Below are 42698 nucleotides of genomic sequence, written 5' to 3'. Positions count from 1 at the left end.
GTTAAAAAATCATCTCATAAAAGATATAATAAAAATATATTATAATTTCAAAGGAGAAAACATGAATGTTTTAGTTTACCTAGGATCAAAGTTAGGAAATAAAGAAATTTTTAAGGATGCTGCTATTGAAGTTGCTGATTGGATTTCAAATAAAGGATATGGTCTTGTGTATGGTGGAAATGAAAATGGATTGATGGGCATTTTGGCGAGTAGGGTATTATCTAATGAATGTAAAGTTATTGGGGTTATGCCAAAATTTCTGAAGGAAATTGAGATGGTTAAAACTGATTTATCAGAATTTATTGAAACAGATACAATGCAGGAAAGAAAAGATCTTATGAGAGAATTATCAGATGTTTGCATTGCTATTCCCGGTGGACCAGGAACCATGGAAGAAATTACAGAAGCATATTCATTGCATTTGGTAGGACAAAACTCTAATGCATGCATTTTATTTAATAAAAATGGGTATTATAATGATTTAAAAAATATGTATGACAATATGGTTGTAAATGGATTTTTAACTAAAGAAGATAGAAGTAAATTACTATTTTCTGAAGATTTTAATGAAATAGATAGATTTATAAAAAAGGTATTAAATAATGATTAGATTAGCGAAAATAGATGATTTTAATAGTATTTTAGATGTGTATAAAATTGCTAGAACTTTGATGAAAGAAACAGGAAATCCAAATCAATGGGGAGATAATAGACCTACAGAAGAAGCTGTTTTGGAAGATATAAAGGCTTCAAAAATGTATGTTATAGAAGAAAATACTGAAATTTTAGGAGTGTTTTCGTTGCAAGATGTTGACTATGACTATGTAAATATTGATGGTAAATGGTTAAATGATGAAAAATACATTGTTATTCATAAAGTGGCTTCATCCGGCAATAAAAAAGGAATATTTTCAGAAATTATTAACTATGTTTATAGTAAAACGAAGAATATAAGAATTGATACGCATGAAGATAATAAAGTAATGCAAAAATTATTAGTTGATAATGGTTTTACATATTGTGGTGTGGTTTTTATAGAGGGAAAATTAAAAAGAAGAGCATATCATTTGGTAATAAAAAAATAATAGCTTTTATATTTATTTATTACAAACTAAAAAATATACAAAAAGTGACCGTAATCACATTTAAAATGCAAAATTTGTGACCGTTATCACAAATGTTCGTTAATAATATACTTATTGGAAAAACTGTAAAATATGAGTTATAATAATAAATGAAGCAATATGCTATAAAAAATTGAAGGGAGATTTTAATGGGTAAATATTCAGATAAGCTAACTAAAGAACAAAAATTAGAAATGCTTAAATTAATGGAAGTTTGTAGACATTTTGATTTACAATTATCAAAATTGTTCGCAAGAGGTTTAGTTGCTGGTATGACACATTATTCAGTAGGGGAAGAAGCTGCTAATGTTGGTGGAATCTATGCAATGAGAAAAGAAGACTTAATGTATTCAAATCACAGAGGTCACGGTCAAACTATAACAAAAGGTATCGACATTAACAGAATGATGGCTGAAATCTTGGGAAGAGAACCAGGATATTGTAAAGGTCGTGGTGGTTCAATGCACGTGTTTAACTTAGAAGTAAATAACATGGGATGTAATGGTATTGTAGGTGGTGGACACGGTATAAGTATCGGAGCTGCATTTGTACAAAAACAAAAGAAAACAGGTAATGTAGTTGTTTCATGTATGGGTGATGGAGCAACAAATGAAGGTTCATTCCACGAAACATTAAACATGGCTTCAATTTGGGATTTACCAGTTGTTTACTATGTAATAAATAATAAATATGGTATTTCAATGGATATTCATGATGCTATGAATGTTGAGCATATTACAGATAGAGCTTCAGCTTATGGTGTGAAAGCAATTCACGTTGAAGATGGTAATGATGTTTTAGCGGTTTATGATGCTATGAATGAAGCTATTGAACATGCAAGATCAGGTAAAGGACCAGTTTTGATGGAAGTTGAAACATATAGATGGTTTGGTCATTCAGCAAGTGATGCTGGGGCATATAGATCAAGAGAAGAAATAAATTCATGGAAAGAAAGAGATCCAATCGAAGCTTATAGAAAAGTTTTATTAGATACAAAAGTAGCTAATATAGATGAATTAGATAAAATTAGAGATGAAGCAATTAAAGAAGTTGATGAAGCAGTAGCATTTGCTAAAAATGCACCATTCCCTCAAGAAAATGTTGCTTTTGAAGATAATTTAGCAGAATAGTAATAGAGATTATAGATTTATATTAAGCAGAGAAAAGGAGAAAAATATGGGCGAAAAGAAAGTGATGCAATTTCGTGAAGCAATAAAACATGCTATGGTAGACGAAATGCGTTTAAATGAAGATGTATTTTTAATTGGTGAAGATGTAGGTATTTTTGGTGGTGACTTTGGTACAACAGTAGGAATGATTGAAGAATTTGGACCACAAAGAGTTATTGATACACCAATTTCAGAAGCTGCAATCAGTGGATTAGCTACAGGAGCTGCTTCAGTAGGTATGAGACCAATCGTTGATATGACATTTATGGATTTTATCACAATTGCTATGGATTCAATTGTTAACCAAGCTGCACCTATGAGATATATGTTAGGTGGAGAAGTACAAGTTCCGGTTGTATTTAGATGTGCTAATGGTGCAGGTACAGGTGCTTCATCACAACACAGCAAAACATTAGAATCATGGTTTACACATATTCCTGGATTAAAAGTTGTTGCTCCATCAAATCCAAATGACGCATATGGATTATTAAGAGCGGCGATTAGAGATAATAACCCAGTTATTTACTTAGAACCAAAATCACACTTTGGTATGAAGGGTGAAGTTGATGCAAGTGATGATAATATTGCAGAAATAGGAAAAGGTAAAATTGTTAGAGAAGGTAAAGATGTAACAATTGTATCTTGGGGTAAAGCATTTGTATTATGTGAAAAGGCTGTTGAAGAATTAGCTAAAGAAGGTGTTGATGTAGAATTAGTAGATATTATGACATTAATTCCTTTAGATGAAAAAATTATTTTTGATTCTGTAAAGAAAACAGGAAAATTAGTTGTTGTACATGATTCATTCAAAACAAGTGGTTTTGGTGGAGAAATTGTTGCAAGAGTAGTTGAAAGTGAAGCATTTGATTTCTTAGATGCTCCAATTAAACGTGTTGCAAGTGCAGATACACATGTTCCATCAGCTCCAAACTTAGAAAAAGCAGTTCAACCAAGTGTTGAAAAAGTTAAAGAGGCAGTATTACAAGTTGTAAATAATAAATAAAAGGAGAAGCTATGTCAGATAAAAAATTTAGAGCTACTCCAGCCGCAAGAAAATATGCTAAAGAACACGGTATTGACTTGTCACAAGTTAAAGGTACTGGAGCAAAAGGTCGTGTACATTTAGACGATGTAATAGAATTTAAACTACATGGAAGAATTAAGATTTCTCCATTAGCATTAAAGATTGCAGAAGTTGAAGGCCTAAATGTTCAAGTAATTACAGGTACAGGACCAAAAGGTAAGATCATGAAGGAAGATGTTTTATCACTTCTTCATGGTGAAGATAAGAAAGAAGAAAAAGCTGTAGCATCAAAACCAGAAGCAAAACCAGTTGAAAAAGAAGAAAATCCAGATTATGAAGTAGTTAAGATTTCTCCAGTTAAGAAGGTTGTTGGTAAGAGAATGAGAGAATCTGTAGATATTTCACCAACATATATGGTAAGTGTTTCTGTTGATATGACAAACTTATTAGCATTTAGAAAACAAACAGTGGATATGGTTGTTGATAGAGTTGGACAAAAACCTTCCGTTACAGACTATATTTCATTAGCTACAGTCAAAACATTGCAAAAACATCCATATGTAAATTCATCAGTTAGTGAAGATGGACAAAATATTTTATTACACAAACATGTAAGCTTAGCTATAGCTGTGGGTACAGATGAAGGTCTTTACGTACCAGTTATAAAAAATGCTGATGAAATGAGTTTTACAGAATTAGTTGTTGAAAGTAAGAGAGTAATTAAAGCTACATTAGACAAAAAATTAAAACCAGCAGAAATGCAAGGTTCAACATTTACAATATCTAACTTAGGTATGTATGGTGTTGATAACTTTACATCAATAATTAATCAACCAAATACAGCTATTTTGAGTGTTAGTGCAACAATTCAAAAACCGGTTGTGATAAATGGTGAAATTGTAATTAGACCTATGATGAATGTATCCTTAAATGCGGACCATAGAGTAATCGATGGTTTGGAAGGTGCTAAATTCATGCAAACATTGAAGAATAATTTAGAAAATCCAGTTGGATTATTAATTTAATTAGGAGGATAAAATATGGCATATGAAGTTATCATGCCCAAAGCCGGCTCAGAAATGGAAGAGGGCGAAATCGTACAATGGCTTAAAAATGAAGGTGATAAAGTAGAAGTTGGAGAACCTTTATTAGAAATCGTTACAGATAAAGTAAATATGGAAGTAGAAGCAGAAGATGCTGGTACATTATTAAAAATATTACACAAAGCAGGAGAGGTAGTACCTGTTGTAACTACAATTGCTTGGATTGGTGAACCAGGGGAAGAAATTCCAGTAGCTGGTGGATCAGCACCTGCAGCAGATTCAGCTCAAGTTGAAGAAGTAGTAGAAAAAACAAAAGAAGATGTTATGCCTGCATCAGTAGCGAAAGCAACAGAAGAAGTAGCACCTAAGAGAGAAAGAAAAGGTGAATATGATGTTGTTGTTATTGGTGGTGGTCCTGCTGGTTATGTAGCTGCTATTAAAGCTGCACAATTAGGTGGTAAAGTTGCCGTTGTTGAAAATAGCGTAGTTGGTGGTACTTGCTTAAACAGAGGATGTATCCCAACAAAAGCATACTTACACAATGCAGAAATTATTCATAGCATTAAAGAAGCTGAAAGTAGAGGTATTAAGTTAGTTAACGATGCATTCTCAGTAGATATGGCTAAAACTGTTGCTGTTAAGAATGGTGTTGTTAAAAAACTTACAGGTGGTATTGCTGGATTATTCAAATCATACGGAATCAAGTTATTCAATGGTTTAGGAACAATTACTAAAGATAAGAAAGTTTTAGTGAATGGTGGTGAACACGTAATTGACGCTGATAAGATTATTATGGCTGGTGGTTCAAACGTAAGAATGTTAAACTTACCAGGCTTAGACAGCAAGAGAGTATTAACATCTGATACTATCTTGGATTTAGAAGAATTACCAAACAGATTAGTTGTTGTTGGTGGTGGTGTAATAGGGGCTGAAATTGGACAAGCATTTGCATCATTTGGATCAAAAGTTACAATAGTTCAAGGTTCAGACAGAATCTTAAACGTTTTAGATAAAGATTTATCTGATGTTGTTGCAAAGAGATTCCAAAAAGATGGAATTGAAATCATCACAGGAGCAAGATTTGCTGGTGTTGAAGAAAAAGGAAATGAAATTAAAGTTAAATTAGAAGGAAAAGATGATATCGTAGCTGATTACTTACTATTGTCAGTAGGTCGTGTACCTAACTTAAGTGGTTTAGGTGAAATCGAACTAAAACAAGAAAGAGGAAGATTAGTAGTTAACGAATATATGGAAACATCTGATCCAGATATCTATGCACCAGGGGACGTAAATGGTGAATTGATGTTAGCTCATGCTGCATTTAAGATGGGTGAAAGAGCTGCTGAAAACGCAATGGGACACCGTAAGAAAGTAAGCTTGAAGTCAATTCCTTCAGCAGTATATACATTCCCAGAAGTTGCAACAGTTGGTTTAACAGAAGAAGATGCTAAGAAGAAATATGATATTAAAGTAGGTAAATTCTCATTTGCGGGTAATGGTAGAGCATTAGGTGCAAACAAAGCTGAAGGATTTATCAAAGTAATCATGGATACAAAATACCATGAAATTTTAGGTGTACACATTGTAGGACCAAGTGCAGCAGAAATTATTAACGAAGCTGTAACAATCATCGAAACAGAAATGACTGTAGATGATGTATTGGAAGCAATGCATGGACACCCAACATATTCAGAAGCTTTATATGAAGCATTTGCTGATTGTTTAGATATTAGTATCCATTTACCAAAAAAGAAAAAGTAATTTTAATGTGGAAGAAGTGAAAAAGAATGATATATTTAGAAGCAAAAGGTAATGATCCAGCATATAATACAGCATTAGAGTTATTTGCATTTAATGAACTTGCAAAAAAAGATAATGTGTTTATGTTATGGATAAACCAACCATGTATTGTTGTTGGTAAAAATCAAAATACTAGAGAAGAAATTGATCAACATTATTGTGATGAACATGATATAAAGATTGTTAGAAGAATTAGTGGTGGTGGAGCTGTCTACCACGACTATAACAATCTAAATTATACAATTATATCAAATGAAGATAATGAAGCAGATTTTAACTTTAAGTCATTGAGCCAACCTGTTATTGATACTCTTGCAGAAATGGGAGTGAAAGCTGAATTTACAGGAAGAAATGATTTGCAAATAGGAGATCAAAAATTCTGTGGTAATGCTCAATACATTAAAGGGAAAAGAATAATGCATCATGGATGTATTATGTTCGATGTAGACTTATCAGTTCTTACAAAGGCTTTAACAGTTTCAAAAGATAAGTATGAGTCAAAAGGTAAGAAATCAGTAAGAGCTAGAGTTACAAATATTAAGCCACATTTGGAAGATCAAACTTTAACAGTTAAAGATTTTATGAATACTTTGAGAAACTTTATGGATAAGAAGTATCATATGGAAGAATATATTTTATCTGAAGAAGATGAAAAGAAAGTTTTAGCTATTAAATCTGAAAAAAATGATTCATGGGATTGGGTTTATGGAAAAAATCCTGAATTTACAGTTCAAAGAAAGAGAAAGTTACCTACTGGTAAGGTAGAAGCTAATATTAATGTAATTAATAATGTTATAGAAAATGTTAAATTCTATGGAGACTTCTTTGGGGTTAAAGATGTTGCAGAATTAGCTCAAAAATTAAAAGGAATTAAATACGACAGAGAATCAGTTGAAAAAGTTATAAATAGTGTAAACATTAAAGAATACTTTATGGGAGTAACTAATGAAGAAGCTATTGATGTTTTAGTTGACTAATATATTAAATTGTTAAGATTTAAGGGTTCTTTGTTAAATACCTATAGGGAACAAGTAGTGTTGGTAAAGAATTAAAGTAACATATTGAGAGAATTAGAGAGTAAAATTTCTAATTCTCTTTTTAATTTCTTATTTACTTTACCTCTTTATTTTCAAAATTATAATATGTATTTTATTTTGTTATATCATTATAACTTCATATTAAAAGTATTATTATTACACATATTTTTAAAATCACCATTTTTATTATAAATTACAAATGATATTAAATACTTATTTTTAGCCTTCTTCCTTATATAAAATTTATAAAAAATCCATTATATTAACTATAATTTTAAAAATATTAAAATGCTAGTTAACGTTTACAAAATTTTTACACAACTATAATAGCAAAAATTAAGAAAAAATAAAATTTTATTTCAAATTTGTTATTTTTCTAATCTATTAATCTAAATATTTTAATAGTTCTCTTATTAAATAAAGCGACCCACACCATAATATCAAATCGTCTTCGCTTGCCAAAGACTTAGTGTATTGAAATGCTTCAAAATTATTTGATATAACTTTTATATTAATTTCATACTCTTTTATGATTTCATTTAATTCTGTTTCAGAATAATTTCTGCCCGGATAATCCACTGTTGTAACGATAAGTTCATCTGATATTTTTGATAAAGCTGATAAAGCATAAGATATATCTTTATCTTTTAACATACTAAATCCTACTATAAGTCTATTAAATTTTAAGCATTTAATTGTATCTATCAAACTAATGATTGATTCTTTATTATGTGCTCCATCAAATATAATTTTAGGATTTTTAGATACTACTTCCAAGCGTCCGGTATTTCTAGCTAAATATATCCCATCATATATATCTTTTTCTGAAATCTCATAATTATTTTTCAGATAATCTATAACCGTTAATGCTAATGCCGCATTGTATACCTGATGTTTGCCAATAAGACACGACTTCATATTTTTATAAGTTCTAAAATTAAACACATTCTCAACTTCAGATATTTTAAGTATATCAATTTCAGAAATTGAGAATGTATTAAACTCACAATTTAATTTAATGGCTTTTTGTTCAAAAATTTTGTGTACAGTATCAATTTGAGGATACATAAACACAGGACAATTATTTTTTATTATACCTGCTTTATTTTCTGCTATATCTTCTATTGTATTACCTAAAACATTTTGATGATCTTTTGAAATTGTCACAATAACTGATGCAATAGGCTTTTTTATTATATTAGTTGAATCAAGTTTTCCTCCAAGCCCAACTTCAACTACTGCAAAATCAACGTTTTGATCATAAAAATATTTATACATAATAGATGTTATAATTTCAAAATATGTTATAAACTTTCCATTTTTTTCCATAGCATCGATGATTAAGATTAGTTTATTTATATATTCTATAAATAACTTTTCAGACATTTGAACCCCATTTATTTTAAATGAATCTGTTATATCATTCATATATGGGGAAGTAAATAAACCACATTTATATTTTCTAGATAATACTGATGCTATAAAATTGGATGTAGACCCTTTTCCATTTGTTCCTGCTATATGTATTACTTTAATTTTATCTTGAGGATTATCTAATTTATCTAACAAATATTTTATATTGTCCAAGTTAAATTTCCCTTTTGATCCTCCTTTTAAATACAACCAATCTAAGCAACTATTTATATCATAAAATTTTTGCATTGTTCCCCCTTGTAATTTTAAATTGATTTTATATAATTTATTATATCAGAATTTTTAAAATATTTACGGAACACATATTTTAATTTGACTAATATTATATAAGGAGTATTTATATGAAATCAAAATTTAATCTACAATCTTTAATTATGGCAACTTTACTTACGGCTATATCAATTATTTTAACAAGATTTTTATCTTTTTATTTAACACCAAATATGAGAATAGGCATAGGTTCCCTTCCTATAATTTTTAGCGGTGCAGTATTAGGTCCTTTTTTAGGTGCCTTAACAGGTGTAGCAGCGGATTTAATAGGTATAATGATTAACCCGGGAGGTGTTCCTCATCTAGGATTTACATTATCATCAACACTTACAGGATTAATTCCGGGAATTATATTTTTTATAATATTCAATAAAAATAATGAAAATCAAAATTTAAAAATATTATTAACTAATCTGTTTATTTTTGGATTTATAAATCTTATTCTTAACAGTATATGGTTAAGTCAATTAAGCAGTTTAAGTATTTGGTTTTTAATTATATCACGTCTGCCAAAAATTCTTATAGAATCAGTATTTACAGGAATACTATTAAAATTATTACTAAACAAAAAAGTTACACTACTTTTAAATCAATAAATCTTGTTAGATAATAATAGATATGTGACAAAAAATAAAAAATAGGAAGCTATTTGGTAATATAAGTTTAAGCAAAAAAATAAATTATCAGAAAGAAAGGCTTCCTATGAAAACTAGTATAATAGAAGAAATTAGATTTAATCCAAATAGTGAAAATTTAATACTAAAGTGAATCAATATCATAAAAATTGTAGTTAATCCAAAAATTCTATGATATTTTATGATAGGTTTTAATATTTTTGGAAATATTTTATTCAATATTTTATTATTTTTTATTTGTTCTCTATAATTTTTGTTTATAAATTTTAGAATATAGTTTAATAATGCCAAACCATAAAATAATAATATTAGAAGACCAAATAATCCTCCTAGTTTATCCAGATTCCCCTTCTTAAAACTATACAAATACATATCCTTTTATTTTAAAATAAAAAATGTGGAGAAAATTCCACAAATTTTTAAACTAATATATTTTCAATTTTTTCATAATCTTTTATCAAGATTTTTCCTCTTGAAACAAGACTCAAAATACCTTCTTCTTCAAATTGATTTAATTTTCTACTCATAGTTTCTCTTGATACCCCTGCTAAAGAACCTAATTCTTCTTGTGTAATATTGTATTTTATTAAAATACCTTTATCAGTTTCTTTTCCGTAAAGATTTACTAGAGTTTTTAATAATTTTGCAACTCTTACATCTGTACTTATTACAGAAAGTCTATCAATTAAATCTTCAGCTTTTCTTATTCTTTCATATGATTGTTCTAATACTTTGGTTATAAATTCTATATTATGTTTTAAAACGTTATTAACATCATAAGAAGATATGGTCAAAACTGTAGTTTTATTTAATGCATAAGCAGTATATTCATATCGATCGCCCGATAAAATATTATGTCCCCCTACAAAATCTCCTGGTTCGTAAATATACAAAATTTGCTCTTTTCCATCAGACATTATTTTTGATATTTTCATTTCACCATCTAAAATGATGTACATTTTGTCCGCTGGATCAAAAGATCTAAATATAGTTTCACCTTTGCTATATTCTATGATATAGAAATCTGATTTAATACGTAAAAATTCCTCTTCTGACAATGAGTCTAGAAGAGGAATTTTTTTATAATTTAATTTTCCTTGTGTAAATAATTCTTTTAAATATTTCATAAATTCCTCTTAAGAATATATTACCATATTATTTAGAAATTTTTCCAAGTTTTTGTCTTGTAGCTTTTCTACCCATAAGAATTATTTTTTTTGCAATCTCTGCATCTTGATTACTTAAAGCAGGAACTCCATCTAATGGATACTTAAATCCCAACTCTTTATACTTATCAACACCCATTGTGTGATAAGGAAGTACGTCAATTGCAGTTATATTGTCGTAATTACCAAGTAATTCACCTGTTTGATATAAAAATTCTTTATTGAATGTAATTCTAGGAACGATAACGTGTCTTATCCAAATATTCATACCATGATCATCCATAAATTTTAAGAATTTAATTATATTCTCATTTGAATGTCCTGTCAACACCTTATGTTGTCTAGGGTTTACATGTTTAATGTCTAACATTACTATGTCGGTAACTTCCATTAATTTTTCAAATTTTTTTATTAATTCAGGATCATTATCTCTAAAAGTAACTCCGCATGTATCTAGACAAGTATGAATGTTTCTAGCATGACAAGCTTCGAAAAGGTCTAGTACAAAATCCATTTGTACTAGAGATTCTCCACCTGATAATGTTATACCACCATCTTTTAAAAATGGGCGATAACTTTCATAATCATCTAAAACTTCTTTTACAGTCATTTCTTTACCGCCAAATGAAGCCCATGTATCTGGATTGTGGCAGTAAAGACATCTCATTGGACATCCTTGTAAAAATAATACATATCTGACACCTGGACCATCCACCGTACCGAAAGTTTCTTTAGAGTGTATATATCCAATGGTATCTAGATTCATATTATAGTCCTCTGTGGAATGTTCTTGCGATTACGTCGTCTTGTTGTTCTTTTGTTAATTTTGTAAAGTTTACAGCATATCCTGAAACTCTAACTGTTAATTGTGGATATTTTTCTGGGTGAGCTTGTGCATCTAATAATGTTTCTTTATTAAATACATTAACGTTTAAGTGGTGTCCACCTTTTTCTACATATCCGTCTAACATTGATACTAAGTTATCTATTTGTGTTTTGTTTGCCATGATTTTTTCTCCTTTTATTTTTTATTTTTATATTAATATAAACTATTTAATTAATTATTTTCCTTCTTCAGGATTAATATTTTTTAATGTAGGAATGCTACATGCGTTACCTACACAAGTATCAGTTACTCTTTCTAAATCTAAACTTTCTAAATCGATATCTACATCTAATTCATCTAAGTCTATTTCTCCAGCGAATACCTTGTTGTCTTTACCTAAAGCACCTGGGATGATTGAGAATGTGTTACTAATACCATCTTGAGCATCTTTATATGGAATTTTTGCAACTGATGATAATGAAGCTAGAGCACCTGATGTATCTCTTCCGTGCATTGGGTTAGCACCTGGAGCAAATGGTTGTCCTAATCTTCTACCGTCAGGTGTGTTACCTGTTTTCTTACCATATACAACGTTTGATGTAATTGTTAAGATTGATGTTGTAGGTATACCATTTCTGTATGTTGGATGTTTTCTTACTTTTGCCATGAATGATTGTACAGCGTAAACAGCCATTTCATCTGCTCTGTCATCGTTGTTACCATATTTAGGGAAGTCACCTTCTACTTCATAGTCAACTACGATTCCTTCTTCGTTTCTTATTGTTTTAACTTTTGCATATTTAATAGCTGATAATGAGTCTGCAACTACTGATAATCCAGCAATACCTGTTGCGAAATATCTCTTAACATCTCTATCATGTAGAGCCATTTGTACACTTTCATAAGCGTATTTATCGTGCATGTAGTGGATTACGTTTAATGTATTTACATAAACACCAGCTAACCATTCCATCATATCTTCAAATCTTTCTTTAACTTCGTCAAATTCTAGATATTCTGATGTTATTGGTCTGAATTTTGGTCCAATTTGTTTTAATAATTTTTCGTCAACACCGCCGTTAATAGCATATAATAGACATTTTGCTAAGTTTGCTCTAGCACCAAAGAATTGCATTTCTTTACCAACTCTCATTGATGATACACAACATGCGATAGCATAGTCATCACCGTGAGTTTGTCTCATGATATCATCATTTTCGTATTGGATTGATGATGTATCGATTGACATTTTAGCACAGAATTTCTTGAAGTTTTCTGGTAAATGTACTGACCATAATACTGTCAAGTTTGGTTCTGGTGATGTACCTAAGTTTGCTAATGTGTGTAGGTATCTGAATGAGTTCTTTGTTACTAATGATCTTCCATCTAAACCAACACCAGCTAATGATTCTGTTACCCATGTTGGGTCTCCTGAGAATAAGTCGTTATATTCAGGTGTTCTTGCGAATTTAACCATTCTTAATTTCATGATGAAGTGGTCAATCATTTCTTGAGCTTCTTCTTCTGTAATTATACCTTCTCTTAAATCATGTTCAATATAGATATCTAGGAATGTTGATGTTCTACCTAAGCTCATTGCAGCTCCGTTTTGTTGTTTGATTGCTGCTAAGTAACCAAAGTATAACCATTGGATAGCTTCTTTAGCATTTTGTGCTGGTTGAGAGATATCGTATCCATAGATTTGACCTAATTCTTTTAGTTCTTTTAATGATGCAACTTGATCTCTTAATTCTTCTCTTAATCTAATGTTGTATTCTGACATGATTGGAGAAACTGAATCGATTTGTTGTAATTTATCTTCGATTAATCTATCAATACCATATAGAGCAACTCTTCTGTAGTCACCAATAATTCTACCTCTACCATATGCATCTGGTAAACCTGTTACAACACCAGATTTTCTTATTGCTCTCATTTCTGGAGTATAAACATCAAATACCCCTTGGTTATGTGTTTTTCTATATTCTGTGAAAATTTTATGTACTTCAGGATCTGGAGTATAACCATATGATTCACATGATGATTCACTTACTCTTATTCCACCAAATGGTTGGAATGATCTTTTTAATGGTTTATCTGTTTGGAAACCTACAATTGTTTCTAATTCTTTGTTTAGGTATCCTGGTCCATGAGATGTTATTGTTGATACGATACTTGTATCCATATCTAAAACACCACCATTTTCTCTTTCTTGTTTGAATAAGTCCATTACTTGAGCCCATAATTTATTTGTAGCTTCTGTTGGACCAGCTAAGAATGTATCATCACCCTTATATTCTGTGTAGTTTTTTTGGATGAAATCTCTAACGTCTATTTCTTTTTTCCATTTTTCACCCAAAAATTTATCCCAAATTGTCATGCAATTCCTCCTTGTTATTTATTTATCTATATTATAACATTTAATTACTTATAAAAATGTGATCCACATCACAATAGCTGTATTTTTATAAAATTAAAAGCTATTTATTAAATAATTTTAATGTTTGTCTTAATTATATATCAAAAATATCAAAATGTGTAATTTAATCATATTTTTAAAATGATAATTTGTAAAATAAAAAACTTTACATTAAAGGTAAAAGATGGTAAAATCTATATAAGAAATTTTAAGTTTATTTTTTTTATTACAAAAGTCAAAGAAGGACAAAATGGGATTAACAACACAAATAGAAAAATTTTTACTTGATATGATGAGAGATACAGAGAAAGAATTTATAGAAATAGGAAGAAATGAATTAGCAGAAAGATTTAATTGTGCTCCATCTCAAATAAATTACGTACTTACAACTCGTTTTACTCCATATAAGGGATATTATGTTGAGAGTAGAAGAGGAGGAAGAGGGTATATAAAAATCATCAAGTTAGAAATGACAGAAGAACAATTGATAAATAAGATATTAAATGGAACTATTGAAAAGACAATAACCTTAGATAAGGTTATGCATATTGTTAAAGGTCTTGTTCAAGAGGAAGTTTTAACAATAAAAGAGGCTTTAATTATTCAGCATAGTTTGGATGATAATGCACTTAGACATATAGATACAAATGATAGAAGTTTAGTAAGAGCAAGTATATTTAAAAATATTTTACTTGCTTTAGTGAGAGATTAGGAGGTAATTATGCAATGTTTTAATTGTGGAAATGATGCTGATATGGAAGTTTTTATGATGATTAATGGAAAAATGAAAAAAATAAGCATATGTAATGATTGTTACCAAGAACAATTAAAAAATATGGTGGATTCATTGAGTGATGAAAATGGAGAAATTGATCCAGAAGAAATTCAAAAGAAAATGTTTAAGTTTTTCAAGGATAATAAAGATGAATTTGAAAAATTTATAAGTGAAGCTATAAATGATGAAAACTTTGATATGAATAATTTGAATCCGGAAAATTTTGATGTAACAGAGATGAATTTTGAAAATTCAGGAATAGATTTTTCAAGATTTAATGGAGATTTTAACGATATTTTCAAAGGTTTATCGGAAAATTCACAAACGTATTTTAGAAATACTAAAAAAAGAGAAAAAGATGATTTTTATAATGAAATAAATAGAAAAGCTAAAGAAAATATTAATGTAAAGGATGATTTAAAGCAAGCTAGAGAAATTAGAATGTTAAAACATGCTGTTGAAAAGAAAAAAGAAGAGTTGAATTTACATTTGCAAAAAGAGGATTATTTAGCAGCTGCTACATCTAGAGATGAAATGCGAGAAATCAATAAAAAAATAATGATAATTAGACAATTACAAAAAGAGGTTAATAAATAATGAATTTTAGAGAATTAATGCAAAAACTTGCTGATGAAGCTTCAGCTTTGAAATCTAAATACATTGGTACAGAACATGCACTTTTAGCTGTTATGAAAACTGGTGGATTAGAATCAAAAGCTTTGAGTACAGCAGGCGCGGATTATATTTTATTAAAAGAATATTTGAAAAATAGAATAAATAGGGAAGAATCAAGTAAAATTATAGGTACTACACAAGAGCTTAAAGATATAATGGATGATGTATTATTACAAAAAAAGAGAAGTAATAAAGACAATACACTTGAAGAATTATTACTAATAAATCTATTAGTTTCTGATACTTTGGCAAAAGAAATGTTAGTTGATACAAATGTAAATCCGCAACAAGTTTATATGATTTTGGATTATTATATAGGTAATAAAGCTCAATCTTCTCAATTGACACAAACTCCAAATTTAGCCAAGTATGGACAAGATTTAGTTGAAAAAGCTTTAACTAAAATAGATGGGGTTATAGGAAGAGATAAGGAAATTAATAGAATTATCCAAGTTCTCACAAGACGTACTAAAAATAATCCTATACTTATTGGTGAAGCAGGGGTTGGTAAGACAGCGATAGTTGAAGGATTGGCTAAGAAGATTGCTCTAAATGATGTGCCAGATATTATGAAAGGTATGAGAATTATATCGTTAGATATGGCTCAAATGGTTGCTGGTACAAAATATCGTGGAGATTTTGAAAAAAGAATTTCAGATACATTAAAAGAGGTTATGTCTTTAGAAAATGTAATAATATTTATTGATGAAATACACACTATAGTAGGAGCTGGTTCTTCAGAAGGATCACTTGATGCATCAAATATTATGAAGCCGTATTTAACTAAAGGAGAATTAAAAATAATCGGAGCTACAACTGTTGATGAATATAGAATGTTCATTGAAAAAGAAGCTGCTCTTGAAAGAAGATTGCAACCTATACAAATAGAAGAACCATCAGTAGAAGAGACAGTTGAAATTATAAAAGGTATCAAGAAATATTATGAAAAATTTCATAGAATTAAAATTACTGATGAAGTAATTGAAGAAGCGGTAAAGTTATCAGATAGATATTTAGTTGATAGATTTTTACCTGATAAAGCTATAGATGTTATTGATGAAGCATCTTCTAATCTAAAAGTTGATTCATTTAAGATTCCTGAAGAACTAAAAAAATTACAAGATGAATATGCTGAATTAAATAAACAAAAAGAAGAAGCTGTAAATATACAAAATTATGAAAAAGCAGCCTTTATTAGAGATAAGATAAATGAAGTTGAATTGAAAATTATGGAATTTAATCAAAAAGAAGAAGAGTCTGATGAAATACAATACACATCAGAAATCACTGTAGAGAAAATTCGTTCAATAATTTCAGAATGGGCTAAAGTACCTGTAACAAAACTTACAAAAGAAGAAAATGAAAGATATAGAGATCTTGATAAAAATCTAAAAGGTACGGTGATTGGACAAGATGATGCAATAGAAAAAGTTTCAAAGGCTATAAAGAGAGCGAGAGTTGGATTAAAAGATAAAAATAGTCCTATAGGCACGTTTATATTTGTTGGACCAACAGGGGTTGGGAAGACTTATCTAGCAAAACAGTTAGCTGAAGAAATATTTGAAAATGAAAATAGTTTAATAAGAATAGATATGAGTGAATATATGGAAAAACATGCAGTTTCTAAATTAATAGGATCGCCTCCAGGATATGTTGGATACGATGAAGGGGGACAACTCACAGAAAAAGTTAGAACAAATCCATATTCTGTTATATTATTTGATGAAATTGAAAAAGCTCATCCTGATATTTTTAATATTCTATTACAAATTCTTGATGAAGGTAGATTATCTGATTCTCAAGGAAGAGAGGTAGATTTTACAAATACAATAATAATCATGACTTCAAATGCGGGAGCGTCTCAACTTTCTAAGAGAAATACAATTGGGTTTGAGTCTGAAGAAACAAAATCTAAAAGAGATTATGAGCATACAAAAGAAATAGTTAATAATGCATTGAAAAATCTATTCAAGCCGGAATTCTTAAATAGAATTGATGATATTATTGTATTTAACAGATTAAATAAAGAAAACATTAAAGAAATAGTTAAATTGAAATTAGATGATTTAATTGATAGAATTTCTGAAATGGGATATGAAGCAAAATACACTGATAAAGTAGTTGAAAAAATTGCTGAAGTAGGATTTGATGATGTTTATGGTGCTAGACCGTTAGATAGAGCGATTAAAACAGAAATTGAAGATTTAATTGCTGAAAGAATATTAGAATCTGGTATTTCCAAAGATAAGAAAATCTCAATTATCTTAAGAAATGAAAAAATTTCAATTAATGAAATAGGTAAATAATATGAAGTTAAAAACAGTTTTTAAATGTACAAACTGTGGTGAAGAGCAAATAGCTTGGACTGGCAAATGTCCAAGCTGTGGTGCTTGGGACAGTTTAGTAGAAGAAGTAGTAGAAAAAAAGTCAAAGTCACAGAGTTTAGCGTCAAAAACAGTCTATAAAAAATCTAATAGATTAAAGTCAATAAAAGTCGATGTTTCAGAGAGATTTCTAACTAATATTAATGAATTTGATAGGACCATTGGGGGAGGTATAGTTAAGGATAGCGTGTCTATTTTAACGGCCAAACCTGGAGCTGGTAAATCAACATTATTACTTGAAATCGCTAAAAATTTGGCATTAGATGATCATAAAATTTTATACATATCTGGAGAGGAATCAGAATCTCAAATTAAAAATAGAGCTCTCAGAATAATGGAAGAAATTCCAGATGATATATTTATAATTTCAACAAACTCAATGGATATAGCACTTCATGAAATAGAAGAGGTTGACCCCGATGTAATATTTTTAGATTCTATTCAAACTTTAGGATTAGAACAATATACACAACGTCCAGGAACTCCAACTCAGACAATAGAATGTGCTAATGAATTAGTAAATATTTGTAAAAATGCTGAAAAACCTAGAGCAGCAATAATGATAGGTCATATGACGAAGTCAGGAGAAATGGCTGGTTTGATGACTTTAGAGCATTTAGTTGATACTGTTTTGATTTTAGAATCAGAATCAGATTCACAATTGAGAGTTTTAAGAACGACTAAAAATCGTTTTGGATATACTGGAGAAATTGGTCTTTTTAATATGGACGAAGAAGGTTTAAAAGAGGTGGAAAATCCTTCAGAATATTTTATAACTCCAAGAAAACATCCGGCTGAAGGTTCAGCTATATCTGTTATAAAAGAGGGTTCAAGGATTATAACTGTTGAGGTTGAATCGTTGGTATCTCATTCATTCACACCATATCCAATAAGAATAGGTGATAGTTTAAGAAAAGATCAACTTAATACTTTAATTTCAATTCTTGAACAAAGATCAGGTATTAATTTATATGATAAAAATGTAATATTAAAAACAACTGGTGGTTTAAAATTGTCAGAACAGTCAGTTAATTTAGCGATAATTATTAGTATAGTATCATCATTAAAAAATAAAGGAATTGATAATTCTACTGTATTTATTGCAGAAGTAGGATTGACTGGAGAATTAAAGAGAGTTCCAGAAATTGAAAAGAGGCTTTTAGAATTGGATCGACTAGGATTTAAAAAGGCTTATATTTCTAAGAGTAAGGTAGATAAAAGTAAATTTAAGACTTTAGAAGTTGTTGAATGTGATACTATAAATGATGTTATAATGGAAGTTTTTTAGAAGTATATTTGATTAATTTTTGTATTTTATTCTATTCAAATAGTAAAATATAAATATTATAAGATTAAGGATGTTTAAATGGCTAGAGAAAAAGAATTTAAAAGTTTAGATGAGCAAGTAGATATTCAAATAAATGACAGAAAATTAAAATTTAGTAATAGAGATAATTTAAAAAGAGATTTACTTACTAAAAATTACTTCAATTTTATAAATGGCTTTGAAGATATATTTTTATCGAAATCTAATTTAAGAAAAATATACAAAAGAGCATCATATTCCGACTTTAAGAGATTATATAAACTAGACAGGATGGTATCTGTTTATTTATTTGAAGAAATTACTAAAATAGAAACACAAATTAAAACTGCAATTTCTTATTATTTTAGTCAAAAGTATTGCTCATCGGGTCTTAATAGTAATTTGAATTATTTAGATAAAAATAACTATTATGGAGCCAATTCTAGTGGAGCTTCCATAGATGATATAAAAATGTTTAATAGACATATGTTGTTTTCGTCAAAAAAAGGAACACACGCAACAATAAAAAATATAAAATTTACTGGTAACATTTCATGTTCTACCAATATAAATTATGCTTCAGATTATGTTTTAACAGGTGTTTTTTATGGTGTATTCAAGGGGTTGTCCAGAAATCAATATACTGGTAGTATTTCGATAAGTTCATCTAGAATTCTATCTTTTTCTTTAGGTAATTATACAAATGCAACACTTCCTACTATTTAATTTATATAATGATTTTAATTTTAATAAATTGAATAGTTGTATAAAGACATACTTGATAAAAAATAAGATAAGATTTAAAAATGAAATTAATAAAAATTTATCTAAGTGTATAAAATTATAAAATTTGACATTTATAATTTTTTAAGGCAATCTATATATAGATAGAGAAAGTGCCACGACGGCGTCTAAGTTTTGTAGATAAAATATCTATAGGGTTTAGAGAAGTTACAAAAAAACAGGGGAAACCCTGTTTTTTTGTTTTTATTTTGCAATAACTCAAAGATTTAAAACCACTATTTCCTTTTATGTAAAGCTGTAGCAATAAAACATGAAAATGGTATAACTAGTACAAGTCCAATACTTCCAGCAAATATTCTTATAAATTCAGTTATGAATATGTCCATATTGTAGAAAAATGGCATATTTGAATTATATGAAAAAATTAGTATTGAAAGTGGAAGAGCTGAGGCAAAGTATGCCAGGACAAGAGTGTTAGACATTGTACCAATTATGTCTTTACCAACATTCATACCTGATTTGAATAAGTTCCAGAATTTCATTTCAGGATTTGCTTTACTTATTTCTTCTATAGAAGATGCTGTACTCATAGCTACATCCATTATTGCACCTAATGCACCAATAATCATACTTGAATATAAAACTTTTTCTGCTGAAATAGGGATAGGTAAAAATTGCATCATTACTGCGTTTTCATTGGATAGACCAGTTATATGTGAATTTGGTCCGAATATACTTGCAATTAAAAATGAAATAAATATTCCAAATATAGTTGCCAGTATAGCAGCAAGAGTCTTTTTAGCGAATTTTCCTATAATTAAAAGAGTTATTATAGTATTAATTATTGATGTAATAATTGTAGATAAAATAGGAGGATATCCTAAGGTTATTAAATAAATTAGAATTAAAATCATCGCTATGGATACAAACATAGTTATTAATGATTTTATTCCGGATTTTTGCGCAATTAAAATGACAATAATTATAAAAAGAGCTAAAAGATAATATGCCCAAGTCATTCTATAATGATCATAAATTACAAATTCCGATGATCCTTCATTTTGAAATATTATTACAGTTTGTCCTTCTTTATATTCTATTTGAAATTGTGTATTTTTAAGAATTATTTTATTTATCTCAATGTCCTTTCCAGACAATTCACCATCTAAAATAACTAGATTATATTTTTCAAATTTATCTTTTCCGTTATCATATTTTTTAATATTATTAATTTTAGCTTTATAAAATTTTGAAATATTTTTTTGTATACCATTTGCTTGTATTTGTTGATTATTTTGAATTTCATTATTTGCTGCAAGTGATGTATTATTAAATAAAATTAAGATTAAAATTAGAATAATGTAAATTTGCTTTTTCATGTTCACCTCATTTTTTTATTTTTATTATATAAAAAAATTGTTTTTGTTGACAAGCGCAAAATGGTTTGATATGATATTAAAAATATTAAATGTTTTGAAGAGAAGAGTAGTTATATTGTAAGCTAAAGCGAGTCTTGTATGGTGTGAGGAGATAGTGTAATTTATAATGAAAAGAGACTCTGAACTAATATGTTGATATGTAGGCATATTCGGGTAGCCCGTTACAGCAAAGAGTAATGATAGTTACTTGATGAGATTTATTTTGTGAGAAATAAGTGAAAATGGGTGGTACCACGAATGTTAACCGAGCTTCGTCCTATTAAGGATATGCTCGTTTTTTTATTTTAAATTTGGGAGGAAAAGATGAAAAAGATACTAATTAATATTTTAGTTGCATTCCTACTTTTTGTGAATGTGGCTAATGTATTTGCACAGGAAGAAAAGAAGGATACACTTACAGTTGCGACAAATGCGACATTCCCACCTTATGAATTTATTAAGGATGGAAAAATTGTCGGGATTGATATTGAAATAGCTAATAAATTGGCGAGAAAGCTTAATTTGAAGTTAAATGTGGTAGATATGGAGTTTAATACAATAATTTCTTCAATTGAGAGTGGCAAGGCTGATATTGGTATGGCAGGAATGACGGTGACGGAGGAAAGGTTGAAATCAATAAACTTTTCTATGCCTTATGCAAAAAGCACGCAAATTGTTTTGATTAACTCAAATTCAAAATTTGTCAAGATTGAGGAATTGAAAGGTAAAAAGATTGGTACTCAACTTGGAACTACAGGAGATATTTATTCAAAAGATGATTTTGGTGAAAAAAATGTGCAGTCATTTGATAAGATTTCAGATGCGATTTTAGCTATGAAGAATGGTAAAATTGACGCAATCATGATAGATCAGCAAACCGGAGAAAATTATTTGTCAAATGATAGTGCTTTGAAGAAAATAGAATCCCCATATGTTGAAGAAGAATACGCTATTGCCATTGGAAAAAATAACAAAGAGCTATTGAATAAAATTAATATTGCTATTAGAGAAATGCAAAATGATGGAACAATTAAGGAAATTGTAAATAAATATATTGTTACAAAAGATGAAAAAGTTCAATCATTTTCTTTAATAAATAAAATAAAGGAAACACTTTTTGAAGATGGAATGTGGAAGTATTTGGCAACAGGACTGAAAATAACGCTTATAGTTACATTCTTTTCATTGATATTAGGGGTGACATTGGGATTATTAATTTCCATAATTAAGCTATATCATGCAGAATTAAATCCACAATTTAATTCATTAAGAGGAATTTTGTTAATAGTATTAAATAGAATTGTTTCAATATTTGTTTCACTAATTAGAGGAACGCCAACAATGATACAACTTTTGATTATGTTTAATATCATTCTTTCATCAGTTAAAAATTTGGAGATTGTTGCAATTCTTACATTTGGAATAAATTCTTCCGCTTATGTTGCTGAGATTTTTAGAGGAGCATTTAAATCGGTTAAAAAAGGGGAAATAGAGGCGGCAAGAGCTTTGGGGATGAGCTTTTCTCAAACGTTTAGAAAGATAATATTACCGCAATCTTTAGTTTTAAGTTTGCCGGTATTAGGAAATGAATGCATAACTTTATTAAAAGAAACATCTATTGCGGGAGCAATAGGTTTGTTAGAACTTACAAGAGGTGCAAATATAATAATAAGTAACAAGTTTACAGCATATATTCCATATTTTACTACAGCATTAATTTATTATTTAATGGTTAAAATATTGGAAATTACATTTAAGAAATTAGAAGGGAAGTTTAATTATGTTAGAGATTAAAAATATAAGTAAGACCTTTAATACAAAGGTGCTTGATAATGTTAGTTTAGAAATTAATAAAGGAGAAATTGTTGTTATAATTGGGCCATCAGGTTCTGGAAAGTCTACAATACTTAGAACTATGAATCTTTTAGAAACTCCAGATGAAGGACAAATTTTCTTAGATGGAATTGAGATTAACAAATCTACTAATATTAATAAATTTAGAGAAAAAGTAGGAATGGTTTTTCAAAACTTCAATCTTTTCTCACATTTAACAATACTTAAAAATTTAACTTTAGCGCCAGTCACATCTAAAACATTGACTGAAAAAGAAGCTACATCAAAAGCTATGGAATTGCTTGGAAAAATTGGATTGTCTGATAAAAAAGATGCATATCCAAGTGAATTGTCAGGTGGACAAAAGCAGAGAATCGCAATCATTCGTACTTTAATGATGAATCCGGAACTTGTATTATTTGATGAGCCAACATCAGCTTTAGACCCGCAAAGAGTTGGAGAAGTTTTAGGACTGATGGAGACTTTAGCAAAAGAAGGGATGACAATGGTAGTTGTAACTCATGAAATGGGATTTGCGAAAAAAGTTGCTAATAGAATTATTTTTGTAGAGAATGGAAAAATAATAGAAGATACCAAAAATGTAAAGACTTTTTTTGAAAAATCAGAAAATGAAAGGGTTAAAGAATTTTTAGAAAAAATTTTATGATTATTTGTATAATGTAAAAACAAACACCAATTATTAAATTTTATTAATAATTGGTGTTTGTTTTTAGGTTAAATATACAAAAAAAAGATACAAATTATGATATTATTAACTAGTTATAAAAATTATATAGTAATAAATAAGTATTAATCTGGACTTGAAAAGTTTAATATATACAAAAAAAGGAGAAAAAACGAAAAAATAACAAAGAAAATTTTGTCAGTTGTTTTAGCATTCTTAATGATGTTAAATGTACTGACCGGATTGATTCCTCATAGAGTTGTTAAAGCTCAAAACGATAACAATGATAAGGTGTATGTTAGTATATCAAAAATAGATGAAAACAGTTATTTACTATCAGGTACTAAATTAAAGGTAACTGATAGTCAAAATAAAGAAACTATAATTGAGGAATGGAAAAGTACGGAGGAACCAAATATAGTTGATTGTAAATATAAAGAATTTTCATTGACACCTGGTAAATATAAATTTGTCAAAACATTAGAAAATAATAGTATATATACAAAAGCAAAAGATATATCATTTTCAATATTGTCATCAGGAAAGCTTGAAATGGATAAAGACAATTATTCAAGATCTAAATATGATCAAGATTCAAAGACAATTACTATGGTGAATGAATATTTAGAACATGATGTAAAATTCTCAAAACAAGATATAGTTGGAAAAGAACTAGAAGGTGTAACAATAGAACTATGGAGAAATGGAGAAAAGATCGATTCATGGACAAGTGGTAAAACAGCAAAAGAATTAAGCTTAAGAGCTGGCACTTATACAATGATAGAAAAATCAGCACCAAAAGGATATAAAGTATCAACATCAATAACATTTACAGTAACAGAAGATATGAAGATTGAAGATGTTAAAGTACGAGGACAAAATAAAGTTGATGCTGAAGGAAAACTTGTTGTAATGATAGATGAATTTATCGAAGAAACGAAAGGTGAAACAAGAAGATAAACTGAAAAAGAAACCGAAGGTGAAACAAGAAGATAAATTGAAAAAGAAACCGAAGGTGAAACAAGAAGAGAAACTAAGCAAGAAACAAAGAACGAAAATAATGAAAATCCAGAAAAAGGTGATGCAGGGGTTGCTTTATTTGTAGGAATATTATTAATTTCTGATTTAGCACTTTTTGTTTCGAGAAAAAAAGAAGAAGTTAAATAATAATTTAATATAAATTTTTTATCAGTCAGGTTTAAAATCTGACTGATTTTTTTATAATAAGATTCTCAATATAGAAATAAAATTAAAGAATCTAAGAATTACCTTCAAGAAATCAATAAAAAGTATTGACATATTTATTGTATCTCTGTATTATATAATTAATACGGAGATAAGGGGGGGTATATGAAATTTGAAAAAGATAGACCTATATATACTCAATTGGTGGACGATATAGAGTCTAGAATTATTAATGGAGAATTTAAATCTGGTGAAAAACTTCCATCAATAAGAGAATATGCTGAAAATAAGGTTGTAAATCCTAATACTGCCCAAAAAGCATATTCTGAGTTAGAAAGAAGCGAATATATTTTTAGTAAAAGAGGAGTAGGGTATTTTGTCAATGAGGATGCTGATAAAATTAGTAAATTAAAATGTGAATACTTAAATTTACAGATTGATGCATTTATTAATAAAATGTCAAATCTTTCATTTTCAAAAGAAGAAATAATTGAGAAGATAAAGGAGAAGTTATGATAAAATTTTCGAATGTTTCAAAAAAATATAAAGGTGGAACTTTAGGGTTAGATGGGCTTGACTTAGAGATTCAAAATGGTAAAGTTATCGGTATTTTAGGGCCAAATGGTTCTGGAAAAACTACATTCCTAAAATTATTAAATGGATATTTGAAACCAACAAATGGAGAAATTACAATTTTTAATGAAAACATAGGGCCAAAGACTAAATCAATGGTTTCTTATTTACCAGATATGCCTTTTATACCTGATGATTATACAATTTTGGAAGCTAAAAGTTTATGGAAGAATTTCTTTGATGATTTTAATGAAAATAAATTTGATGAACTTATAGAGTTTATGAAATTGGATCAAAATGCCAGAATTTCTGAATTATCTAAAGGAATGAATGAAAAATTTCATTTGACCTTGATATTATCTAGAGAGGCTAAGATTTATGTTATAGACGAACCAATATCTGGAGTAGATTTAGTATCTAGAGATGTGATTTTAAATGCAATATTAAAAAATGTAGAAAAAGATAGAATATTAGTAATTACAACTCATTTAGTTGATGAAATGGAATCATTGTTTGATGATGTTGTATTTTTATCAAAAGGAAAGAAGATTTTAGAAGGAAATGCGGAACAATTAAGAGAAGAAAAAGGTAAGACTATAGCGGAGATTTTTAAGGATATTTATGGAGTTTTGGTTTATTAGGAGGATTCTATGGGAAAATTATTAAAATATGAATTTAGAAATAGTAGAAAAAAAGTTTTTCAACAAATTGGAATTATTTTATTGGTATCACTTTTGTTACAAGTGATAATTAGTGGAGTTGTTAGATATGCAATGTCTAATTTACATACTAGTGGACCATTAGGATTTATTGCAACTATTTCAGGATTAATCGTATTTGCTGGGATAATTTTAATTATTGTTACTGGATTTTTGTATTATATAACTTTAGCAAATATATTAAAAAAAGATATTTATTATGGACAAGGATATATTACATTTTCAATACCTAAATCAGGATATCAAATTATAGGAGCTAAAATTTTAGTGTCATTATTTTGGTTGATGATTTTACCAATAATTACAATAGCGTTTAATACTTTATTGGCATATATAGTATGGGTTTTGATACCAGGAGTTGTGAATGTTAATGATTTTTGGAATCAAGTAAGTGGATTTATAACATCTCCAAAATTTTATGAATTTTTAAGAGAAATATCTATAAAAGATATTATATATATATCATTTGTTTGGATTATAAGTGGTATATTCACAATACTTTTAATGTATTCATCAGTAATAATTGATTATAGAATTGGTAGAAGAAAGCAAGATTCATCTATGTGGATATTGTATTACATTATATTATCTATTATATATGGTTTTGTATTGTCCATGATTTTTTCACCAATATCCTTTACAAATTCATATACTTCATCAACAATTTCGTTAGATTCCACAATAAATCCTAATTTATATTGGATGAGATATATTAATTTAGGAATAAATTTTGTTTCATCTATATTATTGTATATATTTGTATCACACAATTTTGAAAATAAAATTGAAAAATAATTTTTTTAAGAGAGCTGTTGCAAAATAACTAAAAATGTTATTTTGTAATAGCTTTTACTTTTTAATTGAAATTTCAATAATTTGATATAATATATTTTTAATCTACTTTCTAAAAATATCCAAATTATTTGGTTTTTGGGTACAAAAAACTAAGGTAGCTAATTTTTATTTTTTTTACTGTGCTACTTTTTCTTCAACTGATATATATCTTGTAGGATTAAAATCTTTATTTAAAATTTTATATGTTAATGTATTTAAATTCATTGCTATAGCCATTAAATTTATTTCACTTAAAATGTTTTTAAGACCTTTATGTTTGAATCTACTATATTTTAATCCTTCTTTTAATTTTGAAAATGCTCCTTTAGCTTGAACTGAACGATTAACTCTTTCGTTAATTCCTTCATTTGAAGTTATATTTTCTAATGATTTTAATCTATATTTTTCAAAAATTTCAGTAAACCATATTGATTTAGTTTTTGTACCATTTAAATTCCAATCAAAACATTTATATACTTTAGAAATTGAAATATATCCACTTTTTTTAACTTTTTTTCTATCTTTTATCCTTAGAAAAATTTTCCCTCCCTCAGTTTTATATTGATCTAAATCTTTATCATAAATTAAATTTTCTCTAAATTCTTGTTTCTTCTTATATTTTCTTGTTTTTGATATCTTATAATTACTAGGTTTTATGAATGCTCTTAATTTTTTTTCATCTAAAAACACATAATTTTCTTCACTTTCATAACCAGCATCACATACAATTTTATCCATTTTATTTTTATATATTGGATAAAGTTTATTTATTAAAAGAGGTAATGTATACATATCAGAAGGATGGTGAGAACCATAAATTCCTAAAATGAAGTTTCCACTTGTTGCAAATTGTATATTATATGCTGGTTTTAATTGTCCATTTAACATATGATCATCTTTCATTCTCATAAAAGTTGCATCATTATCGGTTTTTGAATAACTATTTCTTTCTCCCATAATTTCCAAATGCTTATTGTATTCTAAAAATTTAGTTAGATACTGATTAATTAATTCAAATTTTTTTGTGTATCTGTTTTTCTTTTTCCTTTTCCATGTACAATTACTATATTTTCTGATTCAATTTTTTTTTGAAAGTTTTTTATTCTCATTTTCTAAAAACTTAATTAAAGAGTTTTCTTCGATAGTTTCATCAAGATTGAAATATTTAATTACTTTTTTTATTAACTTATCCTTAAATTTAATAACCGCCTTTTTCCATACAAAAGTGTATTTATTAGCATTTGCTTCAATTTTTGTTTCGTCAATGTAAATACTAGAAGCATCTAAAAGGTTATTATCAATTAAAAACTTATTATTTTTTTCTAATATTTTTTCTACAAAAGGTTCTAATTTTTGTCTAAATCTATTGATAGTAGAATGATCCGGAGATTTTTGTCCTTGAAGTAAATACAAAATTTGAAGATCATATTTACACATTTTCTCTATTTCTCTTGATGATTTAATGCCTTCTGAATAACAATAGATTAAAATCTGAAACATTGAAATTGGGTCTATTACTGGTTTTCTCCCTTTTTGAGAGTAAGCATTTTTTATTAAATCTAAGTTTAATTCCTTTACTAAATTTTGCAAAACCATTAATTTAGCTTCATTTTCAACCACAACATCAGTATTAAAATCCATTTTAACTTGAATTTGTCCATGATTTAAATTAAAATTTAAGCATGGTATATTATTTTTACTTTTCATATTAATATTATACCAAAAACAAGCCCTAGATGTTGAAATCTAGGGCTTGTTTTATGTTTTTATTAAATTTTTGTAATTTAAAGGCTATTTTTTATTTTGCAACAGTCTCTTTTTTATTTATATTTCCAATTCATATTTATGTTTTATTAATAAGAATTGCTATTATTATCTTGATTTTTCATTTCTTTTTATGATTTTCACTTTTAGAATGGTATAAATGTTATTACTCAATCCATTCCATTGTAAGTTTAGTTCTTTTGAATGGTATAAAATCCCTTATTAAAATCTATTCTTTTTTTATTAATGTTAAATTGAATGGTATAAATCTTATTTTCTTATCAATTCCTTTTTCTATTATTTAGTTTGGAATGGTAATTTTATCTATTTTTAATCCATTCTTTTTTTTACTATTAAATTGAATGGTATATCTAAAATTACAATGTAAAAAGACTATTACAAAATAACAATTTTAATTATTTTGCAACAGCCCCTTTTTATTTAAAAAAATAAAAAAAGAGAAAAAAAGAAAAAAAGCTTATGAAAACGTATTACAATATTAATATAATCCTATTTTAGGAGGACTTATATGATTTTATTTATATTAGGATTAATCATTTTAGGTTTAGGTGGATATTTATATGGGAAATATTGTGAAAAAGTTTTAGGTCCTGATGACAGGAAAACTCCAGCTGTTAATGAAGCTGATGGGGTTGATTATATTGGAATGAAAAAATGAACTTGTTGAATTGTTAAATATTGCAGGTACAAGGCCAGTATTAGGACCAATTCATTGACCTATTGCTTTTATTACAATTCAACTTGGATGTGTATTAGCTGGAGCAGTAATTATAATTTTACCTATAACAAATGGAGATACAGCATTTAGATCATTGAGACTTATGATTGCAGAGCAATTTTCAATTAATCAAAAAGCACTAATTAAGAGAATAATGTTATCTATAGCAATTTTTATACCTGCTATAGCGATTTTAATTTTTGCTAAATCTGATAAAAATGGATTTAACTTTTTATGGAGATAATTTGGATTTATGAATCAATTTACTGCTATATTTGCATTGTTATTAATATCAGTTTATCTAAAAATGAAAGGTAAAAAATATTTAATAGCGTTGATACCTGGAGCATTTTATACATTTATTGTATCATAATATATATTACATGCGGATTTAGGATTTTCTTTAGATTCTAGATTTGGATTTACAGGATATCAAATATCTTATCCAGTAGCATTTGTATTTGTATTATTCTTTATTTGGTTTGTAAAACATGTTGTTAAAAGTAAGAAAGATGAAATATCAAAATTAGATAAATGATTATATTTATAGTTTAGGATAATTATGTATTATCTTCAACTGTTTTTTATGTTATAATCTATATATTAAAGATATGGAGGGAAAATTGAAAAAATTATTAATTTTATTTTTTTGTTTAATTTTTATTGTAGGATGTTCAAAAAAAGTTGAAAATAAAGAAACAAAAAATGAAACAAACTCAGAAGTGAAAAAAGGAGAATCTAAAATGTTGAATCAAGTAGAAGGATATAAAGAAGGAAACATTAAGGCTAAAATTGTAACAAATATGGGAGAAATGGAGTTGATTTTATTCCCTAAAGTAGCACCTAAAGCTGTAGAAAACTTTGTAAAACATGCTAAAGATGGATATTATGAAGGAATAATTTTCCATAGAGTTATCGAAGGATTTATGATACAAGGTGGAGATCCTACAGGAACAGGTAGAGGTGGAGAAAGCATTTGGAAAAAATCTTTTGAAGATGAATTTGATGTAAATTACAGAAACTTCTATGGGGCCTTATCAATGGCGAATGCCGGTCCAAATACAAACGGTTCTCAATTTTTTATAGTAACAGCTAAAAATAATATAAATGATAATTTAGTCGGACAAATGAAAAAATTGGGAGAAAAGGGAGGTTTCCCAGATTCTGTAATTGATGCTTATAAAAATTTGGGAGGGACACCTCATTTAGATGGTAGACATACAGTTTTTGGTCATGTAGTAAAAGGAATGGATGTTGCAGAAAAAATTTCTAAGGTTGAAAGAGATGCAGCAGATAAACCTGTTAAAGATGTTGTTATAGAAAAAATAACTATTGAAGAATAGTATTAATATAAGCTATTGAATTTGTAAAAAAGATCTATAGCTTATATTTTTAAATAAAAAACGAACAAATGTTTGATTTTTAAACTGGAATGTTGTAAAATAAACTTGGAGATAAAAAATGAAGCAAAAAGTTTATATAGCGATAGATTTAAAATCATTTTATGCATCGGTTGAGTGTGTAGAGAGAGGATTGGATCCATTAAATACAAATTTAGTTGTTGCAGATGCATCTAAAACAGAAAAAACAATATGTTTAGCTGTTACACCTTCATTAAAAAAATTGGGATTATCGGGAAGATCTAGATTATTTGAAGTAGTTCAAAAAGTAAAATATGCTAATAGATTAAGAAGAAAAAGTATAAATTGGCAAAATTTTATTGGAAAATCTGTAGATGATAGAGAATTAATTAATAATCCATATCTTAGTATAGATTACATAGCAGCTCCACCAAGAATGGCATATTATATAGAATACAGTACTAAAATATTTGATATATATTTGAAATACATTGCTAAAGAGGATATTCATGTATATTCAATAGATGAAGTTTTTTTGGATGTAACCAATTATTTAAGATATTCAAAAAAGACACCTAGAGAATTTGCAAAAATGATAATATTAGATATATTAAATTCAACAGGAATAACTGCAACAGCTGGGATAGGCAGTAATTTGTATCTTGCAAAAGTTGCTATGGATATAAGAGCAAAGCATATAAATGCGGATAAAGATGGCGTTAGAATTGCTGAACTTGATGAATATTCATATAGAAAATATATGTGGAATCATAAACCTATAACTGATTTTTGGAGAGTGGGTGTAGGTTATGCAAATAGATTGAAAAATATTGGTTTGTTTACGATGGGTGATATAGCAAAATGTTCTTTAGGATCAGATAATGAATATCACAATATAAAATTATTATTTGATACATTTGGAATAAATGCTGAAATATTAGTAGATCATGCTTGGGGATATGAACCTGTAACTATAAAAGATATAAAATCTTATAAACCAGAGCATAGGAGCATATCTATGGGACAGGTAATGACTAGACCATATACTTATAATGAAAGTTTAATTATCATAAAAGAGATGATGGATTTGATTTCGATAAATTTAATAGAAAAAAATTTTACAACTAATCATCTTACTATTAATATAGAATATGATATAGAAAATATAGAAAAAGGATATGAAGGAAATATCTCTATAGATAGATATGGGAGAAAAAAACCGTCTTATTGTAGATTTTCAGTTAAATTAGGTAAATATACTCGATCGACAAGACTAATGATTGAAAAAGTGTTGGAAGTATATAAAGAAAAAGTGAACAAGAGACTTACGATTAGAAAATTTAATATTTCAGCAGACGATTTAAAATCTTTTGATGATGTTAAAAATAATGAAGATATTCAGATTAGTTTCTTATCAGGAAATAGTTTTGAATTTCAAGCTAAAAGGATAGATATTGAGAAAGATTTAATGCTAAAAGAAGAGAGATTACAAAAAGCTGCAATAGATATAAAAAATAAGTTCGGAAAAAACGCGCTATTAAAAGCTATCAATTTAGAAGAGAGTTCTACATTGATAAAAAGAAATAAATCTATAGGTGGACATAAAGCGTAAGGATATATTATGAAAAAAAATATACATGATTATTCAGATATAATGGACATTGAAAGACCAACATTTAATATAAATAGGATGAGTGTTTATGATAGAGCAGCACAATTTGCACCTTTTGCTGCACTTACAGGGCATCAAGATGCCGTTGATGAAGTGGCTCGATTAACTGAAAAAAAGCAAGAACTTAGCGAAAATTATAAAGATTTATTAGATTATAAACTAATAGAGATAATAAAAAATATTAATCAAAATTCAATTATAAAAGTAACATATTTTAAAAATGATTTGAAAAAATCAGGTGGAGAATATATTATACAAAATTTAAAAATAAAAAAATTAGATTTCAATAGTAAAAAAATTATATTTGAAGATAAACTTGAATTAGATATAATGAATATAATTGATATTGAATTGATTAAAAAATAATATTAATGTAAATAATTTAATTTATTAGTATAATATTATTGTGTTAGAAATTAAGGGAGGAAATTAAATGGCATATTTAAAAGATACAGTACAAGTTGGAGATTGGAAAGGTGAAAAACACGTTCCGTCAATTACAGTTTTATCTGCTGATAAAAACGAAGTAACAGTAAAAGTAAGAGTTGGAGAAGAAATTGCTCATCCAAATACTTTTGAACACCACATTGGATGGATTAAATTATATTATTTACCAGAAGGTGCAAAATTACCAGTACAAGTTGCTGATGTAAACTTTACAGCTCATGGTGAAGGAGAATCATTAACAGATCCTCAAGCTGTAGTAACATTTAAGGCAGAAAAAAATGGTAAATTATTAGCTCAAAGTTATTGCAATATCCATGGATTATGGGAAAATGAAGCTGAATTAGTTTTAGAATAATAAAACATATTTAAATTATGCCCTTTTAAGTCTCTTTAGATTTAAAAGGGTTTAATTTTTTGGTATTCATTTAAGTATAAATTTAATGACAATCTTTGGTGGATAAAAAGGAGAAATTAGTGGATATAGAATTAAAAAAGATAATAAAAAGAAGACAATTTAATAAAAGTATGCAAATAGCATTTGCATATGTTGGAGTACTAACAGGAGCAGGATTAGCTTCTGGTCAAGAGTTGATGCAATATTTTATAAGTTTTGGTATTTCTGGAATTATTGGCGTTTTAATAGTAGGAATATTGCATATGATATTTGGTCGTATTATTTTATCTTTGGGATCATATTTTTTAGCATCAGATCATAGTGAAGTTTTGGATAAAATAACTCATCCATGGATTGTTAAATTTCTTGATTTTGGACTTATTATAACTTGCTTTATATTAGGTTTTGTAATGATAGCTGGGGCAGGATCTAATTTGAATCAACAATTCGGAATTCCAGTCTGGGTAGGAGCTTTGATTTGTTCTTTAATGATATTATTAATTAGTCAATTCGATTTTAATAAGGTATCATCAGTTATTGGAGCTTTTACACCATTAATTGTAGGATTTATATTTTTAGGAACTATATATACATTTTTATTTACAAATGTAAATTTAAAGGAGGCAACAGATATTGCTATTAATCAACCAACATCATTACCAAATGTTTTTGTATCAACTGTAAATTATTTTTCTATGTGCATAATAACCGGATGTTCAATGGCTTTTGTTTTAGGTGGAGAAGAATTTAATCAAAAAATAGCAAGTAATGGAGGAAGGATTGGGGGAGCAATTACTGGTATAATTACATTTATTTCAGAGATTACTTTATATACTCAAATCAAGATGGTTCAAGGCTCTGATTTACCTATGCAATTGTTGATAAATAACATTCATCCTATTTTAGGAACTTTAATGTCTTTAATAATTTATGGAATGATTTTTAACACAGGTATAAGTCTTTATTATTCATTAGCTAGAAGAGTCGGTGGAGAAAAAAGAACTAAGTTTAATATTTCATTATTAATACTAGTTTCTATTGGTTTTATGTTAAGCTTTTTAGGATTTAAGAAATTAGTTGGGTTAATGTATCCAATAATAGGATATATTGGATTGATTTTGATAATTGTAATGTTTTATTGGTGGTTTGTTGAAAGAAAAAACTTAAAGAAAGAAAAAATTAGAAGACAAAAAATATTGAGATTAATTTTAGCGAGAGAAGATGAAAATCAAGAATTTACAGAAGATCAATCAATTAAATTAAAAATTATGATAGATAATTCTCATATAAATAATAAAGATATAAGACAAAATGCACTGGAAAGAGTTGAAGAGCATCTAAACAGTAGAAATGAATAACAAGCTAAAAAATTTTTGATATTATTTTAAAATTCGAGTAGAATAATAAAAGTATTGTTTTTATTAGGAGAAATTATGAAAAATTTAAAAGGGATATTTATTATTTTTGTCTGTATGTTTTTAGGCGGGTTTATTAGGATGCTTGTTCCAGTGCCGATTCCTGATGTTGTATATGGTATGCTTATTTTGACTGTATTATTAATATTAAAATTTGTAAAGGTTAAAGATGTTGAAGATACATCCGATGCATTATTAGCTCACTTGGGTCTTTTATTTGTTCCGTTATCTGTGTCTTTGATAACAAAGTTTGATTTATTGGGGCCGAATTTACTAAAAATTTTAGCGGTTTTATTTGTTACAACATTTATAACTATGGGAGTTACAGCAAAAGTTGTTGAAATCGTTCAAAAAATGGGAGGTATAAAATAATGGAATTAATACATTCTTTATCAAAATTACCTGCATTTGGGATATTTTTAACTGTAGGAATTTATATAATTGCTTTGCAAATAAGTAAAAAAACAAAAATTGCTTTTTTAAATCCTGTATTAGTTACATCTGTAGTTGTAATTTTAATTTTATTAGGTTTAGGTATAAAATATGAAGATTATAATAATGGTGGAATTTATATTACTTTTTTAATTGGACCATCTACAGTTGCTTTAGTTGTTAATTTGTACAAGAATTTAGATTTATTAAAAAGAAATTTTATAGCTATTTTTGTAGGTGTAATATCTGGAGTTATAACAGCAATTGTTTCGGTATTTTTAATGACTAAGCTTGTTGGTTTAGAAGGAGATTTACAAATTTCCTTAGTGCCAAAATCTTTAACTACAGCTATAGGAGTTTCAATTTCTGAAGAATTTGGAGGAATATCTGCAATAACAGTTTTTGCAATTATTCTTACAGGAATAATTGGAGCAGTTATGTCACCATTTGTATTTAGGGTTTTTGGAATCAGAGATAGGGTTGCAAAAGGAATAGGTTTAGGTACTGCATCTCATGCGGTTGGCACATCAAAAGCAATACAAATGGGAGAAGTAGAAGGAGCTATGAGTGGGCTTTCTATTGCATTGTCTGGATTTATATCTGTAATATTAATTCCTATATTCATAAGTTTATTTAAATAGAGTAACTAAAAAAAGTGTTGGATTATGCAACACTTTTTTTGATCTATATAAAATTAATTATATTTGTTTTGTTAAGATTGAAGTTATATATTTCCAGAATAAGCTTATGAATACCAAGAAAATTAAAAGTTCTGGTCCTAAATAAGTTATATTATATACAAATGAATAGTATGCTGGGCTCATTCCTTCTGGAGTATATTGAGCAAAATATATTATACCTGAAAGGAAATGGACAACTAATCTTAGTACATATGATAAAACTATAAAAGGTATATAACCTTTGAACTCATATTTATTATCTAAGAATGTAATGCCGGCTAACCCCATTAAAGCACTTGGTAGTGGATAATCAAGAATAACTTGTATATGATGTATTATTTCAGGTTTAATTATAAGACTAATTACTCCGAATAATGCACCAACTATCATTCCTGCTGGTGCGCCCCATCTAATAGCAAAAATCATTAGGGGTAATAATTTTAATGATATGCTACCACCTTGAGGCATTTTGTATAATTTAAATTGAGCTAAAATAACAGCTAAAGCTAACATTAATCCAGCTTCAACTATCATTTGAGTACTAAAAAATTTATTTTTATTCATTATTTCTCCTGTTAAAAAATTTGATTGAAAGATTTGCAAATAAAAAAACTACCAATGGGGAAGGTAGTTTAAAATAAATGTTAATAATATTTGCTTTTATCTCACTTTCCTACGCTATCATTATATAGATCAGGTCAAGGGTACTTCTCAGCTTTATGCGCCCCTAGTGACACATTTATTATAACCTAATTAATTTATTTAATCAAATTTAATATATTGGTATCAAATCTTACAAAAAGGTAATACAAAATTCACATTTTAAACACATTTATACACTAGAATTTAAATAAATATATGCTATCATCTAAATTTACTTTATTTGATTAAAGTAGTATAATTTATATAAGGAGGGTATCATGTATAATATTGGTGACAAAATAGTTTATTCAATACACGGAGCAGGTACAATTGAGGATATTCAAGAAATAGAAATTTTTGGAAATACAGAAATGTTCTACATTTTAAGGTTTCCTATTAATAATATTACTATTTCAGTTCCAGTTACAGAAAGTGAAAAAATTCGTCCGGTAATAACTAAGGAAGAAGGTAGAGCTGTAATGGAAATATTGAGATCAGATGTTACTGAAATGTCTCAAAATTGGGGTAAAAGATTTAGAGATAATTTAGAACATATTAAATCAGGAAATATATTTGAAATAGCAGATATTGTAAGAAATTTAAGCGATTTGAGTCAAAGAAAAGGACTATCTGCATCTGAAAATAAAATGTTGATAAATGCAAAAAGAGTTATGGTATCAGAGTTAGTAATTGTAGGGTCCATGACAAAAGAAGAAGCTATGGCAATGATAGATGATGCAATTACTTTAGAATAGGAGAATATATGATAAAAAAAATCCTTAGAATAGTCATCTCACTTTTAGGTATTCCTTTGGGATATGGTATTTCTAAATTATTGTTAGAAAGTGTTTTAACGCTAGAAAATAATATTTTGAAATACTCTTTTAATGGAGTATTTATTATTTTGATGACTATTTTATTTTATATAATAACACCACTTTTTATAAAAAAAATAGAAAAAATGTTGGATAGATTAGAAGATTTAGTAGTTAAAGAACCTAAAGAAACATTGATAATTGGTTTTGTTGGAATTATTTTTGGAATTATTATTGCGTTTTTATTAAGTTTACCGATTTCAATGTTAGCTTTATCTGGTATATTTGAAACTATAAAAATAATAATTGCAATAATAATTTATTTAACATTTGCAAGTATAGGATATAGATTTTCGATAAAATATAAAGAAGATATATTGAAGCTATTTAAAAGAAAAAATTCAAATGAAGATTTTGAAAAGAAATATTTATCTAAAAAAGCTAAAACTTTATCATCAAAAATTACTGATAAAGTAGTGGATACATCAGTTTTGATTGATGGTAGAATTAAACAAATAGTGGAAACAGGTTTTATCGAAGGAGATTTGATTGTTCCAAATTTTGTTCTTCAAGAGTTGCAATTAATAGCTGATTCTTCTGATAATTTAAAAAGAGAACGAGGAAGAAGAGGTTTGGATATTGTAAATGATCTTAGAAATTCTAAAAAAATTAATTTTAGAACAACTTCTAAAAACTATGAGGATACAAAAGAAGTGGATATTAAATTATTGAAATATGCCAATGAAACAGGAGCTTCGGTTTTAACTAATGATTTCAATTTAAATAAATTAGCCTTAATCCAAAATATTAAAGTATTAAATATAAATGATTTAGCAAATTCTGTTAAAACTGTTGTTTTACCTGGTGAAAAGATGATAGTAAGCATAATAAAAGAAGGTAAAGAAAAAAATCAAGGATTAGCATATTTAGATGATGGAACAATGATAGTAGTAGAAGAAGCAAAAGAATTAATAGGACATCAAGTGGAGGTTGTGGTTTCTACTGTTTTACAAACCGCCGCTGGTAAAATGATTTTTACTAAAATTATAAACAGTTAATTTAGGAGGAAAAGTGAAAAAAGGAGTAATAAGAGTTATAGCTTTAATTTTGGCTATACTCATGTTAGCAGGTATTTTAAGTTCAATATTTACAGCTCATGCAGCTCAAATACCAAATGAAGTTTATGGATATGGTGCTGGATTAAATAAAAAAGAAATAGAAGATACAGCAAAATTATTGGGGATTAAAGATTTAAATATTACACAGGTTCCAATAAAAGGAATAGATACTTCAAAATATTTAGGTATACAATCAACAGATGAAGAAATGATTTCGTCCGTTTATGTAAAGAAAAATAATAATAAAAGTATATCTGTAGAGGTAACAACACCTCTTACAATACAGAAGGTTACATCTATACAATATTCAAATGCTGCGATTACTGCAGGATTGGAAAATGTAGATATAAAAGTAGCAGCTGTTAGAGCGGTTACAGGAGAATCTGCATTAGCAGGCGTTTATAAAGTTTTTGAACAATCGGGAATAGCTATAGATAAACAAAAAACAAAAGTTGCAAATGAAGAAATAGAAGTAGTAAATAAAATTTCGGATGAACATAAAGGACAAGAAGGATTTTCAAAAGATAAATTAAATAAAGTTGTGATTGATGTAAAGCAAAAATTGTTAGATGAAAAAAAATCAGGGAATGATTTATCTAATGATAAAATAAAGAATATTGTAGAAAATTCTGTTAAAAATGGCGATTTAAATCAAGTAATTAATAATGTAAATATTGAAAATTTAACATTATATTTTAAGAATTTTATAAATATTGATAATCTAAATATAAATGTGGTTCAGGGTCAATTAGATAATTTATTAAAAAATATACCTAATATTGCAAATAAAGAATTAGATAATGTTAAAACATTCTTAAACACTGATGAAGGAAAAAATTTCTTAAATAGTATAAAAGATAATGTGACAAAAGAAAATTTACAAAAAGTAGCAGATGGTGTTAAAAATGCTTTGGATTCAGAACAGTTTGAAAATGCATTAAATAGTGTTAAAGATAATTTGGATACAAAGAAATTAAGTAATATGATAGATGGTGTAAAAAAAAGTATATCAAATGACGGAGCAGGATTTTTCTTAAAATTATTTAATGGAATAGGAAATTTCTTCAAAACTTTATTTGATTCATTAAAAAATTTATTTTAAATTAGGATAATTAGCAAAAATATGGTATAATATCAAGGCGATTGATATTAATTAATAAGAGGAGGCATAATGAGCACATTAAAATTAAATGCTGAACTAAGAGAAGGTAAAGGAACAGCAGTTTCAAGAAAATTAAGAAGAGAAGAATTAGTACCAGCACAATTATATCAAAGAGAAAAAGAAAATTTAAACTTACAAGTAGTTGCAAAAGAATTGGATAAAATCGTTTCTGAAGCAGGTACTTCAACAATTATAACATTAGTTGTAAATGGTGAAGAAAAAAATGTTTTAATCAAAGATTACCAAAGACACCCATTCAAAAATCAATACTTACACGTTGATTTCTTAGGTGTAAACATGAATGAAACATTAAGAGTTTCAGTTCCTGTAGTATTATTAAATAGAGATGAAATTAGAGTTCAACCTTCAGTATTAATGCAACAATTAGAAGAAGTTGAAATTGAAACATTACCAAAAGATATTCCGGCAGAATTTACAGTAGATGTACAAAATATGGAATATAATGATGTATTTTACGTAAAAGATCTAGATGGAATAAATGATGGAAAAATTACTGTTTTAACTGATTTAGAAGAAGTAGTATGTACATTATCAGAACCTCAAGAAGAAGTTCTTGAAGATGATGCAGAGGTTTCAGCTGCTGATGTTGAAGTAATTGGTGAAGAAGAATAATATTTTTATTAAAATAAAATGTTGTTTGTCAAAGATCAATGTTTTATAACTTATATTTATTATAAATTAATTTTTTCCAAATACTTATAGTGTTGGTAAGGAATAAAATATAACATATTTAGAGAATTAGAGAGTAAAATTTCTAATTCTTTTTTTGTTCGGAAAATAGTTAGAATGCAATTTTTTAATTAATTTTTATGTGTAGGTGTTATCAGATTTTAATAATAAAAAATTTTTTCAAATTTTGACTCTATGTGGAGTTGCATAAGTTGTTTTCCTGAAAATAGGGAAGAAAAATCAATAATTAAAAAATCATCCATATTGATAGTGAGAAAAAGTATGGAAGAAAAATCAATAATTAAAAAATCATCCATATTGATAGTGAGAAAAAGTATGGAAGAAAAATCAATAATTAAAAAATCATCCATATTCATAGCGAGAAAAAGTATGGAAGAAAATATAAAAATCGACATTTTATCCATACTCAAAATGATTTTTCAAAAATTTCGGATCTGAAATATAGATAAATTATAAGAAATTAAAAACCAGAGACAAATATATCTAAATGTCTCTGGTGTATAGTCCAATTTTTTGGTGACCGTACTTTTTGATGCTCCCGCATTTTTTATGAACATAATACTATTTGAGGACACCGTACTTTTTGCAGGTACAACATTTTTTGCATATCTGCATTTTTCTGATTACTATACTTTTTCAGTATATCATTTTTGTGTAAATCCAAACTTTTTAGACATTGGAACTATATAATAATGACCAATGCATCAATCCAATATAAATCCATACATTAAAGTGAAGGACGTTGTTAATATAATAATGACAATTCATCAATGATATATAAATATTAAAGTGGTAAGAACATATATCTTAATATAAAGATAAATGTTAGTACATATAGCAATGGACTGATTTTTTTGTGTTGGCCAGTTGCTAAGTTTACGATTGTGTATGAAATTATACCAAATACGATTCCTTCTGCTATTGAATATGTAAATGGCATTGCAGCTATTGTTATGAATGATGGGATTGCTACTGAGAAATCATCCCAGTTAATTTTCTTTACTGCGGTTGACATGAATATTCCTACTACGATAAGAGCTGGTGCTGTTGCTGCTGAAGGAACTAATAGGAATAGTGGACTTAAAAATAGTGAAATAAGGAAAAAACATCCTGTGATTACTGATGTAAGTCCTGTACGTCCACCTGCTGCAACACCTGCTGATGATTCAACGAATGTTGTAACTGTTGATGTTCCAAGTAATGATCCTAATGTTGTACCGATAGCATCTGATAAAAGTGCTTTTCCTGCTCTTGGTAAGTTTCCATTTTCATCTAGGGAATTTGTTTTAGAAGCAACACCGGCTAGTGTACCAACTGTGTCAAACATATCTACGAATAGAAATGTAAATATTGAAATCATTAGCGATGCATTTAATATGTTTTTTGGGATTTGTACTTTGAATGCAACATTTTCCAATCCTGAAGGAATTTTGAAAAATGTGAAATCAGCAGGAATTTGTGTTACACCCATTGGTATGCCGATAACAGTTGTAATGATTATTCCTAATAGAATTGCACCTTTTACATTTTTTGCAACTAATACCGCTGTTATAAGTATGCCTAGCATGGCAAGTAATGTTGAAGATTGAGTTATTTTTCCTAATGAAAGAATTGTTGCGCCTTCGCCTGTTATAATACCAGCATTGTTAAATCCAATTAATGCAATGAAAAATCCAATACCAACCGAAATAGATTCTTTCAAGTCTCTAGGAATAGAATTAAAAATTGTTTCTCTAATTTTGAAGAATGATAGCAAAATAAAAATTATACCTTCAAGTAAGATTATAAATAGAGCTTCTTGCCATTTGAATCCATATTTTAAGCAAACTGTATATGTGAAATATGCTGAAAGACCAATTCCTGGAGCTAGTGCGAATGGATATTTTGCGAATAATCCCATGATTATTGTTGCTACACCAGCAGAAATAGCTGTAGCGATAAATACGCCGTTGAAATCCATTCCTGTTTTAGATAACATATCTGGATTTAGGAATAATATGTAAGCCATAGTCATGAATGTTGTAAGGCCTGCGATAAATTCTGTCTTAAAATTTGTTTTGTTTTCTTTTAATTTAAAAAATTTTTCCATTATTTCTCCTCAATAAATTTTTATATAAAAAATAAGGATGAAAAATCATCCTTATTAAATTAAGCATTCAAGAATACATATCTTAGTAAGAATAGTCCTGATAATACTAGCACAAGTGGACTAATTTCTTTGTATTTTCCTGAAAATACTTTTATTATTGTGTATGAAAGCACACCAAA

General features: G+C 27.7%; 43 protein-coding genes, 2 pseudogenes and 1 riboswitch (1 of these 46 cut by a window edge). Of the genes and pseudogenes, 34 read left to right on the top strand and 11 right to left on the bottom strand.

The genetic code is table 11. From position 1 onward, the window contains the following. The 7 genes from ABGF48_RS00700 to ABGF48_RS00670 form a co-directional block, all read left to right on the top strand. Positions 1–610: LOG family protein (locus ABGF48_RS00700; RefSeq protein ID WP_408104440.1), on the top strand; the 610-nt coding region annotated here is incomplete at its 5' end. Continuing rightward, positions 603–1085 carry a hypothetical protein gene (locus ABGF48_RS00695; RefSeq protein ID WP_408104439.1) on the top strand — a complete coding sequence of 161 codons (483 nt, stop codon included), beginning with the start codon at positions 603–605 and terminating at the stop codon, positions 1083–1085. The genes ABGF48_RS00700 and ABGF48_RS00695, both read left to right, overlap by 8 nt. A gap of 188 nt (positions 1086–1273) precedes the next feature. Then, positions 1274–2254 (top strand): thiamine pyrophosphate-dependent dehydrogenase E1 component subunit alpha, encoded by a 981-nt coding sequence (locus tag ABGF48_RS00690; protein WP_408104438.1) that lies wholly within the window; start codon positions 1274–1276, stop codon positions 2252–2254. A gap of 46 nt (positions 2255–2300) precedes the next feature. Further along, positions 2301–3296 carry an alpha-ketoacid dehydrogenase subunit beta gene (locus ABGF48_RS00685; RefSeq protein ID WP_408104437.1) on the top strand — a complete coding sequence of 332 codons (996 nt, stop codon included), beginning with the start codon at positions 2301–2303 and terminating at the stop codon, positions 3294–3296. 11 nt (positions 3297–3307) lie between these two features. After that, the gene (locus ABGF48_RS00680) at positions 3308–4342 is read left to right on the top strand and encodes a dihydrolipoamide acetyltransferase (RefSeq protein WP_408104436.1); all 1035 of its coding nucleotides are present in this window, start codon (positions 3308–3310) and stop codon (positions 4340–4342) included. Between the two features lie 15 nt (positions 4343–4357). Then, positions 4358–6121: a dihydrolipoyl dehydrogenase gene (gene lpdA / locus ABGF48_RS00675; RefSeq protein ID WP_408104435.1), complete on the top strand. Its 1764-nt coding sequence runs from the start codon at positions 4358–4360 to the stop codon at positions 6119–6121. Positions 6122–6147: 26 nt separating this feature from the next. Beyond that, entirely contained in the window at positions 6148–7137 is a 990-nt protein-coding gene (locus ABGF48_RS00670) for a lipoate--protein ligase (protein WP_408104434.1), read from the top strand. Between the two features lie 444 nt (positions 7138–7581). Here the strand turns inward: ABGF48_RS00670 and ABGF48_RS00665 are convergent, their stop codons facing one another. Then, a complete protein-coding gene (locus tag ABGF48_RS00665) occupies positions 7582–8859 on the bottom strand; it encodes a bifunctional folylpolyglutamate synthase/dihydrofolate synthase (protein ID WP_408104433.1) in 1278 nt (425 codons plus the stop codon). 113 nt (positions 8860–8972) lie between these two features. On the opposite strand from ABGF48_RS00665, the gene ABGF48_RS00660 reads away from it, so the two are divergent. Then, on the top strand, positions 8973–9497 hold the full coding sequence (locus ABGF48_RS00660) for a folate family ECF transporter S component (protein ID WP_408104432.1): 525 nt from the start codon (positions 8973–8975) through the stop codon (positions 9495–9497). 458 nt (positions 9498–9955) lie between these two features. Here ABGF48_RS00660 and ABGF48_RS00655 read toward each other — a convergent pair whose 3' ends face one another. Genes ABGF48_RS00655 through pflB form a run of 4 tightly spaced genes read right to left on the bottom strand, consistent with a single transcriptional unit; the run spans position 9956 to position 13908 of the window. After that, on the bottom strand, positions 9956–10663 hold the full coding sequence (locus ABGF48_RS00655; protein ID WP_408104431.1) for a Crp/Fnr family transcriptional regulator: 708 nt from the start codon (positions 10661–10663) through the stop codon (positions 9956–9958). Between the two features lie 28 nt (positions 10664–10691). Continuing rightward, positions 10692–11468 carry a pyruvate formate-lyase-activating protein gene (gene pflA, locus ABGF48_RS00650; RefSeq protein ID WP_408104430.1) on the bottom strand — a complete coding sequence of 259 codons (777 nt, stop codon included), beginning with the start codon at positions 11466–11468 and terminating at the stop codon, positions 10692–10694. A 1-nt stretch (position 11469) separates the two neighbouring features. Further along, positions 11470–11709: an autonomous glycyl radical cofactor GrcA3 gene (gene grcA3, locus ABGF48_RS00645; protein ID WP_134711368.1), complete on the bottom strand. Its 240-nt coding sequence runs from the start codon at positions 11707–11709 to the stop codon at positions 11470–11472. A gap of 54 nt (positions 11710–11763) precedes the next feature. After that, positions 11764–13908, bottom strand: coding sequence for a formate C-acetyltransferase (gene pflB / locus ABGF48_RS00640; protein ID WP_408104429.1), 2145 nt, complete (start codon positions 13906–13908; stop codon positions 11764–11766). A gap of 289 nt (positions 13909–14197) precedes the next feature. Between pflB and ABGF48_RS00635 the strand changes: the two genes are divergently transcribed. From ABGF48_RS00635 to ABGF48_RS00615, 5 genes are all read left to right on the top strand, one after another. Beyond that, positions 14198–14659, top strand: coding sequence for a CtsR family transcriptional regulator (locus ABGF48_RS00635; protein ID WP_408104428.1), 462 nt, complete (start codon positions 14198–14200; stop codon positions 14657–14659). 9 nt (positions 14660–14668) lie between these two features. Further along, entirely contained in the window at positions 14669–15319 is a 651-nt protein-coding gene (locus ABGF48_RS00630) for a hypothetical protein (RefSeq protein WP_408104427.1), read from the top strand. Next, positions 15319–17703 (top strand): ATP-dependent Clp protease ATP-binding subunit, encoded by a 2385-nt coding sequence (locus ABGF48_RS00625; RefSeq protein ID WP_408104426.1) that lies wholly within the window; start codon positions 15319–15321, stop codon positions 17701–17703. The genes ABGF48_RS00630 and ABGF48_RS00625 overlap by 1 nt, the downstream gene beginning before the upstream one ends. A gap of 1 nt (position 17704) precedes the next feature. Then, on the top strand, positions 17705–19069 hold the full coding sequence (gene radA / locus ABGF48_RS00620) for a DNA repair protein RadA (RefSeq protein WP_408104425.1): 1365 nt from the start codon (positions 17705–17707) through the stop codon (positions 19067–19069). 78 nt (positions 19070–19147) lie between these two features. Next, complete coding sequence (locus ABGF48_RS00615; protein WP_408104424.1) at positions 19148–19813, top strand: Abi family protein; 666 nt, start codon at positions 19148–19150, stop codon at positions 19811–19813. 293 nt (positions 19814–20106) lie between these two features. Here ABGF48_RS00615 and ABGF48_RS00610 read toward each other — a convergent pair whose 3' ends face one another. Then, the gene (locus ABGF48_RS00610; RefSeq protein WP_408104423.1) at positions 20107–21210 is read right to left on the bottom strand and encodes a YibE/F family protein; all 1104 of its coding nucleotides are present in this window, start codon (positions 21208–21210) and stop codon (positions 20107–20109) included. Between the two features lie 363 nt (positions 21211–21573). On the opposite strand from ABGF48_RS00610, the gene ABGF48_RS00605 reads away from it, so the two are divergent. From ABGF48_RS00605 to ABGF48_RS00580, 6 genes are all read left to right on the top strand, one after another. After that, positions 21574–23043, top strand: coding sequence for an ABC transporter permease subunit (locus tag ABGF48_RS00605; protein WP_408104422.1), 1470 nt, complete (start codon positions 21574–21576; stop codon positions 23041–23043). Beyond that, entirely contained in the window at positions 23030–23749 is a 720-nt protein-coding gene (locus ABGF48_RS00600; RefSeq protein ID WP_408104421.1) for an amino acid ABC transporter ATP-binding protein, read from the top strand. Before ABGF48_RS00605 ends, ABGF48_RS00600 begins: the two co-directional genes overlap by 14 nt. Positions 23750–23962: 213 nt before the next feature. Then, entirely contained in the window at positions 23963–24727 is a 765-nt protein-coding gene (locus ABGF48_RS00595; RefSeq protein WP_408104420.1) for an MSCRAMM family protein, read from the top strand. A 390-nt stretch (positions 24728–25117) separates the two neighbouring features. Next, positions 25118–25468 (top strand): GntR family transcriptional regulator, encoded by a 351-nt coding sequence (locus ABGF48_RS00590; RefSeq protein WP_408104419.1) that lies wholly within the window; start codon positions 25118–25120, stop codon positions 25466–25468. Next, on the top strand, positions 25465–26166 hold the full coding sequence (locus ABGF48_RS00585; RefSeq protein ID WP_408104418.1) for an ABC transporter ATP-binding protein: 702 nt from the start codon (positions 25465–25467) through the stop codon (positions 26164–26166). The genes ABGF48_RS00590 and ABGF48_RS00585 overlap by 4 nt, the downstream gene beginning before the upstream one ends. A 9-nt stretch (positions 26167–26175) precedes the next feature. Then, the gene (locus ABGF48_RS00580; RefSeq protein ID WP_408104417.1) at positions 26176–27039 is read left to right on the top strand and encodes a hypothetical protein; all 864 of its coding nucleotides are present in this window, start codon (positions 26176–26178) and stop codon (positions 27037–27039) included. Positions 27040–27213: 174 nt separating this feature from the next. On the opposite strand, the pseudogene ABGF48_RS00575 reads toward ABGF48_RS00580, so the two are convergent. Then, positions 27214–28035: pseudogene (locus tag ABGF48_RS00575) on the bottom strand (transposase); the annotation flags it as partial. Positions 28036–28410: 375 nt separating this feature from the next. Then, positions 28411–28674 (bottom strand): annotated as a pseudogene (locus ABGF48_RS00570) (transposase); the annotation flags it as partial. 697 nt (positions 28675–29371) lie between these two features. On the opposite strand from ABGF48_RS00570, the gene ABGF48_RS00565 reads away from it, so the two are divergent. The 9 genes from ABGF48_RS00565 to ABGF48_RS00525 all read left to right on the top strand — a co-directional run bounded on the left by ABGF48_RS00565 (position 29372) and on the right by ABGF48_RS00525 (position 35943). Further along, the gene (locus ABGF48_RS00565) at positions 29372–29521 is read left to right on the top strand and encodes a hypothetical protein (RefSeq protein ID WP_408104416.1); all 150 of its coding nucleotides are present in this window, start codon (positions 29372–29374) and stop codon (positions 29519–29521) included. A 163-nt stretch (positions 29522–29684) separates the two neighbouring features. Next, positions 29685–29825 (top strand): hypothetical protein, encoded by a 141-nt coding sequence (locus ABGF48_RS00560; protein ID WP_408104415.1) that lies wholly within the window; start codon positions 29685–29687, stop codon positions 29823–29825. 499 nt (positions 29826–30324) lie between these two features. Then, complete coding sequence (locus tag ABGF48_RS00555; RefSeq protein ID WP_408104441.1) at positions 30325–30924, top strand: peptidylprolyl isomerase; 600 nt, start codon at positions 30325–30327, stop codon at positions 30922–30924. Positions 30925–31042: 118 nt separating this feature from the next. After that, on the top strand, positions 31043–32554 hold the full coding sequence (locus tag ABGF48_RS00550; RefSeq protein WP_408104414.1) for a Y-family DNA polymerase: 1512 nt from the start codon (positions 31043–31045) through the stop codon (positions 32552–32554). 9 nt (positions 32555–32563) lie between these two features. Continuing rightward, positions 32564–32980, top strand: coding sequence for a hypothetical protein (locus ABGF48_RS00545; RefSeq protein ID WP_408104413.1), 417 nt, complete (start codon positions 32564–32566; stop codon positions 32978–32980). Positions 32981–33047: 67 nt separating this feature from the next. Continuing rightward, positions 33048–33416, top strand: a complete 369-nt coding sequence (locus tag ABGF48_RS00540) for a class II SORL domain-containing protein (protein ID WP_408104412.1) — start codon at positions 33048–33050, stop codon at positions 33414–33416. Positions 33417–33535: 119 nt separating this feature from the next. Continuing rightward, positions 33536–34813, top strand: a complete 1278-nt coding sequence (locus tag ABGF48_RS00535) for a YkvI family membrane protein (RefSeq protein ID WP_408104411.1) — start codon at positions 33536–33538, stop codon at positions 34811–34813. Between the two features lie 75 nt (positions 34814–34888). Beyond that, a complete protein-coding gene (locus tag ABGF48_RS00530; RefSeq protein WP_408104410.1) occupies positions 34889–35242 on the top strand; it encodes a CidA/LrgA family protein in 354 nt (117 codons plus the stop codon). Further along, positions 35242–35943: an LrgB family protein gene (locus tag ABGF48_RS00525; protein WP_408104409.1), complete on the top strand. Its 702-nt coding sequence runs from the start codon at positions 35242–35244 to the stop codon at positions 35941–35943. The genes ABGF48_RS00530 and ABGF48_RS00525 overlap by 1 nt, the downstream gene beginning before the upstream one ends. Before the next feature lie 57 nt (positions 35944–36000). Here the strand turns inward: ABGF48_RS00525 and thiT are convergent, their stop codons facing one another. Next, positions 36001–36546, bottom strand: a complete 546-nt coding sequence (gene thiT / locus ABGF48_RS00520; protein ID WP_408104408.1) for an energy-coupled thiamine transporter ThiT — start codon at positions 36544–36546, stop codon at positions 36001–36003. Between the two features lie 89 nt (positions 36547–36635). Continuing rightward, positions 36636–36721: riboswitch (TPP riboswitch) on the bottom strand. A 181-nt stretch (positions 36722–36902) separates the two neighbouring features. Between thiT and ABGF48_RS00515 the strand changes: the two genes are divergently transcribed. The 6 genes from ABGF48_RS00515 (at position 36903) to ABGF48_RS00490 (ending at position 41120) form a co-directional block, all read left to right on the top strand. After that, complete coding sequence (locus ABGF48_RS00515) at positions 36903–37379, top strand: CarD family transcriptional regulator (RefSeq protein ID WP_408104407.1); 477 nt, start codon at positions 36903–36905, stop codon at positions 37377–37379. An 8-nt stretch (positions 37380–37387) separates the two neighbouring features. Further along, the gene (locus ABGF48_RS00510; RefSeq protein ID WP_408104406.1) at positions 37388–38497 is read left to right on the top strand and encodes a PIN/TRAM domain-containing protein; all 1110 of its coding nucleotides are present in this window, start codon (positions 37388–37390) and stop codon (positions 38495–38497) included. 13 nt (positions 38498–38510) lie between these two features. After that, entirely contained in the window at positions 38511–39659 is a 1149-nt protein-coding gene (locus tag ABGF48_RS00505) for a DUF1002 domain-containing protein (RefSeq protein WP_408104405.1), read from the top strand. A gap of 69 nt (positions 39660–39728) precedes the next feature. Next, complete coding sequence (locus ABGF48_RS00500) at positions 39729–40352, top strand: 50S ribosomal protein L25 (protein ID WP_408104404.1); 624 nt, start codon at positions 39729–39731, stop codon at positions 40350–40352. 339 nt (positions 40353–40691) lie between these two features. Beyond that, the gene (locus tag ABGF48_RS00495) at positions 40692–40868 is read left to right on the top strand and encodes a hypothetical protein (protein WP_408104403.1); all 177 of its coding nucleotides are present in this window, start codon (positions 40692–40694) and stop codon (positions 40866–40868) included. Positions 40869–40979: 111 nt separating this feature from the next. After that, positions 40980–41120: a hypothetical protein gene (locus ABGF48_RS00490; protein WP_408104402.1), complete on the top strand. Its 141-nt coding sequence runs from the start codon at positions 40980–40982 to the stop codon at positions 41118–41120. 94 nt (positions 41121–41214) lie between these two features. On the opposite strand, the gene ABGF48_RS00485 is transcribed toward ABGF48_RS00490, so the two are convergent. After that, entirely contained in the window at positions 41215–42519 is a 1305-nt protein-coding gene (locus ABGF48_RS00485) for an NCS2 family permease (protein ID WP_408104401.1), read from the bottom strand. A gap of 59 nt (positions 42520–42578) precedes the next feature. Continuing rightward, a protein-coding gene (locus ABGF48_RS00480) for an NCS2 family permease (protein ID WP_408104400.1) crosses the window boundary here: on the bottom strand, positions 42579–42698 show its 3' portion. It continues 1185 nt past the right edge of the window; 120 of the gene's 1305 nt are visible here — the last part of the coding sequence; its start codon lies off the right edge, out of view — the gene reads right to left on this strand; it ends in the stop codon at positions 42579–42581.

The organism is Helcococcus bovis, assembly GCF_046035835.1.
In the GTDB taxonomy this organism is placed as follows: domain Bacteria; phylum Bacillota; class Clostridia; order Tissierellales; family Peptoniphilaceae; genus Helcococcus; species Helcococcus bovis.
This window is presented reverse-complemented; position numbering and strand designations above follow the sequence as displayed.

Excerpts from the sequence above, each read along its gene's own strand:
- ABGF48_RS00670 (WP_408104434.1), top strand. The coding sequence starts at position 6,148 with ATGATATATTTAGAAGCAAAAGGTAATGATCCAGCATATAATACAGCA.
- ABGF48_RS00485 (WP_408104401.1), bottom strand. The coding sequence starts at position 42,519 with ATGGAAAAATTTTTTAAATTAAAAGAAAACAAAACAAATTTTAAGACA.
- grcA3 (WP_134711368.1), bottom strand. The coding sequence starts at position 11,709 with ATGGCAAACAAAACACAAATAGATAACTTAGTATCAATGTTAGACGGA.
- ABGF48_RS00490 (WP_408104402.1), top strand. The coding sequence starts at position 40,980 with ATGAACATAATACTATTTGAGGACACCGTACTTTTTGCAGGTACAACA.
- pflA (WP_408104430.1), bottom strand. The coding sequence starts at position 11,468 with ATGAATCTAGATACCATTGGATATATACACTCTAAAGAAACTTTCGGT.
- pflB (WP_408104429.1), bottom strand. The coding sequence starts at position 13,908 with ATGACAATTTGGGATAAATTTTTGGGTGAAAAATGGAAAAAAGAAATA.
- ABGF48_RS00685 (WP_408104437.1), top strand. The coding sequence starts at position 2,301 with ATGGGCGAAAAGAAAGTGATGCAATTTCGTGAAGCAATAAAACATGCT.
- ABGF48_RS00515 (WP_408104407.1), top strand. The coding sequence starts at position 36,903 with ATGTATAATATTGGTGACAAAATAGTTTATTCAATACACGGAGCAGGT.
- ABGF48_RS00695 (WP_408104439.1), top strand. The coding sequence starts at position 603 with ATGATTAGATTAGCGAAAATAGATGATTTTAATAGTATTTTAGATGTG.
- ABGF48_RS00565 (WP_408104416.1), top strand. The coding sequence starts at position 29,372 with ATGATTTTATTTATATTAGGATTAATCATTTTAGGTTTAGGTGGATAT.
- ABGF48_RS00655 (WP_408104431.1), bottom strand. The coding sequence starts at position 10,663 with ATGAAATATTTAAAAGAATTATTTACACAAGGAAAATTAAATTATAAA.
- ABGF48_RS00525 (WP_408104409.1), top strand. The coding sequence starts at position 35,242 with ATGGAATTAATACATTCTTTATCAAAATTACCTGCATTTGGGATATTT.
- ABGF48_RS00680 (WP_408104436.1), top strand. The coding sequence starts at position 3,308 with ATGTCAGATAAAAAATTTAGAGCTACTCCAGCCGCAAGAAAATATGCT.
- radA (WP_408104425.1), top strand. The coding sequence starts at position 17,705 with ATGAAGTTAAAAACAGTTTTTAAATGTACAAACTGTGGTGAAGAGCAA.
- ABGF48_RS00605 (WP_408104422.1), top strand. The coding sequence starts at position 21,574 with ATGAAAAAGATACTAATTAATATTTTAGTTGCATTCCTACTTTTTGTG.
- ABGF48_RS00615 (WP_408104424.1), top strand. The coding sequence starts at position 19,148 with ATGGCTAGAGAAAAAGAATTTAAAAGTTTAGATGAGCAAGTAGATATT.
- ABGF48_RS00555 (WP_408104441.1), top strand. The coding sequence starts at position 30,325 with ATGTTGAATCAAGTAGAAGGATATAAAGAAGGAAACATTAAGGCTAAA.
- ABGF48_RS00635 (WP_408104428.1), top strand. The coding sequence starts at position 14,198 with ATGGGATTAACAACACAAATAGAAAAATTTTTACTTGATATGATGAGA.
- ABGF48_RS00510 (WP_408104406.1), top strand. The coding sequence starts at position 37,388 with ATGATAAAAAAAATCCTTAGAATAGTCATCTCACTTTTAGGTATTCCT.
- ABGF48_RS00560 (WP_408104415.1), top strand. The coding sequence starts at position 29,685 with ATGATTGCAGAGCAATTTTCAATTAATCAAAAAGCACTAATTAAGAGA.
- ABGF48_RS00495 (WP_408104403.1), top strand. The coding sequence starts at position 40,692 with ATGGAAGAAAAATCAATAATTAAAAAATCATCCATATTGATAGTGAGA.
- lpdA (WP_408104435.1), top strand. The coding sequence starts at position 4,358 with ATGGCATATGAAGTTATCATGCCCAAAGCCGGCTCAGAAATGGAAGAG.
- ABGF48_RS00690 (WP_408104438.1), top strand. The coding sequence starts at position 1,274 with ATGGGTAAATATTCAGATAAGCTAACTAAAGAACAAAAATTAGAAATG.
- ABGF48_RS00500 (WP_408104404.1), top strand. The coding sequence starts at position 39,729 with ATGAGCACATTAAAATTAAATGCTGAACTAAGAGAAGGTAAAGGAACA.
- ABGF48_RS00540 (WP_408104412.1), top strand. The coding sequence starts at position 33,048 with ATGGCATATTTAAAAGATACAGTACAAGTTGGAGATTGGAAAGGTGAA.
- ABGF48_RS00550 (WP_408104414.1), top strand. The coding sequence starts at position 31,043 with ATGAAGCAAAAAGTTTATATAGCGATAGATTTAAAATCATTTTATGCA.
- thiT (WP_408104408.1), bottom strand. The coding sequence starts at position 36,546 with ATGAATAAAAATAAATTTTTTAGTACTCAAATGATAGTTGAAGCTGGA.
- ABGF48_RS00600 (WP_408104421.1), top strand. The coding sequence starts at position 23,030 with ATGTTAGAGATTAAAAATATAAGTAAGACCTTTAATACAAAGGTGCTT.
- ABGF48_RS00610 (WP_408104423.1), bottom strand. The coding sequence starts at position 21,210 with ATGAAAAAGCAAATTTACATTATTCTAATTTTAATCTTAATTTTATTT.
- ABGF48_RS00585 (WP_408104418.1), top strand. The coding sequence starts at position 25,465 with ATGATAAAATTTTCGAATGTTTCAAAAAAATATAAAGGTGGAACTTTA.
- ABGF48_RS00630 (WP_408104427.1), top strand. The coding sequence starts at position 14,669 with ATGCAATGTTTTAATTGTGGAAATGATGCTGATATGGAAGTTTTTATG.
- ABGF48_RS00660 (WP_408104432.1), top strand. The coding sequence starts at position 8,973 with ATGAAATCAAAATTTAATCTACAATCTTTAATTATGGCAACTTTACTT.
- ABGF48_RS00580 (WP_408104417.1), top strand. The coding sequence starts at position 26,176 with ATGGGAAAATTATTAAAATATGAATTTAGAAATAGTAGAAAAAAAGTT.
- ABGF48_RS00530 (WP_408104410.1), top strand. The coding sequence starts at position 34,889 with ATGAAAAATTTAAAAGGGATATTTATTATTTTTGTCTGTATGTTTTTA.
- ABGF48_RS00545 (WP_408104413.1), top strand. The coding sequence starts at position 32,564 with ATGAAAAAAAATATACATGATTATTCAGATATAATGGACATTGAAAGA.
- ABGF48_RS00665 (WP_408104433.1), bottom strand. The coding sequence starts at position 8,859 with ATGCAAAAATTTTATGATATAAATAGTTGCTTAGATTGGTTGTATTTA.
- ABGF48_RS00590 (WP_408104419.1), top strand. The coding sequence starts at position 25,118 with ATGAAATTTGAAAAAGATAGACCTATATATACTCAATTGGTGGACGAT.
- ABGF48_RS00625 (WP_408104426.1), top strand. The coding sequence starts at position 15,319 with ATGAATTTTAGAGAATTAATGCAAAAACTTGCTGATGAAGCTTCAGCT.